At 72.1% G+C, this 54064-nt stretch carries 61 protein-coding genes and 1 tRNA gene (2 of these 62 running past the window's edge); 19 read left to right on the top strand and 43 right to left on the bottom strand.

The window, feature by feature from the left end; genetic code table 11:
• The 37 genes from flhA to WCE39_RS10560 all read right to left on the bottom strand — a co-directional run.
• A protein-coding gene (flhA, locus tag WCE39_RS10380) for a flagellar biosynthesis protein FlhA (protein ID WP_343276615.1) crosses the window boundary here: on the bottom strand, positions 1 to 1090 show its 5' portion. The gene continues 986 nt to the left of window position 1, outside the view; 1090 of the gene's 2076 nt are visible here — the first part of the coding sequence; the start codon lies at positions 1088 to 1090; its stop codon lies beyond the left edge, outside the window.
• The gene (flhB, locus tag WCE39_RS10385; RefSeq protein ID WP_343276616.1) at positions 1087 to 2244 is read right to left on the bottom strand and encodes a flagellar biosynthesis protein FlhB; all 1158 of its coding nucleotides are present in this window, start codon (positions 2242 to 2244) and stop codon (positions 1087 to 1089) included. The genes flhA and flhB overlap by 4 nt, the downstream gene beginning before the upstream one ends.
• A gap of 7 nt (positions 2245 to 2251) precedes the next feature.
• Positions 2252 to 3040, bottom strand: coding sequence for a flagellar biosynthetic protein FliR (gene fliR, locus WCE39_RS10390; protein WP_452299581.1), 789 nt, complete (start codon positions 3038 to 3040; stop codon positions 2252 to 2254).
• Positions 3041 to 3047: 7 nt separating this feature from the next.
• Positions 3048 to 3317, bottom strand: a complete 270-nt coding sequence (locus WCE39_RS10395) for a flagellar biosynthetic protein FliQ (protein WP_343276617.1) — start codon at positions 3315 to 3317, stop codon at positions 3048 to 3050.
• A gap of 10 nt (positions 3318 to 3327) precedes the next feature.
• A complete protein-coding gene (gene fliP, locus WCE39_RS10400; protein ID WP_343276970.1) occupies positions 3328 to 4143 on the bottom strand; it encodes a flagellar type III secretion system pore protein FliP in 816 nt (271 codons plus the stop codon).
• A 17-nt stretch (positions 4144 to 4160) separates the two neighbouring features.
• Positions 4161 to 4574: a flagellar biosynthetic protein FliO gene (gene fliO, locus WCE39_RS10405; RefSeq protein WP_452299592.1), complete on the bottom strand. Its 414-nt coding sequence runs from the start codon at positions 4572 to 4574 to the stop codon at positions 4161 to 4163.
• 86 nt (positions 4575 to 4660) lie between these two features.
• Positions 4661 to 4999: a flagellar motor switch protein FliN gene (fliN, locus tag WCE39_RS10410; protein ID WP_343276619.1), complete on the bottom strand. Its 339-nt coding sequence runs from the start codon at positions 4997 to 4999 to the stop codon at positions 4661 to 4663.
• Positions 4996 to 6003, bottom strand: a complete 1008-nt coding sequence (gene fliM, locus WCE39_RS10415) for a flagellar motor switch protein FliM (protein ID WP_343276620.1) — start codon at positions 6001 to 6003, stop codon at positions 4996 to 4998. The genes fliN and fliM overlap by 4 nt, the downstream gene beginning before the upstream one ends.
• The gene (locus WCE39_RS10420) at positions 6000 to 6428 is read right to left on the bottom strand and encodes a flagellar basal body-associated FliL family protein (RefSeq protein ID WP_343276621.1); all 429 of its coding nucleotides are present in this window, start codon (positions 6426 to 6428) and stop codon (positions 6000 to 6002) included. Before WCE39_RS10420 ends, fliM begins: the two co-directional genes overlap by 4 nt.
• Before the next feature lie 190 nt (positions 6429 to 6618).
• A complete protein-coding gene (locus WCE39_RS10425; protein ID WP_343276622.1) occupies positions 6619 to 7422 on the bottom strand; it encodes a flagellar hook-length control protein FliK in 804 nt (267 codons plus the stop codon).
• Between the two features lie 404 nt (positions 7423 to 7826).
• Positions 7827 to 8282 (bottom strand): flagellar export protein FliJ, encoded by a 456-nt coding sequence (fliJ, locus tag WCE39_RS10430; RefSeq protein WP_343276623.1) that lies wholly within the window; start codon positions 8280 to 8282, stop codon positions 7827 to 7829.
• 5 nt (positions 8283 to 8287) lie between these two features.
• On the bottom strand, positions 8288 to 9694 hold the full coding sequence (gene fliI, locus WCE39_RS10435) for a flagellar protein export ATPase FliI (protein WP_343276624.1): 1407 nt from the start codon (positions 9692 to 9694) through the stop codon (positions 8288 to 8290).
• The gene (locus tag WCE39_RS10440) at positions 9691 to 10323 is read right to left on the bottom strand and encodes a FliH/SctL family protein (protein ID WP_343276625.1); all 633 of its coding nucleotides are present in this window, start codon (positions 10321 to 10323) and stop codon (positions 9691 to 9693) included. Before WCE39_RS10440 ends, fliI begins: the two co-directional genes overlap by 4 nt.
• A 16-nt stretch (positions 10324 to 10339) precedes the next feature.
• A complete protein-coding gene (fliG, locus tag WCE39_RS10445) occupies positions 10340 to 11326 on the bottom strand; it encodes a flagellar motor switch protein FliG (protein WP_343276971.1) in 987 nt (328 codons plus the stop codon).
• A 19-nt stretch (positions 11327 to 11345) separates the two neighbouring features.
• Positions 11346 to 13001 (bottom strand): flagellar basal-body MS-ring/collar protein FliF, encoded by a 1656-nt coding sequence (fliF, locus tag WCE39_RS10450; RefSeq protein WP_343276626.1) that lies wholly within the window; start codon positions 12999 to 13001, stop codon positions 11346 to 11348.
• A 67-nt stretch (positions 13002 to 13068) separates the two neighbouring features.
• On the bottom strand, positions 13069 to 13416 hold the full coding sequence (gene fliE, locus WCE39_RS10455) for a flagellar hook-basal body complex protein FliE (RefSeq protein WP_343276627.1): 348 nt from the start codon (positions 13414 to 13416) through the stop codon (positions 13069 to 13071).
• A gap of 57 nt (positions 13417 to 13473) precedes the next feature.
• Positions 13474 to 14955, bottom strand: a complete 1482-nt coding sequence (locus WCE39_RS10460) for a sigma-54 dependent transcriptional regulator (RefSeq protein ID WP_343276628.1) — start codon at positions 14953 to 14955, stop codon at positions 13474 to 13476.
• Positions 14952 to 15353 carry a response regulator gene (locus WCE39_RS10465; protein ID WP_343276629.1) on the bottom strand — a complete coding sequence of 134 codons (402 nt, stop codon included), beginning with the start codon at positions 15351 to 15353 and terminating at the stop codon, positions 14952 to 14954. Before WCE39_RS10465 ends, WCE39_RS10460 begins: the two co-directional genes overlap by 4 nt.
• Complete coding sequence (gene rpoN / locus WCE39_RS10470; RefSeq protein ID WP_343276630.1) at positions 15353 to 16759, bottom strand: RNA polymerase factor sigma-54; 1407 nt, start codon at positions 16757 to 16759, stop codon at positions 15353 to 15355. Before rpoN ends, WCE39_RS10465 begins: the two co-directional genes overlap by 1 nt.
• A gap of 201 nt (positions 16760 to 16960) precedes the next feature.
• Positions 16961 to 17629 carry a response regulator gene (locus tag WCE39_RS10475; RefSeq protein WP_452299582.1) on the bottom strand — a complete coding sequence of 223 codons (669 nt, stop codon included), beginning with the start codon at positions 17627 to 17629 and terminating at the stop codon, positions 16961 to 16963.
• A 53-nt stretch (positions 17630 to 17682) separates the two neighbouring features.
• On the bottom strand, positions 17683 to 18243 hold the full coding sequence (locus tag WCE39_RS10480) for a PilZ domain-containing protein (RefSeq protein WP_343276632.1): 561 nt from the start codon (positions 18241 to 18243) through the stop codon (positions 17683 to 17685).
• Positions 18240 to 18521 (bottom strand): hypothetical protein, encoded by a 282-nt coding sequence (locus WCE39_RS10485; protein WP_343276633.1) that lies wholly within the window; start codon positions 18519 to 18521, stop codon positions 18240 to 18242. Before WCE39_RS10485 ends, WCE39_RS10480 begins: the two co-directional genes overlap by 4 nt.
• Positions 18518 to 18910 carry a flagellar export chaperone FliS gene (fliS, locus tag WCE39_RS10490; protein WP_343276634.1) on the bottom strand — a complete coding sequence of 131 codons (393 nt, stop codon included), beginning with the start codon at positions 18908 to 18910 and terminating at the stop codon, positions 18518 to 18520. The genes WCE39_RS10485 and fliS overlap by 4 nt, the downstream gene beginning before the upstream one ends.
• 1 nt (position 18911) lies before the next feature.
• Positions 18912 to 20261: a flagellar filament capping protein FliD gene (fliD, locus tag WCE39_RS10495; protein ID WP_343276635.1), complete on the bottom strand. Its 1350-nt coding sequence runs from the start codon at positions 20259 to 20261 to the stop codon at positions 18912 to 18914.
• Between the two features lie 181 nt (positions 20262 to 20442).
• Positions 20443 to 21630, bottom strand: a complete 1188-nt coding sequence (locus WCE39_RS10500; RefSeq protein ID WP_343276636.1) for a flagellin — start codon at positions 21628 to 21630, stop codon at positions 20443 to 20445.
• 154 nt (positions 21631 to 21784) lie between these two features.
• Entirely contained in the window at positions 21785 to 22987 is a 1203-nt protein-coding gene (flgL, locus tag WCE39_RS10505; RefSeq protein WP_343276637.1) for a flagellar hook-associated protein FlgL, read from the bottom strand.
• Positions 22988 to 22995: 8 nt separating this feature from the next.
• On the bottom strand, positions 22996 to 24879 hold the full coding sequence (flgK, locus tag WCE39_RS10510) for a flagellar hook-associated protein FlgK (protein ID WP_343276638.1): 1884 nt from the start codon (positions 24877 to 24879) through the stop codon (positions 22996 to 22998).
• Positions 24880 to 24882: 3 nt separating this feature from the next.
• A complete protein-coding gene (gene flgJ, locus WCE39_RS10515) occupies positions 24883 to 25944 on the bottom strand; it encodes a flagellar assembly peptidoglycan hydrolase FlgJ (protein WP_452299583.1) in 1062 nt (353 codons plus the stop codon).
• A gap of 20 nt (positions 25945 to 25964) precedes the next feature.
• The gene (locus tag WCE39_RS10520; protein ID WP_343276639.1) at positions 25965 to 27086 is read right to left on the bottom strand and encodes a flagellar basal body P-ring protein FlgI; all 1122 of its coding nucleotides are present in this window, start codon (positions 27084 to 27086) and stop codon (positions 25965 to 25967) included.
• 10 nt (positions 27087 to 27096) lie between these two features.
• The gene (locus WCE39_RS10525) at positions 27097 to 27834 is read right to left on the bottom strand and encodes a flagellar basal body L-ring protein FlgH (protein ID WP_343276640.1); all 738 of its coding nucleotides are present in this window, start codon (positions 27832 to 27834) and stop codon (positions 27097 to 27099) included.
• 8 nt (positions 27835 to 27842) lie between these two features.
• Positions 27843 to 28628 (bottom strand): flagellar basal-body rod protein FlgG, encoded by a 786-nt coding sequence (flgG, locus tag WCE39_RS10530; protein ID WP_343276641.1) that lies wholly within the window; start codon positions 28626 to 28628, stop codon positions 27843 to 27845.
• A 30-nt stretch (positions 28629 to 28658) separates the two neighbouring features.
• Positions 28659 to 29405 carry a flagellar basal body rod protein FlgF gene (locus WCE39_RS10535; RefSeq protein WP_343276642.1) on the bottom strand — a complete coding sequence of 249 codons (747 nt, stop codon included), beginning with the start codon at positions 29403 to 29405 and terminating at the stop codon, positions 28659 to 28661.
• Positions 29406 to 29438: 33 nt separating this feature from the next.
• On the bottom strand, positions 29439 to 30659 hold the full coding sequence (flgE, locus tag WCE39_RS10540) for a flagellar hook protein FlgE (protein WP_343276643.1): 1221 nt from the start codon (positions 30657 to 30659) through the stop codon (positions 29439 to 29441).
• 50 nt (positions 30660 to 30709) lie between these two features.
• Positions 30710 to 31381, bottom strand: coding sequence for a flagellar hook assembly protein FlgD (locus tag WCE39_RS10545; protein ID WP_343276644.1), 672 nt, complete (start codon positions 31379 to 31381; stop codon positions 30710 to 30712).
• 25 nt (positions 31382 to 31406) lie between these two features.
• Positions 31407 to 31814, bottom strand: a complete 408-nt coding sequence (gene flgC / locus WCE39_RS10550; protein WP_343276645.1) for a flagellar basal body rod protein FlgC — start codon at positions 31812 to 31814, stop codon at positions 31407 to 31409.
• A gap of 22 nt (positions 31815 to 31836) precedes the next feature.
• Positions 31837 to 32199: a flagellar basal body rod protein FlgB gene (gene flgB, locus WCE39_RS10555; protein ID WP_343276646.1), complete on the bottom strand. Its 363-nt coding sequence runs from the start codon at positions 32197 to 32199 to the stop codon at positions 31837 to 31839.
• A 58-nt stretch (positions 32200 to 32257) separates the two neighbouring features.
• Complete coding sequence (locus tag WCE39_RS10560; protein WP_343276647.1) at positions 32258 to 33193, bottom strand: chemotaxis protein CheV; 936 nt, start codon at positions 33191 to 33193, stop codon at positions 32258 to 32260.
• 118 nt (positions 33194 to 33311) lie between these two features.
• Here WCE39_RS10560 and flgA point away from each other — a divergent pair, with 118 nt between their 5' ends.
• The 4 genes from flgA (at position 33312) to WCE39_RS10580 (ending at position 36012) form a co-directional block, all read left to right on the top strand.
• On the top strand, positions 33312 to 34028 hold the full coding sequence (gene flgA, locus WCE39_RS10565) for a flagellar basal body P-ring formation chaperone FlgA (RefSeq protein ID WP_343276648.1): 717 nt from the start codon (positions 33312 to 33314) through the stop codon (positions 34026 to 34028).
• Positions 34029 to 34110: 82 nt separating this feature from the next.
• A complete protein-coding gene (gene flgM / locus WCE39_RS10570) occupies positions 34111 to 34416 on the top strand; it encodes a flagellar biosynthesis anti-sigma factor FlgM (protein WP_343276649.1) in 306 nt (101 codons plus the stop codon).
• Between the two features lies 1 nt (position 34417).
• Positions 34418 to 34765, top strand: a complete 348-nt coding sequence (locus WCE39_RS10575; RefSeq protein WP_343276650.1) for a flagellar protein FlgN — start codon at positions 34418 to 34420, stop codon at positions 34763 to 34765.
• On the top strand, positions 34762 to 36012 hold the full coding sequence (locus tag WCE39_RS10580) for an ATP-binding protein (RefSeq protein ID WP_343276651.1): 1251 nt from the start codon (positions 34762 to 34764) through the stop codon (positions 36010 to 36012). Before WCE39_RS10575 ends, WCE39_RS10580 begins: the two co-directional genes overlap by 4 nt.
• Here WCE39_RS10580 and WCE39_RS10585 read toward each other — a convergent pair.
• A complete protein-coding gene (locus WCE39_RS10585) occupies positions 36006 to 37757 on the bottom strand; it encodes an EAL domain-containing protein (RefSeq protein ID WP_343276652.1) in 1752 nt (583 codons plus the stop codon). The genes WCE39_RS10580 and WCE39_RS10585 overlap by 7 nt on opposite strands.
• A gap of 117 nt (positions 37758 to 37874) precedes the next feature.
• Between WCE39_RS10585 and dusA the strand changes: the two genes are divergently transcribed.
• The 5 genes from dusA to WCE39_RS10610 all read left to right on the top strand — a co-directional run bounded on the left by dusA (position 37875) and on the right by WCE39_RS10610 (position 42583).
• Positions 37875 to 38876 (top strand): tRNA dihydrouridine(20/20a) synthase DusA, encoded by a 1002-nt coding sequence (gene dusA, locus WCE39_RS10590; RefSeq protein WP_343276653.1) that lies wholly within the window; start codon positions 37875 to 37877, stop codon positions 38874 to 38876.
• Positions 38877 to 38919: 43 nt separating this feature from the next.
• A complete protein-coding gene (locus WCE39_RS10595; RefSeq protein ID WP_343276654.1) occupies positions 38920 to 39831 on the top strand; it encodes a dimethylarginine dimethylaminohydrolase family protein in 912 nt (303 codons plus the stop codon).
• A gap of 152 nt (positions 39832 to 39983) precedes the next feature.
• A complete protein-coding gene (locus WCE39_RS10600; protein ID WP_343276655.1) occupies positions 39984 to 40364 on the top strand; it encodes a hypothetical protein in 381 nt (126 codons plus the stop codon).
• 67 nt (positions 40365 to 40431) lie between these two features.
• On the top strand, positions 40432 to 41118 hold the full coding sequence (locus tag WCE39_RS10605) for a response regulator transcription factor (RefSeq protein ID WP_343276656.1): 687 nt from the start codon (positions 40432 to 40434) through the stop codon (positions 41116 to 41118).
• A 43-nt stretch (positions 41119 to 41161) separates the two neighbouring features.
• Positions 41162 to 42583 carry an ATP-binding protein gene (locus WCE39_RS10610; RefSeq protein ID WP_343276657.1) on the top strand — a complete coding sequence of 474 codons (1422 nt, stop codon included), beginning with the start codon at positions 41162 to 41164 and terminating at the stop codon, positions 42581 to 42583.
• 3 nt (positions 42584 to 42586) lie between these two features.
• On the opposite strand, the gene WCE39_RS10615 is transcribed toward WCE39_RS10610, so the two are convergent.
• Together WCE39_RS10615 and WCE39_RS14300 are read right to left on the bottom strand one after the other, a co-directional pair.
• Positions 42587 to 43333 (bottom strand): M90 family metallopeptidase, encoded by a 747-nt coding sequence (locus WCE39_RS10615; RefSeq protein ID WP_449284019.1) that lies wholly within the window; start codon positions 43331 to 43333, stop codon positions 42587 to 42589.
• Between the two features lie 10 nt (positions 43334 to 43343).
• Entirely contained in the window at positions 43344 to 43604 is a 261-nt protein-coding gene (locus tag WCE39_RS14300; RefSeq protein WP_449284017.1) for a hypothetical protein, read from the bottom strand.
• 107 nt (positions 43605 to 43711) lie between these two features.
• Here WCE39_RS14300 and WCE39_RS10620 point away from each other — a divergent pair, with 107 nt between their 5' ends.
• From WCE39_RS10620 to WCE39_RS10665, 10 genes are all read left to right on the top strand, one after another.
• Positions 43712 to 44752: a biotin--[acetyl-CoA-carboxylase] ligase gene (locus WCE39_RS10620; RefSeq protein ID WP_343276658.1), complete on the top strand. Its 1041-nt coding sequence runs from the start codon at positions 43712 to 43714 to the stop codon at positions 44750 to 44752.
• On the top strand, positions 44749 to 45489 hold the full coding sequence (locus tag WCE39_RS10625; RefSeq protein ID WP_343276659.1) for a type III pantothenate kinase: 741 nt from the start codon (positions 44749 to 44751) through the stop codon (positions 45487 to 45489). The genes WCE39_RS10620 and WCE39_RS10625 overlap by 4 nt, the downstream gene beginning before the upstream one ends.
• A 9-nt stretch (positions 45490 to 45498) precedes the next feature.
• A complete protein-coding gene (locus WCE39_RS10630) occupies positions 45499 to 46338 on the top strand; it encodes an SPOR domain-containing protein (RefSeq protein ID WP_343276660.1) in 840 nt (279 codons plus the stop codon).
• A 68-nt stretch (positions 46339 to 46406) separates the two neighbouring features.
• Positions 46407 to 46482 (top strand) — tRNA-Thr (locus tag WCE39_RS10635).
• Between the two features lie 132 nt (positions 46483 to 46614).
• On the top strand, positions 46615 to 47538 hold the full coding sequence (gene rocF, locus WCE39_RS10640; protein WP_343276661.1) for an arginase: 924 nt from the start codon (positions 46615 to 46617) through the stop codon (positions 47536 to 47538).
• Between the two features lie 136 nt (positions 47539 to 47674).
• The gene (locus WCE39_RS10645) at positions 47675 to 47830 is read left to right on the top strand and encodes an entericidin A/B family lipoprotein (protein WP_343276662.1); all 156 of its coding nucleotides are present in this window, start codon (positions 47675 to 47677) and stop codon (positions 47828 to 47830) included.
• 136 nt (positions 47831 to 47966) lie between these two features.
• Positions 47967 to 48167 (top strand): CsbD family protein, encoded by a 201-nt coding sequence (locus WCE39_RS10650; RefSeq protein WP_343254896.1) that lies wholly within the window; start codon positions 47967 to 47969, stop codon positions 48165 to 48167.
• Positions 48168 to 48323: 156 nt separating this feature from the next.
• Positions 48324 to 49661 carry a tryptophan--tRNA ligase gene (locus WCE39_RS10655; protein WP_343276663.1) on the top strand — a complete coding sequence of 446 codons (1338 nt, stop codon included), beginning with the start codon at positions 48324 to 48326 and terminating at the stop codon, positions 49659 to 49661.
• Positions 49658 to 49966: a hypothetical protein gene (locus WCE39_RS10660; RefSeq protein WP_343276664.1), complete on the top strand. Its 309-nt coding sequence runs from the start codon at positions 49658 to 49660 to the stop codon at positions 49964 to 49966. The genes WCE39_RS10655 and WCE39_RS10660 overlap by 4 nt, the downstream gene beginning before the upstream one ends.
• 80 nt (positions 49967 to 50046) lie before the next feature.
• Positions 50047 to 50997: an MBL fold metallo-hydrolase gene (locus tag WCE39_RS10665; protein WP_343276665.1), complete on the top strand. Its 951-nt coding sequence runs from the start codon at positions 50047 to 50049 to the stop codon at positions 50995 to 50997.
• A 39-nt stretch (positions 50998 to 51036) separates the two neighbouring features.
• On the opposite strand, the gene WCE39_RS10670 is transcribed toward WCE39_RS10665, so the two are convergent.
• From WCE39_RS10670 to WCE39_RS10680, 3 genes are all read right to left on the bottom strand, one after another.
• Positions 51037 to 51420: a VOC family protein gene (locus WCE39_RS10670; protein WP_343276666.1), complete on the bottom strand. Its 384-nt coding sequence runs from the start codon at positions 51418 to 51420 to the stop codon at positions 51037 to 51039.
• 72 nt (positions 51421 to 51492) lie between these two features.
• Complete coding sequence (locus tag WCE39_RS10675) at positions 51493 to 52956, bottom strand: dihydrolipoamide acetyltransferase family protein (RefSeq protein WP_343276667.1); 1464 nt, start codon at positions 52954 to 52956, stop codon at positions 51493 to 51495.
• A gap of 163 nt (positions 52957 to 53119) precedes the next feature.
• Positions 53120 to 54064, bottom strand: the 3' portion of a protein-coding gene (locus WCE39_RS10680; RefSeq protein WP_343276668.1) for an alpha-ketoacid dehydrogenase subunit beta. Its footprint extends 63 nt past the window's final position; only the last 945 of its 1008 coding nucleotides appear in the window; the start codon falls outside the window, past its right edge; the stop codon is at positions 53120 to 53122.

The following is a 54064-nucleotide window of genomic DNA, read 5'->3' on the forward strand; positions in this document are numbered from 1 at the left end:
CGAGGGGGTCGACCGGACGGATCTCGTCCCAGCTGAGTTCGGCCATGGGCGATGCCGCCGCCTCGGCCCCGGGACGGCCCGCGTCCGCCGCGGCATCATCGGCCGCCGTGCCACCGCGCAGCTTCCACGCCGCCCAGCCGAGGATCGCCGCCAGCGCCAGGAAGGGCAGGTTGGGCATGCCGGGGATGATGCCGATCAGGCCCATGAGCAGGGCGGCCACGGTCAGCGCGCGCTGGTGGCCGAAGACCTGCTTCGATACCGTTTCGCCCATTTCCTGCTCGCCGGTGGAGCGGGTGACGAGCATCGCGGTGGCCACCGCGATCAGCAGCGCCGGCAGCTGCGCCACCAGGCCGTCGCCGATCGCGAGCGTCGTGTAGGTCTGCGCCGCGTCGGCGAAGGCCATGCCGTGGGACAGCATGCCGATCAGGACGCCGCCGACCAGGTTGATCACCAGGATCAGGATCCCGGCGATGGCGTCGCCGCGGACGAACTTGCTGGCGCCATCCATCGAACCGTAGAAGTCGGCTTCCTCGCGCACTTCCTGGCGCCGGGCCTTCGCATCCTCGCGGGTCAGGAGGCCGGCGTTGAGGTCGGCGTCGATCGCCATCTGCTTGCCGGGCAGGGCGTCGAGGATGAAGCGCGCCGACACCTCGGAAATCCGGCCCGCGCCCTTGGTGACGACGATGAAGTTGACGATGGTCAGGATCGCGAACACCACGATGCCGACGGCGTAGCTGCCGCCGATCACGAACCGGCCGAAGGATTCGATGACGTGGCCCGCGGCCGCCTCGCCCTGATGGCCGTGCAGCAGCACCACGCGGGTGGACGCGACGTTCAACGCCAGGCGCAGCAGCGTGACCATCAGCAGCACGCTGGGGAAGATCGAGAACTCGAGCGGCCGGCGGACGTAGACCACCGCCAGCATCACCACCAGCGACAGCGCGATGTTGATGGTGAACAGCGCATCCAGGACGATCGGCGCCAGCGGCACGATCACCATCGCCAGCATGGCGAACACGATCACCGGCGCCGCGGCGCCGCTGCGCAGGCTGGTCAGGATCCCGGCGCCGCGACCGGGGCGTGCGCTCATCGCGCCGGGCTTCCGTCGCCCTCGACCGGGTCGGGTGCGCCATCGGCGCCGACATCGACTTCGGCCAGGGACGGCATGGGCGCGCGCCCGGGCACCCAGGCCCGGAGCTGGTACACGTAGGACAGCACTTGCGCGACGGCGGCGTAGAGTTTCACCGGGATTTCCTGGTCGACCTGCGCCTGTCTATACAAGGCGCGTGCCAGCGGCGGTGCCTCGACGATCGCCACCCGGTGCTTCTCGGCCAGTGCGCGGATCGCCAGCGCCATCTCGTCGACGCCCTTCGCGACCACGGTGGGCGCGTGCATGCCGGGCTGGTATTTCATCGCCACGGCGTAGTGGGTCGGGTTCATGACCACGACGTCCGCGCCCGGCACCGCATCCATCATCCGGCGCTGCGACATCTGCCGTGCCACCTGGCGCACGCGCGCCTTCACTTCCGGATTGCCCTCGGCTTCCTTGGCCTCGTCTCGCACCTCCTGCTTGGTCATCTTCAGCTTGCTGCGGTGCTGGTAGTGCTGCCAGGGCACGTCCATGGCCGCCAGCAGGCCCAGCGCGCCGACCATCGCAAGCAGCGCGGTCAGGGCAAGGTCCACGCCGCCGGCGACCGACGCTTCCAGCGACGCCTGTGGCATCGTGAGCAGGGTGGAGAACGCGCGCCACACGACCCAGCCGCCGATGCCGCCGATCAGCGCCACGCGCAGCAGCGAGCGCAGCAGTTCGGCCAGGCTCTCGCTGCCGTACAGGCGTGCCAGGCCCTTCATCGGGTCCAGCCGCTTGAAGTCGGGTTGCAGGGCCTTGCTGGCGAAGCGGATCCCGCCCATCGCCATCGGCGCCAGCGCACAGGCCGCCAGGGCCGCCAGGACCAGGGGCAGCAGCGGCAGCATCAGCCCCGCCAGCAGCGCGCCGGCATGTGGCAGCAGGCGGTCCGGGGCACCGAGCAGCGCGGGGTCGATGGTGAGTGCGTCGCGCAGCCAGTTCCGCGACGCGGCGCCCACGCTGCCGCTGGTCGCCTTCAGCGCCAGCACCGCGCAGCCGAGCACGGCGACGTTGGCGAGCTCGCGCGAGCGCGGTACCTGGCCACGCTCGCGGGCTTCGCGCAGCCGTTTTTCGCTGGGTTGCTCGGTGCGGTCCTCCTTCTGGCTCTCCTCGCCCATGGCCGCGTCAGCCGGTGAGCGCGCGCGCGGTGGCGAACGCGTCTTCGAACAGCTGCCGCACCGGCGACTCGAGCTCGCGCATGAGCAGCATCAGCAGCGCGAGGCCCACCAGCAGCGAGACCGGCAGGCCGATCGCCATCGGGTTGAGCTGCGCCGCCGCGCGCGCGAGCACGCCGAACGCGATGTTGACCGCCAGCAGCGCCATCATCACCGGCAGCGCGAGCAGCGCGCCGGCGCGGAGGCAGGCGCCGAAGAAGGCCGGGACCGCCGCCAGCAGGGCCTGGATGTCGGGCAGCGCCGCACCGATCGGCAGGCCGTCGTAGCTGTCGGCAAGCAGGCCGACCAGTGCGAGATGGCCGTCGATGGTGAAGAACAGCAGCGCGAACGCAAGGTAGAACCATTGCGACAGCACCGGCGACGACGCGCCGCTGAGCGGATCGGCCATCGTCGCGAACGACAGGCCCATGCCCTGGCTGACCAGCTCGCCGGCCAGCTGCCCGGCCTCGAAGGCCATCCGCAGCATCAGGCCGATGGCGACGCCCACGGTGAACTCGCGCAGCACGCCGAGCGCGGTGGCCGCGTCCACGCCCATCGGCGGCGGCGCGGGCAGCACGGTCGACAGCGCCGCCGACAGCGCCAGGGTCATGATCAGCCGCGCCCGCGCCGGGATGCCCCGGCCGCCGATCACCGGCAGCACCTGCAGCGCCGCGCCGATGCGCAGCGCGTACCAGAGCACCGTGGCCAGCATGCCGAACAGGTCGACGCCGGCCATGGTCGCGAGCGAGACGGTCTCCACCCGCGGCTCAGCCGATCAGGTGCGGGATGCGGTGGAACAGGTCGGTGGTGAATCCCACCATGCGCCCGAGCAGGAAGTGCCCGGTGGTGGCAAGCACCACGACCAGGCTGGCCGCCTTGAACACGAACGCGATCGTCGGCTCGTTGATCTGGGTCGCGGCCTGGAGCACGCCGACGGCCACGCCGACCACCAGCACCGCGACCAGCGGCGGGCCGCCCAGGGTCAATGCCATCTGCAGGCCGCGGGAAATTTCGCCGAGTGCGACTTCAGGCGTCATCGTGGCGGCCTCAGACCGGATTGAAGCTGGCGGCCAGCGAGCCGACGATGAGCACCCAGCCGTCGACCAGCACGAACAGCAGGATCTTGAACGGCGCCGAGACCAGCATCGGCGACAGCATCATCATGCCCATCGACATCAGCACGCTCGCCACCACCAGGTCGATGATCACGAACGGGATGTAGACCAGGAACGCGATCTCGAACGCGGTCTTCAGTTCGCTGGTGAGGAACGAGGCGGCCAGCACGCCGAACGGGACGTCCTGCGGCGTGGCGTACGGACCGGTCTGCGAGAGGCCGGCGAAGGTCATCAGGTCGGTCTCGCGCACCTGCGCCAGCATGAAGCCCCGGAACGGCTCCGAGGCCGCGGCCCAGGCGGAGCGGAAGTCCAGCGAATCGTCGAGGTAGGGCGCGATGCCATTGGCCCAGGCCTGGTCAAAGACCGGCATCATCACCATCGCGGTGAGGAACAGCGCCAGCGCCAGCAGCACCTGGTTGCCCGGCGTCTGGCCGGTGCCGAGCGCCTGCCGGAGCAGGCCCAGCACGATGATGATGCGGGTGAAGGCGGTCAGCCCGAGCAGTGCCGCGGGCAGCAGCGTGATGCCGGTCATCAGCGCCAGTACCTGCAGCGGCATGCTCACCGGCTGGCCGCCGATCGTGCCGACGTCGACCGCGGGCAGGGGATGCCCCGGATCGGCGGCGGCCGTGGCCGCCGGCGTCGGCGTCGCGGCCTGGGCGAACGCCGCGGACGGCAACAGCGCCGGGGCCAGGGCCAGGCACGCGCAAAGGATCCAGCCGGCCGCGCGGCCGCCGGTGACGGCGCGCATGACGTTGTGCAGCAGGCTCATGGCGTCTTCTTTCCGAAATGCTGTGCGAGGACCTGCGCGAAGGCCGGCGCCGGCTTGGCGGCGAGGGTGGGCAGGGGCTGGTCGAGGGTGTGCAGGGTGCGCGTGCCGCCGGCGCCGACGCCGAGCAGCAGCTGCGTCGCCCCTATTTCCACCACGACCAGGCGGTCGCGCGGGCCGAGCGACAGGGAGCCGACGATGCGCAGCGCCGGATTCGCGCCGCGCCCACCGAGGCCGGGCATGCGCCTGGCCAGCCACGAGAGCAGCAGGATCAGGCCCACGACCAGCACCAGCGCGAACACCGCGCCGCCAAGGTTGCCGGGAGAGGCCGGCGAATGCTGCGGCTGCACCGGCGCGCTGGCGGTGGTGATGGTGGCGGGCACGGGGACGGGGGCGGCGACCGCCCCGGCCATGCCGGCGTCGGCCCGGTCCGCCTGCGCCGCCGCCGCGGCGACGGACGCCGGCGACAGCTGCGCGGCCACGGGCAGCAGGAGCGCGTTCATCGCAGCCTCTTGATCCGCTCGGCGGGGCTGACGACGTCGGTCAGGCGCACGCCGAAGCGGTCGTTGACCACCACCACCTCGCCCTGCGCGATCAGCGTGCCGTTGACGTAGACATCGAGCGGTTCGCCCGCGCCGCGCTCCAGCTCCACCACCGAACCCTGGTTGAGCTGCAGCAGGTTGCGGATCGGGATGCGGGTGCGCCCGACCTCCAGCGAGAGCGATACGGCGACGTCCAGGATCACGTCGAGGTTGAGGTCGGCGCTGGCGCCGGCCGCGGCCTCGGCGGTGAGCGGATCGAAGGCGGCGAGGGGCGCGGCGGCATCGGGGTTGGTCATGGCGTCTTCGTCAGGGAGTCGAGGGTGGGGAGGGTCCGCGCGGCGTGCACCTGCGTGACCTTGATGGCGTTGCGGCCGTTGTGGATGCCGAATTCGCCGCTGAACAACGGCATCTGCTCGACCTGGAGCTGCACGTTGTGTGCCAGCTCGATCGGGATCACGTCGCCCACGCGCAGCCGCGACAGTTCGCGCAGGCTGATCTGCCGGTTGGCGATCGCCGAGCTGAGCTCGACCTCGGCATCCTGCAGCTGCGTGCGCATGGCACGCGACCAGCCTTCGTCCTTCTCGATGCGGTCGCTCTGCACGCCGGCGTCGAGCTGCTCGCGGATCGGTTCCAGCATCGCGTACGGGATGGCCACGTGCAGCTCGCCCCCGCCGCCCTCCAGCTCGATGTTGAAGCGGCTGACCACGATGTATTCGCGCGGGCTGATGATGTTGGCGAAGTGCGGATTGACCTCGGAATTCAGGTACTCGAATTCCACCGGCATCACCGGCGCCCAGGCGTCGACCAGGTCGGCGAAGGTCTGCTTCAGCAGCAGCTGGATCACCCGCATTTCGGTGGGCGTGAACTCGCGGCCCTCGATCCGGGTGTGGTAGCGGCCGTTGCCGCCGAAGAAGTTGTCGACCACGGTGAACACGAGCCGCGGCTCGAAGGTGACGATGGCCGTGCCACGCAGCGGCTTCATCTTCACCAGGTTGAGGTTGGTCGGTACCTGCAGCGAATGCATGTATTCGCCGAAGCGGACCAGGTCGATGCCGCGCACCGACAGGTCGGCCGAGCGGCGCATCAGGTTGAACAGGCCGATGCGCAGCGTGCGCGCGAAGCGCTCGTTGATCATCTCCAGCGTCGGCAGCTTGCCGCGGACGATGCGGTCCTGGCTGGCGAAGTCGTAGCTGCGCGCCTCGCCCGGCGCCGGCGGCGGCTCGGTCTCGACCACGCCGCTGTCGACGCCGTGCAGCAGCGCGTCGATCTCGTCCTGGGACAGGAGGTCGGCGCCCATCACTGGGTGACCAGGCTGGTGAAGATCACCGCTTCGACCTCGTCCGGCGCGCCTTCGGACCGGAGCAGGTCGCGGACCTCTTCGCGGGCGGCGTGCTGGAGGCGCTCCTTGCCCGTGCGCCGCGCCAGCCGGCTCGCCTGCTGCTGGCCGAAAAGCAGCAACAGGCGGTTGCGGATCGAGGGCAGGTGCGCGCCCAGCGCGTCCAGCGTGGCCTGGTCCCGGGCCACCAGCTGCACGTCGGCCTGGAGGTACCGGGTGGCGTCGGTGTCGGCGAGGTTGACCACGAACGAGGGCTCAAGCGCGACGTACTGCGCGGGCAGCCGGGCGGCCGGCGAAGCCTCCATGTCGGCGGCGGTGGCCTGGCCGGCCTGCCACCACCACCAGGCGCCGCCGCCGAAGGCGAGCGCGACGCCCAGGGCAAGGGCCACGAGGCGGGGCGTGCGGCGGCGCCCGGGCTTGGCGGGAGCAAGGGGCTGGACTGCGGGGGCGGGGGCTGGCACGAACGTCACTCCGGCGATGGATGCCGGACCGATGCAAGGGGCGTGCCGTGGCTGCGACGGCGTTTTGACATCCGGCCGCGCGTGGCGGCGCCGGTGGATTGACGCGCGCGCGCGGCGGTCAGGCGTAGGCGTCGAGGAGCCCGTGGGACCGTCGCGGCAGGGCGGCGGTGGCTGCCGGCGCCGCCGGCGCGGTCCCGGCTTCGTCATGCCCGGGGGCGGCGGCGCGGGTGCGTGGCTGCTGCCCCGGATCCCGCTGGCCGACATCGGCCTGTCCGAGATGGAAGCCGTGCTGGCCGAGCAGCTCGCGCAGGCGCGGCAGGCTCGCCTCGATGGCCTGGCGCACGTCGGCGTGGGCGCTGTGGAATTCGGTGTGCACCTGGTCGCCTTCCATCCGTACGCGGACATCGATGGGGCCGACGTGCTCGGGATTGAGGCGGATCTCGGCGTGGCCGAGCTGCTGTCCGGCGACCCACGCGATTCGGCTGCCGAATCCGTCGTCGAAGCCGGTTTGCGGGTCGGCGGGCATGGGCAGGGGCGGCAGGGGAACGACCTGCACGCGCTGGGCCACCGGCTGCGTCGTCGTTCCGGACGTGGCGATGCCCAGTGGGTCCGCGATGGTGCCGGCGAGATCCTGGACGATCTCGGGCGCGGTCACCGTGGACGTCGCTGGCGATCCAGGCGCCACGGCTGTCATGGCAAGCGCGGCCGCCGTGCCCGCGGGCGGCGCGCGCGATGACTGCGGCGCGCCATGGGCGACTGCCTGGCTGCTTGCGGGCAGGGCTTCGGCCGTGTCCGTCGTGGGCAGGCCTGCGGCGAATGCGGGGGCGGGCGCGGCCGCTGCGCCCGGCTCCGCGCTGCCCGTGGCGGATGCCGACGCCAGCGTCGCGATCGCGGCCGTGGGACCGGCGCCCGGCGCAACCATGGGAGCTCCGGACCCGGACGGACGGGCGGGCGTCGCGGCCGGCTCGCCAGCCGGGCCTGCGGCGGGCGCTGGCCCGGCGCGCCATGGCCCGTGCATCAGCAGGAGCAGGTCGGCGGGTGCAGGCGTCATTGTGGACGTCGCCATATCCGGCGCGTCCGGCGTGTCCGGCGGCGCGGTTGCGGATGGCGGCGACCGCGCGGGTGCCTCGAGGAATTCCGCGAACGGCCGCTCGCCGGGTCCGGCGTCGATCGCGTCGCCGGCGATCCGCCGCGTCCCCGCGCGAGCATCCGCCGCGGCCGCAGCGTGGCCGTCGATCCCGTGGCCAGGGCCTGCGTCGCGGCCGCTGCCGGCCCGCTGCGCAGGCGCCGGGGCCAGTCCGGGCGTGGCCGCGGTCGCCGCTGGCGTCACGGGTTCGATCCGTCGCCCGCCGCGAGCGCCGTGGCACGTGCGCGACGGCCGCCCAGGTCGTCCATCTCGCGCTGGTCGCGCTGTTCGGCGACCCTGGACTCCTGGGCGCGGTAGCTGTCGCCGAGCTGTTCGAGCACCTTGGTCTCGCGACTGGCGAGCATCAGCCGTGCGCGTTCGACGTCGCTCAGCTGGCGGCTCTGGTCGACGATCCCCGCCTGCTGCACCACCGCCGCGTTGAGGCGCTCGCGGAATGCCAGCCGGTTGACCAACAGCGCGGGTGAGATGGAGCTGGACGCGGGCGCGGCGGCATATTCCTCGGCATAGCGGCGCAGCGCTTCAAGCCGCTCTTCCTGTTCGCCAAGCGCGCGGTCGCGGTCGGCGACGTCTCTCGCGACCGAGTCCTGGCGCTGCTGCATGATCCGCAACAGCGGATCCAGACGTTGCGAGCGCATCGGGGTCAACTCTCCTGGGGGGGCGGGGCCGCCGCGGGGGCGGAGGCGGGAGCGGGATCGAGCAGCTCGGCCAGCGCGGCCCGGCTTGCGGCTACGTCGGAGGCTTCGCTGACGTCCTGGCCGAGGAACGCCTGGATGGCCGGCCAGCGCGCGACCGCTTCGTCGACCACGGGGTCGCTGCCGCGCTGGTACGCGCCGATCGCGATCAGGTCGCGCTGCGCGGAGTGCGCGGCCATCAGCCGCTTCAGCCGGCGGATGCGTTCGCGCCAGGCCGGGTCGGTGATGTCCTGCATCACCCGGCTCACCGAGACCTCGACGTCGATCGCGGGGTACTGGCCGGCATCGGCGATGCGCCGGGTGAGCACGATGTGGCCATCGAGGATGGCGCGCGCGGCGTCGGCGATCGGCTCCTGCTGGTCATCGCCCTCGGTGAGCACGGTGTAGAAAGCGGTGATCGAGCCGCGGCCGTCGGCGCCGTTGCCGGCGCGCTCGACCAGCTGCGGCAGCTTGGCGAACACCGAAGGCGGGTAGCCCCGCGTGGTCGGCGGCTCGCCCACCGACAGGCCGATCTCGCGCTGCGCGTGGGCGAAGCGGGTCAGCGAATCCATCAGCAGCAGCACGTGCAGGCCCTGGTCGCGGTAGTGCTCGGCGATGGCGGTTGCGCGCAGCGCGCCGTGCAGGCGCGCCAGCGGCGGCCGGTCGGCGGGCGTCGCGACCACGACCGCGCGGCGCAGGCCTTCCTCGCCGAGCGTGCTCTCGACGAAGTCGCGAACTTCGCGGCCGCGCTCGCCGATCAGGCCGACCACGATGACGTCGGCGGCGGTGAAGCGGGTCATCATCCCGAGCAGCGTCGACTTGCCGACGCCGGATCCGGCGAACAGGCCGATGCGCTGGCCGCGCCCGATCGGCAGCAGGGCGTTGATCGCGCGCACGCCGACGTCGAGCGACCGCGTGATCGGCTCGCGCATCAGCGGGTTGATCGCGGCGCCGGCCAGGCCGACCCATTGTTCCGTGCGGATCGGTCCGCGCCCGTCCAGCGGCACGCCGTCGCTGTCGATCACGCGGCCCAGCAGGCCCTCGCCGACCGCGACCTCGCCGCGCCGGCGCGATGGCACCACGCGTGCGTTCGGCAGCAGGCCCTCCAGGTCGGCGGTGGGCATGAGGTAGGTGCGGTCGCCGGCGAAGCCGACGACCTCGGTGTCCACCCAGCGGCCGCCCGCGGTCTCCACCCGGCAGCGCGAGCCCAGCGGCGCGCTGCAGCCGGAGGCTTCCAGGGTCAGGCCGACGGCGCGGCGGAGCACGCCTTCGCGCCCGAGGCCCAGCGATGGCGGCCGCGGATCGGTGGCGGCAAGGCGGGCCGCGAGGCGCAGGTTGCGCGCCTCCTGCCAGTGCGCGGCCGCGACGCCGCTCACGCGCCGGCCCCGCTGGTGGCGAGGGCGGCTTCGAGCATGGATTGCATGCGGGTGGCGATGGTCCCGTCGATGCGCACGCTTTCGCTGTGCAGGCGGAGCTCGCCGCGGCCGAGCCCGCCGTCGACCACCAGCCGGACGCCGTCGAGGCCGGCCAGGTGGGGCGCCAGCACGCCGAAGTCGTCGTTGTGCAGGCGCAGCTCGAGCTCGCGGGTGTCGCTGCCGACGGCCTCCAGGGCTTCGCGCACCAGGTCGGCGAGCAGGGTCGGGTCGATCCGGTAGGCGTGCCCGAGCAGGTTGCCGGCTATGCGCACGGCAAGGTCGGCCAGCGCTTCGGCGACCTCCTCGTCCAGCCGCGCCAGGGGCCGCGTGAAGCCGTCGAGCACGCCTTCGATCTGGGCGACGATGCGCCGCACGTCGGCCTGGCCTGCGGCCAGTCCCTCGGCGTGGCCACGGGCATAGCCGGCATCGTGGGCGGACCGCTCCAGTGCCTGCAGGTCCTCCACGCTGGGCGGGGCCGGCAGCTGCTCTGGCGCCGGTGCGGCCGGTGCCGTCACCAGGCCCGGTGCGTTCCAGCGCACGGCTCCGGCGGCGGCGAAGCGCGGATCGCCGTCCATCAGCAGCGCGCGCATGCGTCGCACCGGGCGGTCACACCAGCACCTCGGCCTTCGCCGCCAGCTGGATCTCGCCGCTCTCGGCCATGCGCCGCACGACCACGAGGATTTCCTTCTGCGCCGATTCGACTTCGGCCAGGCGCACGGGCCCGCGGGCCTCCATGTCCTCGACCAGGATCTCCGCCGCGCGCTGCGACATGTTGCCGGTGATCTTCTCGCGCACCCGCGCCTCGGCGCCGCGCAGGGCCAGCGCCAGTTGCTCGCCCGAGATCTCGCGCAGCACCGCCTGCATGGCGCGGTCGTCGATGTCGGCCAGGTTGTCGAACACGAACATCAGGTCGCGGATGCGCGTGCCCAGCTCGCCGTCCACCTCGCCGATGGCGCCGAGCAGCACTTCGTCCTGGCCGGAATCCATGAAGTTCAGGATGTTGGCCGCGACCTTGACGCCGCCGACCGACGAGGACTTGATGTTCTGGCTGCCGGCGAACTGCCGCGCCATGACGTCGTTGAGTTCGTTGAGCGCATGCGGCGGGATGCCGTCGAGCGTGGCGAGGCGCAGAAGCACGTCGACCCGCACACGGTCGGGCAGGGACTTCAGCACTTCGGCGGCCTGGTCGCCGTCCAGGTGGGCCATCACGATGGCGATGATCTGCGGGTGCTCGTTGCGCACGAGCTCGGCGATGGCGCGCGGCTCCATCCACTTCAGGGTGTCGAGGCCCGAGGTGTTGCGCCCCAGCAGGATGCGGTCGATGAGGCTGCTGGCGCGGTCCTCGCCGAGCGCCTGGGTGAGCACGGCGCGCACGTAGTCGTCGGCGCCGCTGCCCAGGCCACCGGGCTGGGCCAGTGCGTCGATGAAGCCGTCGAACACGTGGGCCACCGCCTCGCGGTTCACGCCGCCGACCGAGGTCATCGCCACGCCGAGCTTCTGGACGTCCTTCGCGCCCATGTGCTTGAGCACTTCTGCCGCCTGCTGCTCGCCCAGCGACAGCAGCACGATCGCCGCGCGCTGCACCCCGCTCAGCATGTCCACCGGGATCGGCTCAGCCATCGGACGCCACCATGTCGCGCACCACCTGGGCGACGCGTTTGGCGTCGGTGCTGACCGCGCTGCGCGCGATTTCCAGCTTGTCGTCGAGGTTCATCGCCGCGGCCGGCGCCTGTGCGGCAGGGGCGGCCTGTGCTTGCGAGGGCGCGGACAGGCTGACCGGGAGCTCGTCGTCCACGCCGGGGGCCGGCAGCACCGTCGCGGTCACGGTCTTGCCCGCGAGCAGCTGGCGCGAGGCCGGGCGCAGCACGGTGAAGATCAGGAGCAGGACCGCGAGGCCGCCGAAGACCAGGCGCGCGAGTTCGCGCGCGCGCGGGTGCTGCCAGAGCGGCGGGGCGTCCTGGGGCGTCTCGAACGCGCCGCGCGCGAACGGCGCGTTCACCACCGACACGACGTCGCCGCGGGAGGCGTCGAAGCCGATCGCCTGCTGCACCAGGGTTTCGATGCGGGTGATCTCGTCGGCGCTGAGCGCGCGCCCCTCGGCCGCGCCGTCCGCGGCGCCCGCACTGGCGGCCGGTGCCGGCGCCACGTTGTCGACCAGCACCGCGGCGGTGACGCGACGGATGCGGCCCGGCGCCTGGCGGGTGTGGGTCAGGGTGCGGTCGAGCTCGTAGTTGCGCACCGAGCTGCGGCTGCCGGGGCCGGCGGGGGCCGCTTCCGGCACCGGCGCAGCGGTGGCGTCGGGCGTGTTGCTGGCGGCCCCGGGCACGCCCTGGGCGATCGCGGCGTCGCCGGCACCCAGGGTGCCGGTTTCCGACAGCTGCTCGCTGCGCACCATGGCCGGCTGCGGGCCGTAGCGTTCACTCGCCTCCTCGGTCTGTGCGAAGTCCATGTCCACGCTGACCTTGGCGCTGACCCGGCCGGGGCCGGTCATCGGCTCCAGCAGCTCTTCGATGCGCTGGACATAGACCGACTCCTGCCTGCGCTGCTGTTCGAACTGCTTGGCGCCGATCGCATCGCCGCTGTCCGGGTCGGCGTTGGAGAGCATGCGGCCGAACTGGTCGACCACGGTGACGCCTTCCGGCGGCAGGCCCGGGATGCTGGACGCGACCAGGTGCACGATCGCATTGACCTGGCCCTGCTCGAGCGTGCTGCCGCTGCGCAGCTGCAGCACCACCGAGGCGCTGGCCGGATCCCTCTGGCGCGTGAACGCGCTCGGCTTGGGCAGCGCGAGGTGGACGCGCGCCTCGCGCACCGGGCGCAGGTTGGAGATCGTGCGCGCCAGCTCGATTTCCTGCGCGTGCTGGTAGCGCGCGCTTTCGATGAACTGGCTGGTGCCGAAGCCCTGGTCGCCCTGGATCGACTCGAAGCCATTGCCTTCGCTGGCCGGCAGGCCGGCGGCCGCCAGCGCCATCCGCGCGGCGCCGACCTGGTCCAGCGGCACCGCCAGCGCGCCGCTGGCCGGGTCGAGCCGGAAGGGGATCCGCGCGCCGCGCAGGAGCTCCGATGCCTCCGCCGTGGACTTGGCGTCGAGGCCGGCCTGGACCGGCACGAAGTCCGGCTTCTGGCTCCAGAAGAACAACCACAGGCCCAGCGCGATCGCGGCGGCGACAAGCGCAAGCAGGCCGAGCTGGCGCACGGCCGGGATGTCCTGGAGGCGACCCAGGTCGCGCAGGCTGGCGGTGGCCTTGGGGAGTGCGATGACGCTCATGGTGGTTGCCGGATGGAGGAGCGGTGGATGGGAAGGGCGGGGACGGCGCAGCGGGTGCGGCGCAGGGTCAGATCGGCATGTTCATGACGTCCTGGTAGGCCTGGACCAGGCGGTTGCGGACTTCGACCGTGGCCCGGAACGCGACCTGCGACTGCTGCATCGCCACCATCACCCGGGCGAGGTCGGCGCGCGGGTCGCCAAGCTCGAACGCGTGCTGCAGGGCGCCGGCGTTGGCCTGGGTCGCGCTGACCCTGTCGATGGTGCTGGACAGGGTTTCCGCGAATCCGGGAGCCTGCGCCTTGGCCACGCCGCCGACGTCGATCGCGTTCGACGGCGCGACGTCGCCGCGCGGGGCGACCGTGCGCTGCTCGTGTGCGCGGATCTGCGAAAGGATCGAGGAGATGGCATCAGTCATCGCGTGGGCCGCCGGTCGGTCTGCCTGCAGTCAGGCAAGTCCCGTGCCACGCGGGCGTCAGAAAGCCGCCGCCCGCCTGCCGTCGTCAGGCGCCTTGCCGGCGGGGTGGTCGCGGTCGATCCCGTACTTGCGAAGCTTCTCCACCAGCGTGGTGCGGCGCAGGCCGAGCAGCGGGGCCGCGTGGGCGACGATGCCGCCGGACTGTTCCAGCGCGGCGCGCAGCAGCTCGAGTTCGATGCCGGCCATGTGCCCGCGCAGGTCGATGCCCTGCGGCGGCAGCGTGGTGGTCGGCGACAGCTGTGCCGGGTCCACCGCCGCGGGCGTCGTGGCCGTGGCGTCGGGCGAGGCGGCGGGCGGGTCGCAGGGGACGTCGCCTGCGGCCGCGGCGGCGGCCCGGTAGCGCGCCGGCAGGTCCGCGGCGCGCACGGTGCCTCCCGGGTGCAGCACCGCCAGGCGCTCCAGCAGGTTGCTGAGCTCCCGCACGTTGCCCGGCCAGGCGTGGTGGCGCAGCACCGCCACGGCGTCGCCGGCCAGCGACACCTGGCCGCGGCCGGCCTTGGCCAGCTGCCGGGTGATCGCGTCGACCAGGTCGGCAAGGTCCTCGCCGCGCTCGCGCAGCGCCGGCATCTCGATCGGGAACACGTTCAGGCGGTAGAACAGGTCCTCGCGGAACTCGCCGTTGGCGATCCGGTCCTCGAGGTCGCGATGGGTGGCGGCGATGACGCGGACGTCGCACTTGATCGTGGTGGTGCCGCCGACGCGCTCGAAGCAGCGTTCCTGCAGCACCCGCAGCAGCTTGACCTGCATCGGCAGGCTCATGTCGCCGATCTCGTCCAGCAGCAGGGTGCCGCCCTCGGCCATCTCGAAGCGGCCCTTGCGCTGGGTGAGCGCGCCGGTGAACGCACCCTTCTCGTGGCCGAACAGCTCGCTTTCCAGCAGGTCGGCCGGGATCGCGCCGCAGTTGATCGCCACGAAGGGCTTGTCGCGGCGCGACGACCGCGCGTGCAGCGCGCGCGCGGCGACCTCCTTGCCGGTCCCGGACTCGCCCAGCACCAGCACCGTGGTGTCGTGCGGCGCGACCTGGTCGATCATGCGGTTGAGCTGCAGCACGCCGGCGCTCCGCCCGGTGGGGCCGAAGGTCGGCACCTCGCGGCGGGCATCGTCGTCGAGGCGCTTGAGGCTGGCGCGGCGCAGTGCTTCCTGCAGCTGGGTGCGGCGGATCGGGAACGCCAGCGGCCACACCGACTGCGGGTGCAGGCTGGCACGCCAGGCGGCGTCGGCGTCGTGTCCGGGCAGCTCCAGCACCGGCGGATGCAGGGCCTGGGTGGCGAGCCATGCGGCAAACCTCTGCCAGCCCTCGCCGTTACCGACCGCGCCGACCACGATCGCGACCCAGTCGCTGCCGCGCGCGCGGTCCAGGTCGATGTCGCCGGCGTCGTCGACCAGGCGCGGGGTGAAGTCCATGAACTCGAGCAGGGTCGCGACGCGCTCGGCGCGTGCGCCGTCCCGGTCGATGACGAGGATGCGGGACTCGCTCATGCCGATGCCTCCGCGCCGGCATCGCCGTCGCCGCGCGCACGCGCCTCGAGCAGGGGCAGGATCTCGTGGATGTAGGCGAGCTTGCTGACGAAGGCATCGGCACCGGCGCGCAGCGCATGCTCGCGGTGCTCGCCGTCGTCGAAATGGCTGGCGATGACGATGTAGGGCGGGTTGTCCTGGGCCTTGATCAGGCGCGTGGCCTGCAGGCCACCCATTTCCGGCATGGCCAGGTCCATCAGGACCACGTCCGGGCGCAGCACCTCGCACTGGGCGATGGCCTCGACGCCGTTGCCGGCGGTCCCGGCGACGGTCAGCCAGGGCAGCCTGCGCAGGTGGCGCATCGCTGCGGAAATGAAGCCGGCGTGGTCGTCGACCAGCAATACGGAAACCTGGCGCATCACATGCACTCCTGTCGTGCCTGGCGCGGGGCGAGTCGCTGGCGCGCGCGGGCGGGGCCGATCGCGAGCTGGTCGCGGTATTTCGCCACGGTGCGCCGGGCGATGCGCACGCCCTGGCGGGCAAGCAGGCCGGCGATCACGTCGTCGGCCAGTGGGGCGTTGGCGGGTTCGGAATCGATCAGGCGCTTGACCATGGCCTTGACCGCGGTGCCCGCGATCCCCGCGCCTTCGAGTCGCACGGCGAACAGCCGCTTGAGCTCGAAGGTGCCGCGGGGGGTCTGGATGTACTTGCCGCTGACGATGCGCGACACCGTGGATTCGTGCATGCCGATGGCGTCGGCGACCTCGCGGAGCGTCAGCGGGACGATCGCTTCCGGCCCCTGGTCGAGGAACGCGCGCTGGCGTTCGACCAGCACCTGCGCGGTGCGCTGCAGGGTGTCGTTCCGCATCGCGACGCCGCGCACCAGCCAGCGGGCCTCGTCGAGCAGGCCGCGCAGCGCGACGTGGCCGCTGCCGGCAAGCGCGCGCTCGCAGTGCGCCGCGATGCGGACCTGCGGCATGCCGCGGCGGTTGAGGGCCACGCGCCACGCCCCGCCGCCCTGCCAGGCGACGACGTCGGGGACGATGTGCTCGTGCGTTGATGCGGCCGGCGCCTGTACAGGGTGCGGGCGCAGGCCGAGGACCAGCGACAGCGCGGCCTCGATGGCGGCGGGATCGGCGCCGGTCGCCGCGGCCAGGGCGCCGTGGTCGTGCGCGGCGAGCAGGTCCATGTGCATGGCGAGGATCCGGGCGGCGAGCGCGCGGGTCGCGTCTTCGGGCAGCGCGCGCAGCTGCGCGCCAAGGCATTCGGCGGCATCGGTGGCGGCCATGCCCGGCCAGTCGCCGTGCAGCAGGCGCAGGCGCAGGGTGTCGACATCGTCGCCGCGGCGCGGGAAGGCCGCGCGCGCGGCGGCAAGCAGCTGGTCCAGCGGCTGCTCCAGGTAGCCGCGGTCGTCGCAGTGGTCGAGCCACCAGGCGGCAACCTCGAGGTCGCGCGGCGCCCAGTGCAGGGCCAGCAGGCGAAGCAGGCGCAGGCGCGGGTCGCTGGATTCGCCGTCGGCGATGCGCTGGGTGGCGTCGTCGCCGCCGCCGCCCCCGGGTGCGCCGCTGCCCCCGGACAGGAATGCCGGCTCCGGGAGCTCGTCCCAGGCCGACGCTTCGACAGCCGCCGCGTCCGGCGCGTCCCCGGCGCCGGAAGCGGCGCCGTCGTCGGTGTCGTCATGCTCAAGCAGCGGGTTGTGCTCGAGTGCCTGCAGCAGCTCCTGTTCCAGCTGCGGGGCGGTCAGCTGCAGCAGGCGGATCGACTGCAGCAGCTGCGGCGTCAGCTTGACGCCCTGGACCAGCCCGGCACGCATATTGCCTTTCATGACCACCGACTCCGCGAGCGCCGACGTCGCGTCGGCCAGGAGTCCCATCGTGAGCGGCGCGTGACGGAACCCGAATCAGGGCGGACCCGGGTCCGGCTAGGGGCTTTCCCTCCCGCGTGTAGGGGGCGCCCCGACATTGCGTCATGGTTTCGACGCGCCGCGGGAAGAGGTGACGCGAAGCGACGCGCTGCGTCAGTCGGATCAGGGGCGGTCGTGCAGGCGCAGCGCGATCCGCAGCAGCTCGCTCGCGTTGCGGCAGCCGAGTGCTTCCATGATCCGCGCGCGGTGGGTTTCGACCGTCTTGACGCTGATCCCGAGGTCGCCGGCGATCTGCTTGGTGGTGCGGCCGGCGCCAAGGGCATCCAGGATCTCGCGCTGCCGGCGCGGCAGCGCATCGACGTTGCCTTCGCCGCGCGCGCCGTTGCGATACCCCTGCAGCTGGGGCGCCGAGACCTGCGGGCTGAGGTAGGTCCGCCCGGCCGCGGCGGCGCGCAGGGCGATCTCGAGTTCGGCCGGCGCGGCCTCCTTGACCACGAAGCCCATGGCGCCGCGCGCCAGCGCCTCGCGCACGTGCAGCGCATCGTCGTGCATCGACATGATCACCACCGCGCATTCCGGGGAGCTGCGGCGCAGCTCGACCAGCGCGTCGAACCCGTTGCGGCCCGGCATCGACAGGTCCAGCAGCACGACGTCGGGCAGCACCTCGCGCGCACGGATCACCACCTCGTCGGCGCTGTTCGCCTCGGCGACCACTTCGATATCCGCGAACGAATCCAGCAGCCGGCGCAGGCCCGCACGCACCAGCGTGTGGTCATCGCAGATCAGTACTCGCAACAACGCCATTGCCCCCTCTACGTGCTGCAACACCATAGCGGCGCGATCGCAGGGAGGCACGCAGGCGGCGGAAAATTGTGATCCTTGTCTCAGAAATCCTGTCGTGGCCTGCGGCTCTCGGCCACCGCGCGCCTGTGGATGCGGAACAGGTGGCGCTCCAGCGCGGCCTCCAGCGCCCCGGGCAGCGCGTCGAAGCGCAGCCAGCACCGCACCCCGCCCCCGACCGCTTCGCGTGCGATTTCGGTGGCGGGCAGGAGCAGGGTCGATGGCAGCCAGTCGGCCGGCCGCACCCGGAACAGGCCGCTGCCGCCGGCGGCTGGAGCTGCGTCCAGCACCAGGCAGGCGCCACGCGCCGACCACCGCAGCGGTCGCACGGGGTCGTCGTCCAGGCGGCACAGGCCCGCGACCAGGGTGGTGAGGAGGTCGAGCTTGGCCTCGATGCGCGGCAGGGCGTGGTCGCCGGTTTCCGGCTCCTCCGGCCGCGGACCGTCCTCCACCACCGCAAGCGCGCGCAGCAGCGCTTCGCCGCTGGCCGCGAACACCTGGTCGGCGCCCGCCATCCGGGGCACGAAGGCGGCGGGTCGCAGCTCCTCGCAGGCGAGGCTGTCCTCGAACAGCAGCCGGTCGGCGGCGGCCGCGGGCGTGGTCATGCCAGGGCCCGCTGCCAGGCGCGCGCGCCGCGCTGGTCGTGGCCGAGCTTGCCCAGGGCGCGGGCGACCTCGTCACGCGCGGCGAGAAGTTCGGCGGCAAGCGCGCGCTGCGCCGCCAGCAGGTCGATCCAGGGCGCGCGCGGCTCGGTGGTGACGTCGACGCCCGACAGTGCCGCGACCACGCGGCCGTCGTGCGCCTGCAGGAGTCCGGACGCGAGCTCCCAGTCCTCGGCCGTGATCGCGGCGCGGACCTCGTCGGCGGGAAGCAGCGGGATCACGCCGGCTCCGGCGGGGCGATCGCGAGCCATGCCGATTCGATGTCGCCCAGCAGGTCATCGACCTCGTGCAGCGGCGCCGCGTCGTTCTCGAGGTTGGCGGCGAGGAGGCGCCGCTGTGCGTAGTCGTACAGGGCCTGCAGGCCGTCGGCGATCTCGCCGCCGGCTTCCAGGTTCAGGGCGCCGTTGAGGCCGCCAATGATCGCGCTGGCATCGCTGATGGCCTGGGATTTACGCGGCAGGTCGCCGCGCTGCACGCAGGCGGCGGCCAGGCGGGCACGTTCGCGCGCGCCGGCGAGCATCAGCGCGATCAGGCGGTGGGGGCTGGCTTCCAGCGCTGCGCTGGAGACGCCGGTTTGCCGGTACTGGTTGGCGAGGCTGCGGGCGTTCATGTCATTCCCGGTTGGTGTCGAAGGCGGCGATCTGCTGGGTGAGGTAGTCGCTGCTGGTCTGCAGGCTGCTCAACAGCAGGTCGAGCGCGGTGAACTGGGTGCGGTAGCGCGACTCGGCCTGGGTCATGCGGAAGTCGAGCGCGCTGCGTTGGGTCTGCAGCGACTTCGTGCGTTGGGCAAGGCTGTCGCTGCGGCCCTCGAGCAGTCCGTCGGGCTCGACCAGGCGATCGACGACGCCATCGATCTTTGCCGCCAGGCCATCGCCCTCGGCCGCGAACAGGCGTGCCGGGATCGCCGGGTCCGCGGCCAGGCCGGCGTCGAAAGCGGCCTCATCGAGCTTCAACGTGCCGTCCTTGTTGATGGTGATGCCCATCGCCTTGAGGTCGTTGACGTTGGCGCTGACGGTGTCGCGCAGGTCGCGCGCGGTGTTGCGCACCATCGAGTCGCCGTTGAGCGGCGCGCCGACCCTGGTCGCGGTGTTGTAGGACGTCGTCTGCGCGATCGCGCCGAGCGCGGCGTTGTAGGCGCCGACGAAAGTCTTCGCGGCGTTGCGCTGCAGGCTGGCGTCGCCCTCGATGCGCAGCTCGCGCACGGTGCCGGGTTCGGCTTTGGTCAGGGTCACGCTGACACCGCTGATGACCTCGGCGAGGGTGTTGGCGGAGCTGGTGCGTTCGATGCCGTCGACTTTCACGCGGGCGTCGGCGGCGGGCAGCAGCTGGGCGAGGCCGGATTCGCCGCCGGGATCGTAGGCGAGCGCGGACAGGCCGCCCTCGCCGCCGCTGGCGGTGATGGTGAGTGCACCGGCGGTGCCGGTGTCGACGGCGTTGAGGACCAGGTGCGGGCCGTCGTCGCCGGTGACGATGCTGGCGGTGACGGTCCTGCCGCCCGCCTTGGCGTTGATGGCGTCGCGGATGCCGGCCAGGGTGTTGTCCGGCGCGGCGATGTCGATGGTGAGCGTGGTCTCGCCGGCGCTGATGGTGAGCGTGCCGGTGCCGACGGCGGCATCGGCGGCGAACGCGCCGGAAGTCAGCTTCTGCGCGCTGGCCAGCTGCAGCACCTCGACCTGGTAGCGGCCGGCGGCGGCGCCGGCGCTGGTGGTCGCGGAGAAGTTGGCCTCGGCGGGCAGGATCGCCTTGCGTGCCTGGATGTTGTCGTTGGAGGTAAGCGCGGTGACGGCGGTGCCGAGCGCGGCGAACGCGCTGCGCAGCATGCCGATGGCGGAGACTTGCGCATTGACCTGGCGCTCGCCGCGATCGATGCGGGCATCGGGCTGGGCGCGGTCGGCGGCGACCAGCTGCGCGACCATGGTCGGGACGTCGAGTTTGCCGGCGGTGCCGATGGTGGTGCTCATCGCGGCGCCTGCCGGAGGGTATTCGTCGAAGCAGCGGCATGGACCGGGCGTTCAGTGCGCTGGCGATACATGGTGGGCTCCTCGGCGGACAGGATTCGGGGTGCTGCGGTGGAGCGGATGGAACGCGTGGCGGAACGACAAAAGCACGGGGCGCGGCCGCAGCCGCGCCCCGTGCGGTCCATCAGCGGAGCAGGCTCAGCACGCCCTGCGACGACTGGTTGGCCTGTGCCAGCATCGCGGTGCCGGCCTGCTGCAGGATCTGGTTGCGGCTGAGCTGCGCCGATTCCTTGGCGAAGTCGGCGTCCTGGATCCGGCTGCGGGCGGCCGACAGGTTCTCGCTGGTGGTCGACAGGTTGGCGACGACCGAGGTGAAGCGGTTCTGGATCGCACCCATGTCGGCGCGCGCGGTGTTGATGGAGTTCAGCGCTGCGTCCATGGCCAGCATCATGTTGTCGGCGCCTTCGGCCGTGGTGATGTCGATGTTGGCGAAACCGGTCTGAGCGGTGCCAGGCGTGGTGGTCGGGGTCGCCGCCGTGCTGCCGAATGCCATGCCGGTGGCGGCCGCGGTAGCGGCGGCGTTGGCACTGTCACCGCCGACGATGATCGCCGCGTTGCCGGTCGAGGTCAGCGTGAGGGCGCCGGTGGAGGCGTCGGCAGCGGCCGTGACACCGGTGGTGGCCGTCAGGGCGTTGATGGCGGTTGCCAGGGCCGAACCCTGTGCGGCGGGGGTGGCGCCGGCCGTGACAGCACCCACGTCGCTGCCGTTGATCGTGAGGTCACCTGCAGCCAGCCCAGCCGCGGCCGGTGCGACACCGGCCACCGACGCGCTGTTCGTGGTGACCACGGAAGTCCAGCTGCCGAGGGCCGACGTACGGGCATCGACGATGCCGCCGATGTTGATCGTCTCGCCCTGGTTGGCGCCGACCTGGAAGGTCTGGTTCTGGAACGAGCCGTCGAGCAGCTTGACGTCGTTGAAGTTCGTCTGGCCAGCCACGCGATTGATTTCGGACTTCAGCTGTTCGGCTTCGGCGTTCAGCGCCTGGCGGTCGGAAAGCGAGTTGGTCGCGTTGCGCGACTGCACCGCCAGCTCACGGATGCGCTGCAGGTTGTTGCCGATCTCGCCCATCGCGCCTTCGGCGGTCTGCGTCAGCGAGATGCCGTCGTTGGCGTTGCGGGCGGCCTGGTCCATGCCGCGGATCTGGGTGGTGAAGCGCTGCGAGATGGCGAGGCCGGCGGCGTCGTCCTTCGCGCTGTTGATGCGCATGCCCGACGACAGGCGCTGCAGGCTGGTGGCGAGGTCGGCGCCGGACGAGGTCAGGTTGCGCTGGGCGTTCAGCGACATCACGTTGGTGTTGATGACAGACGACATGGGAATCTCCTGGAAGGTTGGGTCCGGCGGCGACGAGAGGGCTGGGCCGGTGTTCGCAGGGTGCTGGCCGGGATTGGCCCTCGCCGCTGCTGCCAGTGATAACGGCACCGCGCTGACAGGCTTTAGGGCCCTGGGGCGCGGTAGCCGCGAATCGCTACATGCGATCGAACAGCGAGAGGGTCTGCACGCGCAGCATCGTCTTCTGTGCGGCTTCAAGCGCGGTGAGCTGCAGCGCAAGGCGGCTGGCGGCTTCGGCGACATCGACGTCGCGCAGCTCGGACAGCGACTGCGTGAGCGTCATGTCGCCTGCGCTGCGCGCGTCTTCCGCCGAGTCCAGGGCGGCAAGCCGCGAACCCGTGGCGCCGCGCAGGGCGAGCATGTGGTTCTGGGCGGTGGCAAGGTCGCCCAGCGCCGCGCCGATGAGGTTGTCGCGCCGCGCGCGCTCGCCGTCGCTGGCCACCGGGACGTCGAGCGCGTCGGCCAGGCCCTGCAGGGTGGCGAAGATGTCGCGCGTGGGCGCGGGTTCAACGGTAAAGGTGTCGCCCGCCGCCGGTGCGCCGGTGAGGGTGAGCTGGATGCCGCCGGCGGCGATCGTGTCGCCATCGACGTAGCTGCCGGCCGCGACTTCGGCGCCGTCCGCATCGAGCACGCGCCATGCGTCGGCGCCGGTGAACTCCACGCGCAACGGTTGCCCGGCCCAGGCGCCGTGGTTGGCCACTGCGCTTGATTTCAGCACGCCGCTGCCGGCGTTGGTGGCCAGAGCGCTGCCGCGCACGACCCCGTCGCCCGTCCGCACGCGCATGAAAACGTCGCTGCCGGCGTCACCGTCGGCAACCCACTGGTCGGGCGCGACCTCGACCACGTTGCGGCCGTCGTCGCCGGCATATGCCACCACGCCGCCGCTGTCGCCGAACGGCGCGGCGCCGTCGCGGGTGCCCGCGAACAGGCGGCGGCCGGTGCCGTCGTCGCGATTGGCGATCGCGAGCATTTCGCTGCGCACCGCGCGCAGGTCCGCCGCGATCGATGCACGGTCCTCGGCGGACAGCGTGCCGGCGTTGGCCTGGATGGCGAGCTCACGCGCGCGGTTGAGCTGGCCGCCGACGTCGCCGAGCGCCGATTCCTGCGAGCGCAGGCGGTGCTGCACCAGGTTGGCGTTGCGCTCCTGCTGGCCCAGCGAGGCCAGCGCGTGATCGAGGCGCTGCGCGCGCGCCATGCCCGCCGGATCGTCGGCGGCGCGCTGCAGCTTGTTGTGGCTGACCAGTTCCTGCTGGGTGCGGGCCACGCGCTGCTGCTGCTGCAACATGCCCTGCAGGCCCTGCGCATACAGCCCGGCGGTGGAAATTCTGAGAGCGCTCATGGGGATCCTCAGCGGCGCACGGCCGACAGCAGTGTCTGGAACATGGCATCAGCGGTGCTGATGACCTGCGCGGCGGCCTGGTAGGCCTGCTGGAAGCGCATCAGGTCCGCGGCTTCCTCGTCCAGGTTCACGCCGCTCACCGACTCGCGCTCGGCGCTGACCTGGGCGTGGATGGCGGTCTGGGCCTCGAGTCCGAGGCCGGCGTGGCGGGCGTCGGTGCCGACCCGGGCGGTGAGCTGCGACAGCCCGGAGGTGAGCGACTGGCTGCCGCCATCCAGGATGGCCTGCTGGTCGAGCGCGCCCAGCGCGAGGGCGTTGCCGTTGTCGCTGGAGCGCGGCGGCGTGCGGGCGAGGCTGAAGGCGTCGCCGGCTGCGGGCGTGCCGTCCAGCGACAGCGACCAGCCGCCGCCTGGGGCCGTGATCGGACTGCCAGCGGTGTAGGGATAGGGGCCGGCGCCGTCGATCGTGTACTGGCCGGCGTCGATGAACTCGATAGACGCGCCGTTGAACGCGGCAAACGCGCCTGCATCGGTGACCCGGGTCGAGGCCGCGCGAGCGCTGCCCAGGTTGCCGGCATCGCTGCCGGCCTGCAGCGGCGCGGCGGCGGCGATCTGCGACGGGTCGGTGAGTGCGACGCGCAGGCCGGCGGCAGCGTCGGCGCCCGGCCGCAGCGTGAACCGGTCGCCGGCCGCGGGCGCGCCGCCGACTTCGAAGCGCAGGCCGCCCGCGCGGAACGGGTCGGCCGCGGTGCCGCTGCCGCCCAGTGCGACCGCTTCGCCGGTATCGGCGCGCCTGGCGGTCCACGTCCCATCGAAGGCAAGCACCAGGTCATGACCCGTCAGCGCCGACGCATCGTCCACGCGGGCGGCTAGGGATGCGCCGCCAGAGTTGCCGGCGTGCACGTCCACGCGCGGCGGCGGCAGGGTGAAGAAGTCGGCACCGGGCGCACCGGCGTAATCCACCCCGGCGCGATGCGCGGCATTGAAGGAGGTCGCGAACACCGTGGCCAGGCGTCCGAGTTCGGCGCGCGCGGGGTCGAGCACGCGGTCGCGGAACTCGAGCACGCCACCCAGCTCACCCGACACGCTGGCCGATGCCAGCCGCACCTTGCCGCCGGGGCCGTCGATGGCGAGCTGCTGGCGGTCCGGGCGGGCGGGGTCGGCCACCGTGGCGAGCTTCATTGACCGCGCGCCCATCACGAGCGGCTGGCCACCCGCGGTGAACACGTTGAGCGAGCCGTCGTCCTGCGCGACCGCTTCGGCGCCGACCAGCCCGGCAAGGCGTTCGACGCGCAGCGCGCGGGCGTCGAGCAGGTCGGGCGAGACGTTGCGGCCGCCGTCGATGATCGCGCGGTTGAGGCCGGCGATTTCGCCGGCCAGCTGGTTGGCGTCGGACACCGTCGCCTGCAGGCGCTGCCCGGCCTCGTGCTCCAGCGCGGACAGCTGCCCGTCGAGCGTGCGCCAGCGGCCGGCCAGCTGTTCACCCGCCGCCAGCAGCTGGCTGCGGGCCACCGTGGATCCCGGCTCGGCGGCGATCGCATCGGCGGCGGTGAAGAACGCCGACCAGGGCGCGGACAGTCCCGTCGCCGGATCGGAGACCAGCGCGTCGACGCGCCCGGCCAGCGAAGACAGCTGGCCCAGGCGTCCCAGTTCGCCGCTGCTGTCGACCTGGCGCGCGAACACCAGGCCGTCGGCCAGCCGCTGCAGGCTGGCCACGTCGACGCCCTGGCCGATCCATCCGCTGCCTTCCGGCTGGCCGGGGCGTGCGGCCAGCTCGACGCGCTGGCGGCTGTAGCCGGGCGTCGAGGCATTGGCGACGTTGTGGCTGACGGTGCCCAGAGCGCGCTGGAACGCGAGCAGTGCGGACGTGCCGGAGCCGAGCATCCCTGTCATGGGCTATCCCCTGTTGCCGGCGGCAGCCGGCGCGCTGGCGTAGCGGGCCGGAGTGGCGTCGCGCGCCGGTATCGTGGCCAGCGCGCGGTTGAGCGTGTCGCCGTTGGCGATGGCGGTGATCTTGGCGGCATAGGACGGATCGGTGGCATAGCCCGCCTTCTGCAGCGCGCTGGCGAATCGATGGACATCGCCGCCGGTGCCGCGGGCGGCGGCGTAGCGGTCCTTGCCGATCAGGCGGGTGTAGTCGGCGAAGCTCTCCGCAACCGAACCGTAGGCACGGAACTCGGCGCGCTCCTCGACCCGCCGGCCGGCGACGAACTCGTGCGTCCGCGCGTGCATGCGCTCGCCTTGCCAGCCGCCGGTCGCCTTGATGCCGAACAGGTTGAGCGACGAGGCGCCTTCGCGGCCGGCCAGGCGGCGACCCCAGCCGGTCTCGAGCGCCGCCTGTGCGACCAGTGCTTTCGCCGGAACGCCGAGCTCGGCCGCGGCCTTCTGCGCCTGCGGCCAGATCGACTGCACGAAGGCCTCGGGCGAACTGGCGTCCATCGCGGCTCGGGCGCCGTCGGGCATGGCGTCGCCGGCGTCCGGGGCCTGCAGCGCGGGCGCGGGCTGCGCATGCACGTGCAGGTCCATGCCGGGCAGGGAAACGCCTGCGCGTGCGGGCGCGAGCTGCAGCGCCGACGGCATTCCGCCGCCCGCCGCCAGCGGCAGCGGCGGAGTGGCCGGGCCCGTGCCGGGCATCGGCAGCGCGCGCGGCAATGCGGCGGCGCCCGGTGACGTCGCCTCGCCCGCGCCCGTGCCGCGTTCCAGCTGGCGCATGATCATCGGTGCCAGGCCAAGCCCGCGGCCCTTGCCGAGCTCGCGCGCAAGCTGCTGGTCGTACATGTCGCGGTAGCGGGTGTCGCCGCCGGCCAGGCCATCCCCCGGCGACGCGCTGCGCATGCTCTTGATCAACATCTGCGCGAACTGCGTCTCCAGCTCGCGCGCGGCCTTCTCCAGGTCCGCGCGCGGCGTGGCCTGCGAAGGTGCGAGCTCGATCGGGCTGGTGGCGGACAGGCGCATCATGTTGTCTCCGAGGCCGGGCCTCAGATCACCTCGAGTTCGGCGCGCAGCGCTCCGGCGCGCTTGAGCGCCTCCAGGATGGCGACGATGTCGCCCGGTGCGGCGCCCACGGCGTTGACCGCGCGCACGATCGACTCCAGCGACGAGCCGCCTTCGAACAGGAACATGCGGCCACCGTCCTGGCTCACCTCCACCGACGACTGCGGCGCGACCACGGTGCCGCCGCGGCCGAAGGCGCCGGGCTGGCTCACCTGCACGCTTTCGGTCACCGAGACCGTCAGCGAGCCGTGCGAGACCGCGGCCGGCATCACCGAGACCTCGCCGCCCATCACCACGGTGCCGGTGCGTGCGTTCACGATGACCTTGGCCGCCGCGGCGCCGGGGGTCACGTCCAGCGTTTCCAGCCGCGACAGGAAGGCGATGCGGTCACCGGCCGGTGGCGTGACCTCGATGGTGACCCCGTCGAGCGCGCGCGCGCGGCCGTGGCCGAAGGCGCCGTCGATGGCGGCGACGATGCGCGCGGCGGTGGTGAAGTCGGCATCGTGCAGGTTCAGCGTGACCACGCCGCTCGGCGCGGCACCGGCCACGGCGCGTTCGACGATGGCGCCGTTGGGGATGCTGCCGGCGTTGGGTGCATTGGTGGAAATGCGCGAGCCGTCGCGGCCCGACGCGCCGAATCCGCTGACCACCAGGGTGCCCTGCGCGATCGCATAGACCTGGCCGTCGGCGCCTTTCAGCGGCGCCATCAGCAGGCTGCCGCCGCGCAGGGAGCCGGCGTTGCCGATCGAGGACACGGTCACGTCGATGGTCTGGCCCGGCTTGGCGAAGGGAGGCAGCTCGGCCTGGATCGCGACCGCGGCGACGTTCTTCAGCTGCGGGTTCACGCCCGGCGGCAGGGTGACGCCGAGCTGGTCGAGCATGGTCTTCAGGCTCTGCACGGTGAACGGCGTCTGGCTTGTACGGTCGCCGCTGCCGTCCAGGCCGACGATCAGCCCATAACCGACCAGCGGGTTGCCGCGGACGCCCGCCACCTGGGCAAGGTCCTTGATGCGCTCGCCCCGGGCCGGCAGGGCGGTGGCCGACAGCAGCGCGGCCAGCAGGCCGGCGGCGAGGAGGGGAAGGCGGGTCGCGATGCGGGTGCTCATGTCGCGGCCCTCAGTACGGGAATGCAGCGGAATTGAAGAACCGGCCAAGCCAGCCCATGGCGTTGGAGCGCGCCAGGGTGCCGCGGCCGCCATAGAGGATCTCGGCCTCGCCGACGCGATCGGAGGTGATGCGGTTGTCGGGACCGATATCGGCGGACCGCACCAGGCCTTGAATCTGCACCAGCTCGTCGCCCTGGTTGAGGCGCATGTGCTTCTCGCCGGCCACCCGCAGGTTGCCGTTGCCGAGGTCCTCGATGACGCTGACCGTGATGTTGCCGGCCAGCTGGTTGCTCTGGGCGCTGTCGCCGGCGCCGGCGAAGTCGCGCGAGCCTTCGATCTCGGCCTGCAGCAGCGGCCGGCCGTTGTAGGTGACGCCCTGGCCGAAGATGGTCGGTGCCGCCATGCCCACGCCGCTGTCCTTGGTGACCGCGGTGCGGGCATTGGTCTTGGCGCGGGTGTTCTCGACCAGCACGATGGTCAGCAGGTCGCCGACGCCGCGCGCCTTGTTGTCCTGGAACAGGCGCAGGCCACGGTTGCCGCTACCGCCGCCGGCGGCGGCGAAGATCGAACCGCCACCGCCGTCATGGGCGGCTGCCGGCACCGGCGCCGGCATCGCGGCCTGTCCGGGCGCGGCGACCGCGTAGCCGCGGACGGGGCCCGGCGGGGCGTTGAACGGGCGCGCATCGCCCAGCACGGTGGCGCAGCCGGACAGGGCGAGCAGGGCGACGCCGGCAAGAAGCGGTTTCATCGGCGTGCTCACAGCTTGTTGTTGAGGTAGGCGAGCATCGAATCGATGGTCGAGATCGCCTTGGCATTTGTTTCGTAGGCGCGCTGGGTCTCGATCATCGACACCAGCTCCTGGACCACGTTGACGTTGGAGCCTTCCAGCGAACCCTGGACCAGGAGGCCCGTGCCGTTCTCGCCGGGCGCTCCGCTCTGCGCCGGACCGCTGGCGCCGGTTTCGATGTAGAGGTTCTCGCCCTTGGCCTGGAGGCCGGCCGGGTTCACGAAGTCGGCCAGGGTCAGCGCTCCGACCTGCACCGATTCAGCCTGTCCGGCGAGCTGGACGCTCACCGTGCCGTCGGCGCCGATCGTCACCGCCTGCGCGCCCTCGGGCAGCTGCAGCCCCGGCTGGATCGGGAAGCCTGAGTTGTTCACCAGCTCGCCCTGGGCGTTGATCTGGAAGCTGCCGTCGCGCGTGTAGGCGGTGCTGCCATCGGGCAGCAGCACCTCGAAGAAGCCGCGGCCGTTGACGGCGACATCGAGCGCGCCGCCGGTCTGGCCCAGGCTTCCCTGGGCGAATTCCTTGGAGGTCGCGGCCACGCGCACGCCGGTGCCGGTCGAGAGGCCGGTGGGCAGGGTGGTCTGCTCCGACGTCGCGCCGCCGGGCTGGCGGGTGGTCTGGTACAGCAGGTCCTCGAAGCTCGCCCGGTCGCGCTTGAAGCCGGTGGTGTTGGTGTTGGCGAGGTTGTTGGAAATGACCGCCATCCGCGTCTGCTGCGCGTCGAGGCCGGTCTTGGCGATCCATAGAGCCTGGGTCATGGCGGTGGTCCGTCAGTTCGGTGGGTGCGCTCAGCGCGAGGACAGCAGGGTGTTGGCGGCGCGGGCGGTCTCGTCACCGCTCTGCAAGACCCGTACCTGCATCTCGAACTGGCGCGCCAGCTCGATCATCGACACCAGCATCGCGGTGGCGTCGACGTTGCTGCCCTCGCGCACGCCTGCGGTGAGCACGGTGCCGTTGGCCGGCGGCGGAGGCTCCCGGCCGGGCGGAGCGCGCATCAGTCCGTCATCGCCGCGGACCAGGTCGCGGGTGCCGGCGACAACGACCTGCAGGCGTCCGATCGCCGCCATGGTCGCCATCGGCTGGCCCTGCGGCACCACCGAGATCGTGCCGTCGCCGCCGATCTCGATCGCGTCGCTGGGCGGCAGCGCCATCGGCGCGCCGCCCGCGTCGAGGACCTGCAGCCCGCCGGCGGTCGTCAGCAGCCCGTTCTGGTTGAGTTTCAGGTCGCCGGCACGGGTATAGGCGACGCCGCCGTTGCGGTCCTGCACGGCCAGCCAGCGGTCGCCCTGGAGGGCGACGTCGAGCGGGTTGCCGGTGGTGGTCAGCGCACCCGCGGCGTCGCTGACCCCCAGCGTGCGCTGCACCGTGGCCACCCGCGAAGCGAAGCCCGGCCCTTCGACCGGCGACGCCACGGTCCCGCTGAGGGTGGCCTGGAAGCCGGTGGTGTCGGCATTGGCGAGGTTGTGCGCGACCGTGGCCTGGCCCCGCAGGGTGGCGCTGGCGCCGGTCATCGCGACGTAGAGTGACTTGTCCATGCGGGCCTCGTTGTGGCGTCAGGCGCCAGCTGGTCAGCGGATGTTGATGACCGTCTGGGTCAGCTGGTCCTGGGCCTGGATCATCTGCGCGTTGGCCTGGAAGTTGCGCTGGGCCGTGATCATGTTCACCAGCTGCTCGGTCAGGTTGACGTTCGATGCCTCCAGCGCGCCGCCCTGGACCAGGCCGAACTCGGCGGTGCCGGCGGGCCCGCGCAGTGCCTGGCCCGAGGCGTGGGTTTCCGCCCAGCCGTTGTCACCGGTGGGCTGCAGGCCCTGGGGATTGGCGAAGTCGGTGAGCGCGACCTGGCCCAGCGGCGAGGACTCGCCGTTGCTGTAGCGCGCGCTGATCACGCCCTCGGCGGAGACCTCGATGCTGCTCAGGCGGCCGGTGGCGTGGCCGTCCTGGACCAGGGCGGAGACACCGAAGCGGTCGCCGTACTGGGTGGAGCCGTCGAGCTCGAGGCTGATCGCCATCGGCGCGGCGCCGCCGGGCGGGGCGTGCGCGGGCAGCGCGATCTCGCCGTTGGCCGGCGAAAGCAGGGTCCCCGAGTCGGAATACTGCAGGGCCTGCGGGCCGCCGACGTCGACGCCGTCGATCTGCGTCTGCACCAGCCATTCGTTGGGGTTGGCGGTCTTGATGAAATACATCGACTGCGAATGGGGGGCGCCCAGCGAGTCGTACACCGTGACCGACGTCGTGTGGTTGTAGCTCTCCGGGTCGTTGGCGTCGAACGGGGCCGCGGTTGGTGCGGTGGCGTTGCCGGGCAGGTTGACGCCCAGGTCGACCTGCCCGGTGGCGCGCGGCGGGGAGTCGCCGGTCGCCAGGCGCAGGTCGCCCATGCGCCCGGCGTCGAAGCCGTTGCCGCCGGCATTGGGCAGGAAGACCTGCAGGCGCTGGCCGGCGGGATTCACGACGAAGCCCTCGCGGTCGGCGCCGAAGTTGCCGGCGCGCGAATAGGACAGGCCGGCGCCGCCGGACAGGGTGAAGAAGCCCTGGCCCGACAGCGCCATGTCCAGCGACTTGCCGGTGTAGTCGACGTTGCCCTGGCCGAACTGCTGCGCGACGCGCTGAAGGCGGGTGCCGGCGCCGATGGTGTTGCTGGACAGCCCATAGCCCGAGACCGCGAACACGTCGCCGAACTCGCCGCGCGAGGACTTGAAGCCGGTGCTGTTGGCGTTGGCGATGTTGTTGGAGGTGATGTTGAGGTCGGCGGACGCGGCGTTCATGCCGCTCAGCGGAATGAGGAAACTCATGGTGTGCTCCTTGGGGATGGGTCCGCCGTGCACGCGGACGCGTGGCGGGTCTAGCCGATGCGGTGGATCGCGGAGAGCGGGAATGCGCCCATGCCCGCGAGGTTGAGGAACAGGCCGTTGGGCTCGATGGACACGCTGTCCACGCGCGCGTTGGCGCGCACTGGCAGCAGGTCGGCGGCGGGGGCGGACGGGTCGCCTGCACCGCCAACCGCGCGGAAGGCGTAGGTCCCGGCAGGCGCCGCGTTGCCGGCTTCGTCGCGGCCGTCCCATTCGAAGGCGGTGGCACCCGCGGCGCCGGCCTCGAGGGTCATGCGGCGGACGCGGTTGCCGTTGGCATCGACCACGTCCAGCGTCACCGGGCCGGCGGAGCGCGCTGCGACTTCGCCGCGCAGGCCGGCGCCTTCGGCCAGCGGCACCGACTCCACGGCGACCAGGGCGTCGTGGCCGACCAGCGCGGCCGCGCGCAGGGTCTGGTCGGACTCCATCACGCTGGCCATCGCCGACATCGCGCCCTGCATGCCCTCGATGCCCTGCACGGTGGAGAACTGCGCCAGCTGCCCGAGGAACTGGGCGTTGTCGAGCGGCTTCAGCGGGTCCTGGTTCTTCAGCTGCTCGGTCATCAGGTGCAGGAAGTCGGCCTGGCCCAGCGCGGTGCTGCGCGAAACCTGCTGCTGGCCGAGGCCGAGCGACGCATGGTCGCTTCCGGTGGCGATGGTGTTCATGCTGGATCCTCGGAAAGGGCGCGCGTCAGCGGCCCATGTTCAGGGTGGCCATGGCGAGTTCCTTGGCGGCGTTGAAGACCTCGACGTTGGCCTGGTAGCTGCGCGACGCCGAGATCAGGTCGACCATCTGCGCCACCGGGTCGATGTCGGGTGCATAGACGTAGCCCTCGCCATCGGCCAGCGGATGGCCGGGCTCGTAGCGGCGCAGCGGGGCGGCGGTGCTGTCGTTGACGGCATCGACGCGGACTCCGGCCAGCGCCGGGTTGCCGTCGATGGGCGTCGCCGAGAACACCGGCTGCTTCGCGCGGAACACGGCGTCCGGGTCGCCGGAGACCGAGTTGGCGTTGGCGAGGTTGGAGGCGATGGTGCTCAGGCGCACCGACTGCGCGTTCATCGCCGAACCGGCGACGTCGAAGATCGGAAGGTTGCTCATGCGTTGGCTCCGGCCATGGCGTTCACTGGCCGGTGATCGCGGTCAGCATCGAGCGCACCTTGGACTCGACGAAGGACATCGACGCCCGGTATTCGAGGGTGGCCTGGGCGAACATCGCGTTCTCGCGGTCGCCGTCGACGGTGTTGCCGTCGAGGCTGGGCTGCGACGTGGCGCGGGCGTAGCGGGCGGCGTCGGTGGCGCTGCCGATGGCATCGCCCGCCGCGGCCGACGCGGGATGCAGCGCCGCGGCGAGGGCGCTGTTGAAGTCGAGGTCCTGGGCCTTGTAGCCCGGGGTGTCGGCATTGGCGATGTTGGCGCTGAGCAGCTGCAGGCGCTGCTCGCGCAGGGCCAGCGCGGTGCCGTGGATGCCAAGGAAGTCGGACATGGGCCCTCCGGGGGCGGATACGCCCTGGAAGGCAGGCAAGCGCCGTGCCAGCCGCACCTCAGGCCCCCGGCGGCACCTCGCACAGCGCGCCCACGCGTGCGCTCACGCGCTGCGCGAGCTCGCTTTGCGAGTACTTGGGCACGAAGTCGTCGGCCCCCACGCGCTCGACCATGGCCTGGTTGAAAACCCCGGACAGGGAGGTGTGCAGCAGTACGAACAGTCCACTCAGCGCCGGGTCGCGACGGATTTCCGTCGTCAGCGTGTACCCGTCCATGGCCGGCATCTCGATGTCGGAGATCACCATCGCATAGCGTTCGGCCGGCGCATCCCCGTTGCGGGCCAGGGCCTGCAGGTGGTCCAGGGCCTGGCGGCCGTCCGACAGCAGCACCGCCTCCAGGCCGAGCTGCTCCAGCACCGCGCGGATCTGGTTCCGGGCCACCCGTGAATCGTCGACCACCAGCACCTCGCGCGGACCGCCGGTGTCCGGGAGCGGCTGGAGGGTGCCCAGGTCGCTGCCGCGCGGGGCCGACTCCGCCAACACGCTTTCGACGTCGATCAGCTGGATGAGCTCGCCCTGGTGGCGCGCGACGCCGGTCAGGTGGTTGCAGTCGCCGCCGAGGTCGGGCGGCGGCTGGATGTCCTCCACGGCGATATTGACGATCCGGTCCACGCCCGCCACCAGGAAGCCCTGCACCGTCCTGTTGAACTCGGTGACCACCAGGTAGTTCGGCTCGGCGGTGCCGTCGCCGTGGCCGATGGCGCGGGCGAGGTCGAGGACGGGGACGCTGCGCCCGCGGACATCGGCGGCGCCGGCGAAGGCCGGGGGCAGCTGCGGCAGGGTGAACAGCGGCGGCCGCTCCAGGACCTCCTTCACCTTGAAGACGTTGACGCCAAAAAGCTGACGGCCGCCAAGGCGGAACAGCAGGAGCGCCAGCCGGTTGTGGCCGGCCAGGCGGGTGCGCTGGTCGATGCGGTCAAGCAGGTCCTGGCTCATGGGGCAGGTGTCGGCCGCGGCTGCGGAATCTTGAGTGCCGCGCGCCGTGGCCCGGGCTTCCGCCGCCGGCACGGCACTTGCAGCAGCGCCCTGGGCCAAGCCGTCCCCGAGGAGTGCCATGCCCACCCGTGCCGTCCGCGCCGCCCCCCGTTCCGCTCCCCGCTCCGTCGCCGTCTGCGTCCTGGCGCTGGTCGCGGCGCTGTTGTGGGCCGCTTCGCAGGCGCGTGCGCAGGCGGTGTCGTTCCAGCCGCTGGAGGCGATCGCGGAGGCGGCGGTGGCCGCGGTCGGGGCGGGCGATGCCCAGTCGGCCGTGGCGACGCTGGCGCCGTCGCTGCGGCTCGCGCGGTGCACGCAGCCGCTGCAGGCCGTCGCCACCGGGCCGGCCACCGCGCAGGTGCGCTGCGAAGACAGCCCGGGCTGGCGGGTCTACGTGCCGGTCCGCGTGCGCCGCGAGGCTGATGTGGTCGTGCTGCGCACCCCTGCCGCCACCGGCGTTCCGATCACCGCCGACCAGCTGGTGGTCCAGCGCCGGGATGTCGGCGCCGTGGGCGGTGCGACGTTCGTCGACCCCGCGGTCCTGGTCGGGCGCGTGCCCAGTCGGGCACTGGCCCCCGGCGTCGTCCCGACCGAGGCCGACCTCGCGCTCGGGTCGCCGCTGCGTCGCGGCGATCCTGTGGTGCTGGTCGCGCGCAGCGGCGGGGTCGAGGTGCGGATGCCCGGGCGGGCGCTGGGGCCGGCGCAGGCCGGTGGCCGCATCGGGGTCGAGAACGTGTCGTCGCGACGCGTCCTGCGGGGACGCGTGGTGGCCGAGGGCATCGTCGAGCTCCTGCCGTGATCCGCGCCGTGCCGCGACCGTGTTCAAGTTCCCCGGGCGGGTGCCGTTACAGTGCTCGACCAGGACGCATCAGGAGCCAGCCATGACCCACAAGATCGACGGCAGCGTGCCGATCACGCGCCCACCGGAAGCCACCGGCCGGCCGCTGCCTGCCGTGCGCGCGGGTGCCGAGCGCAGCGCCCCCGTGGCCGCTGCCGAGGGCATTCGCCTGACCGGCGAGGCCGAGGGCCTGCAGGCGCTGGAGCGCGAACTGGGCGCCGCCCCCGCCGGCATCGACCTTGCACGCGTCAACGCGCTGAAGGCGGCGATCGCCGACGGCAGCTACCGGGTCGATGCGCAGGCGGTGGCGTCGCGCATGCTGGACCTCGAGCGCCAGCTGGGGTCCTAGGATGCATCCCGTCGCCGCCAACGAGCATCCCCTCGAAGCGCTGGAACGCGCCCTGGATGCGGAACGCCGGGCCTTGCTGGAGAACGATGTCGGCGCATTGCTCGCGTCCACGGCCGACAAGCTCGCGGCGCTCCGGCGCGCCGAAGCGGCGCAGCCGGGGGTGGTGGCGGCCGAGCGCCTGGAGGCGCTGCGCTTGCAGAACCAGGCCAACGGCGTGCTGTTGTCGCGGCGCCGGCGCGAGGTGGGCTGGGCGCTGCGCCACATGGGTCGCGTCGAGGCCACCGGCGTGTACGATTCGCGTGGACAGCCGGGCGCCCGACCGCAGGCGCGCTGTCTGGGAGTGGGATGAGCCAGCAGGGCGACGACAGGCAGGACCGCAGCGCGCGTGCGGGCGACGGCGACATCCACTGGATGTTCCGGACGTCCGAGAATGCCGTGATGCTGCTCGATGGCGACTACCGCATCCTGCAGGCCAACCCCTCCGCCCGGACGCTGGCCGAGCACGCGCTCCCGGGCGAAGGCCCCGATGGATTGATCGCACTGCTGCCCGCGAACGCGTGGCGGCAGGCGCGCGACGCCGGCCGCTGGGCAGGCGAGATCACGGTGCCCTCGGGCGTCGTGCTCGAGATCGTGGTGCGAAACGGCCACGGGACCGGCGACGGCATCGACCGCAATCTCGTCACCTTCGACGACGTGTCCCAGCGCAACGCGCGCCAGGTGGAGCTGCAGCAGCGCCACGATGAGCTGCAGGCCGCGCACCACCGGCTCGCCGGCGCCCGGGAGCAGCTGCTGCAGTCCGAGAAGATGGCCTCCATCGGCCTGCTCGCCGCCGGCGTCGCGCACGAGATCAACAACCCCATCGGCTACGTGCATTCCAACCTGGGGACGCTGCGGGAGTACATCAGCGCGCTGTTCTCGCTGATCGAATGCCACGACGAGGCGCTGCAGTCCGCCGATCCCGCCGCGGCGCGGGACGCCGTCCGCGCCATGCGCGAACGGCTGGACATCGATTTCATCCTCGGCGACCTGCCCAAGCTGATGTCCGAATCGCGCGAGGGCATCGAGCGCGTGACCAAGATCGTGCAGGACCTGAAGGAGTTCTCATACGTCGGGCGGGGCGATCCGATGCGGCCCTCGGACCTGCACAAGGGCCTCGAGTCCACGCTCAACATCGTCTGGAACGACCTCAAGTACAAGGTGCGCGTGGAGAAGCACTACGGCACCCTGCCGCTGGTGGAATGCCACCTTTCGGAGATCAACCAGGTGCTGATGAGCCTGCTGATCAACGCCGGCCAGGCGATCGACAACCGCGGCACCATCGATATCGCCACCGGTTCCGAGGATGGCGAGGCCTGGATCAGCATCGCCGACAGCGGCTGCGGTATCCCTGCCGATGCGCTGCCGCGCATCTTCGACCCGTTCTACACCAGCAAGCCGATCGGCCGCGGCACCGGCCTCGGGCTGGCCATCGCATACAGCATCGTGTCGAAGCACCACGGCCGGATCGAGGTCACGAGCGAGGCCGGCGTCGGCAGCACGTTCCGCGTGGTGCTGCCGGTGGTCCAGCCCGGCAACGGCGCGCCGCGGAATCAATAGCCGGGATAGGCGCCGTCGGCGTTGCGCTCGTGGGAGCGGAATGCGGCTTCGATGTGGCCGCGCAGTTCGTCGTCGTTCCAAGGCTTGGTGAGGAAGCGGTAGATCGCCCCGCGGTTGATCGCTTCCGTGATCGTTGCCAGGTCGGTGTAGCCCGAAAGCACCATCCGCACGGTGTCCGGGTACAGGTCGCGCACCTTGGCGAGGAACGCCGTGCCGCTCATGTCGGGCATGCGCTGGTCGGACACGATGACCTGCACGGTGTTGCTCGCCAGGAGGTCGAAGGCCTCGCGCACGCTGCTCGCGGTGAGCACCTTGTAGCCGTCGCGGCGGAACAGCCGCACCAGGGAACGCAGCATGTTCTCCTCGTCGTCGAGCAGCAGCAGGGTGCGCTCCGGGCGCGTGGCGGCGAATGCCGACGGCAACAGGAACCGGCGCTGCACCAGCGGGTCCAGCTCGTTGGCGGGAAGCGGCGGGCTGAACAGGTGGCCCAGGAAGAAATCGCAATGGTTGCGGCGGAGGAAGCCCAGCTCGGCTTCCGTCTCCACGCCCTTGGCAGTGAGCTTCATGCCCAGGCGGTGGCTCATGGCGATGATGCCGCGCACGATGGCGGCGCTGCGCGGATCGCTGGCGACGTTGCGGATGAACCCGCGGCCGATCTGCAGCCGGTCGAGCGGGTACTGCGCCAGCGCCGCGAAGCTGAGGCCGCCGACGCCGAAATCCCGCACGGTCAGCGTGGCGCCCAGCGCGCGCAGTCCGGTGAGGTTGTCGTGGACGCGGTGTGCGTCCAGGGCCAGCGCCGTCTCGGGAACCTCGAACTCCAGCGAGGTTGCGCGCAGCTGGTGCCGGTGCAGCCGGTCGCCGATGGCGTCGAGGCAGTCGGGTCGCGCCAGCAGGACGCTGTCGATGTGCACCGACAGGGTCAGGTAGTCGAGGCCGCGGTCGCGCCAGTCCGCCAGCCGGGCCATGGCGGCATCCACCACCCACAGCCCCAGCCGGTTCGACAGGCCGGCACGCTCGACCGTGGCCAGGAAGCGGCTGGGCCGCAGCAGGCCGCTTTCCGGCGAGTCCCAGCGCAGCAGCGCCCCGAAGCCCACCAGGCCGCCGTCCTGCGCGGCGACCTGTGGCTGGTAGAACAGGCGCAGCTCGTTGCGGTCCATCGCCTCCAGGAAGCGCCCCACGAAACGGCCGCGACCCCCGAGCTCCGTCCGGACGGGCTCGATGGTGCCGGAAAACAGGCCGACGGCGTTGTGGCCAGCGCGCTTGATTTCGCGCAGCGCGCGTTCGGCGCTCGCCAGGAGGGACGCGGCATCGGCGGCGTGTTCGGGGAACACGGCGATCCCGATCGAGACCGTCATCGGCAGACTGTAGGGCGGGATCGACAGGGGCGCTTCGAGGGCATCGCGGAACCGTTCGGCAAGGGCTTCGCCATCGGGTTCACCTTCCCGGTAGGCGATGCCGGCGACGAACTCGTCGCCCGACAGGCGCCAGAGCGGACTGCCCCCCGGCATGGCCCTGAGCAGCCGCTGCGCCACGGCCGCCACCACTTCGTCGCCGACCTCCTCGCCCATGTTGAGGTTGACCAGCTGCAGCATGTCGATGTCGACGTGCAGCAGGGCGACGCTGCGGAGGCTGGCGCGCGCGGCGGCGAGCATCGCGCCGAGGCTGGGTCCGCCGGCGCCCAGCCGGTAGAGCGAGGTGACGGGGTCGACCGGGACGCTGGCGGATTCGTGGTAGCCGAAGTTCATCTTCGCAGCGTAGCCCGTGGATGGCGGAGCCTGCCATTCCGGCGGCGGGCGGGCGTGGATCCGGGCGCGGGCCGGCCTGGGCCAGCCATTGCGTCGCGCACGTGAAACAATGTGGCGATGCCCGTTTCGCTGCCAATCGACGCGGAGGCGCTCCGCCTCTCCGTCGCCCCGATGATGGACTGGACCGACAGCCACTGCCGCGTCTTCCACCGCCTGCTGGCGCCGCATGCGAGGCTGTACTCGGAAATGGTGCACGCCAACGCCGTGATCCACGGCGACCGCGCAAAGCTGCTGGCCATGGACCCGGTCGAGCACCCGGTCGCGCTGCAGCTCGGCGGCAGCGAGCCGGCGCTGCTGGCGCAGGCCGCGCGCATCGCCGCCGAGCACGGCTTCGACGAGGTCAACCTCAACTGCGGCTGCCCCTCCGACCGGGTGCAGGCCGGGCGCTTCGGCGCCTGCCTGATGCGCGAGCCGGCGCTGGTGGCCGAGGGCGTGGCCGCGATGATCGCCGCCTGCGAGGTGCCGGTGACCGTGAAGTGCAGGCTGGGCGTCGACGACGACCACGACTACGCGCGCTTCCTCGCCTTTATCGACACCGTCGCCGCCGCCGGCTGCCGCACCTTCGTGGTCCATGCGCGCAACGCGTGGCTCAAGGGCCTGTCTCCGAAGGAGAACCGCGAGGTGCCGCCGCTGCGCTACGACTGGGCGTATGCGCTCAAGCGCGAGCGACCGGGGCTGGCCATCATCGTCAACGGTGGCATCGCCGACGAGGGCGAGGCGACCTCCCACCTCGAGCACGTCGACGGCGCCATGCTCGGCCGCGCCGCCTACCACGATCCGTGGCTGCTGCACCGGCTGGACGTCGCCTGGTATGGCGGCGCGCTGTCGACCCGCGCCGACGTGCTGCGCGCGATGCGGCCCTACGTCGAGGCGAGGCTCGCGCGCGGCGCGCAGCTCAAGCACATCACCCGCCACGTGCTCGGCCTGTTCCACGGCCAGCGCGGCGGGCGCGCCTTCCGCCAGGTGCTGAGCGAAGGTGCGCACCGGCCCGGCGCCGACTGGTCGCTGGTGCAGGAGGCGATCGCGGTCACCGCCGACGATGGCCGCTCCGGCGCCTGAAACGCCGCTCCGCGCTCCGACTCCGATTCCCGAGAGCACGTCCATGCTGACCCGCGACACCGCCCGCTTCCTCGACTTCGCCCGCGGTTGCGCCCCGGACTTCGGCCCGGCCACCGCCCGCGCCGCCTTCCTGGTCGCACCCGACGGCTTCGGCCATGCCGCCGAATCCGCCACCGACAACCGCTACATGGAGCAGGCCGCGGGCTTCGATGCCGCGCGCGCCTCGGCGCAGCACCGCGCGCTGCAACGCGCGCTGTCATCGGTGCTGCCGACCCTGTGTTTCCCGGGCGACCCGGATGCGCCGGATGCGCTGTTTCCCAACAACGTCTTCGCCACCGTGCCCGGTGCGCTGGTGGTGGGCCGCATGCGCCACGCGGTGCGGCGGCGCGAAGCCGGCCGTGGCGACATCCGCCGCTTCTTCCGCGACGTCCTCGGCTATGCGGTGCGGGACCTGTCCACGCAGCCGCATCCCTGCGAACTGACGGGCGCAATGGTCATCGACCGGGCCCGCGGGCTCGGCCTTTGCGGCCTGTCCGAGCGCTGCGACGAGCAGGGCGCGCGCCTGGCGCACGAGGCCCTGGGGCTGCGCGCGACGCTGCTTTTCGACCTCGCGCCCGGCGAATACCACACCAACGTGGTGCTCGCGGTGCTGGCCGGACGCGCGGCGATCATCTGTCCTGCGGGCTTCGCCGACCCCGGCGTGGTCGATGCCATCGCCGCCCTGTACGCGCCCCACGCCATCCCGCTTCCGCCAGCCGGGCAGGCCGCCTTCGCGGGCAATGCCATCAGCCTGTCGGATGACGTGGTATGGATGAGCCAGCGGGCCTGCGATGCCCTGGAGCCGGCCAGCCGCCGCGCGCTCGCGGACGCGGGCTTCGAGGTCCGTGCGGTGCCGCTCGATGCGATCGAGGCGGCCGGTGGTTCGCTGCGCTGCTGCGTGGCGGAGATCTACTAGGCCGCGGGCGCAGGGGATATGAACGGGGCCCTCGGGCCACGGGAAAAGTTAAGTGGCAATTCACCGCCCGGCTCCGAGAATCATCTGAACGCTCCAGCCGACGCCGGCTGTGTGCGTGCGTAACTTTCTGTATTCTCTGGGAAATGGCTTCCATGACCGCTCGCTACCTGTCGCCGACGCTGTGCCTGGCCGCCGCATTCATGCTGGCGGGCGCGGCGCATGCCGATGACGGCCGTCGCCAGGGCCGCGGGCAGGGTGCCGCGCCGCCGCGCGCGGTGGAGCAGTCCGCCCGGCGCGCGCCGACCGAGCGGTCCAGCCGCCGGCAGGACGCGCTGGCCGATTCCGTGCGCCGGGTGCGCGCGCGCACCGGGGGCCAGGTGCTGAGCGCCGAGCCGATCTCCTTCGAAGGTCGCAGCCTCAACCGGGTGAAGGTGGTCGACGACGGCGGGCGCGTCCGGGTCTACATGGACGATCCGTCCGCCCGTCCGCGCCGCCTGCCCCGGCCTGCACCTACACGTGGCGACGACGACTGAATTCGCACCCTAGCCTGCAACTCATCCCGCGACGACGAACCGGCGCCGGGACATACCGGAGAAACCGATGCGCATCCTTCTGGTCGAAGACGAAGCTCCCCTGCGGGAGACCCTGGCCGCGCGCCTCAAGCGCGAAGGCTATGCCGTGGATGCCGCGCAGGATGGCGAGGAAGGCCTGTACATGGGGCGCGAGGTCCCGTTCGACGTCGGCATCATCGACCTCGGCCTGCCGAAGATGTCGGGCATGGAGCTGATCAAGGCGCTGCGCGATGAAGGCAAACAGTTCCCCGTGCTGATCCTGACCGCGCGCTCGAGCTGGCAGGACAAGGTCGACGGCCTGAAGCAGGGTGCCGACGACTACCTGGTCAAGCCCTTCCACGTGGAGGAGCTGCTGGCGCGCATCAACGCGCTGGTGCGCCGGGCCGCGGGCTGGAGCAAGCCGACGCTGGAGTGCGGCGCGGTGGTGCTGGACCTGGCCGCGCAGACGGTCAGCGTCAACGGCAGCAACGTCGACCTGACCAGCTACGAGTACAAGGTGCTCGAGTACCTGATGATGCACGCCGGCGAGCTGGTCTCGAAGGCCGACCTCACCGAGCACATCTACCAGCAGGACTTCGACCGCGACTCGAACGTGCTCGAGGTGTTCATCGGCCGCCTGCGCAAGAAGCTCGATCCCGAGGGCACGCTGAAGCCGATCGAGACCGTGCGCGGCCGCGGCTACCGCTTCGCGATCCCGCGCAGCAACGAAGGCTGAGCCCGGCGGGCGCGCTTCGCGCCCGGCGTGCAGGGGAGGCGGCGTGGCGCAGGGGCGCAAGGATCGGAGACTGGCTTGGCGCCCGCGTTCGCTGCAGGCGCGCCAGCTGCTGGCGGCAAGCCTGGGCCTGCTCGCCTTCCTGGCCGCCGCGGGCTATGCGCTCGACCGCGCCTTCGTCGACGTCGCCGGCCAGCTGCAGCGCGACCGGTTGCGCAACTATGCGACGTCCTATGCCCGCGACATCGAGTTCGACCGCGGCGGCAACCTGATCCCGCCCTACACCCAGGCCGACCCGCGCTTCGAGCGGCCCGATAGCGGCCTGTACGCCGAGGTGGTGCTGCCGCAGGGCAGCTGGGGCTCGGAATCGACGCGGGGCCCGCAGCTGCCGGACGCAGAGCTGCTCGAGGGCGGGGTCGAAAAGTTCGAGGGCCCACTGCCGATGACCGGTGCCGACGGCAGCCCGCGCGAAGTGCTGCGCTACGGCAAGGGCTTCATCTGGGACATGGAGCAGCGCGCCGAAGCCGAGTTCCCCTACACCATCTACATCATGGAAGACGCCGGCACCCTGCCGCAGCAGGTGCGGGTGTTCCGCGCCGCGCTTTGGGGCTACCTCGGCATCGCCGGCCTGGTCCTGCTGCTGCTGCAGGCGCTGGTGCTGCGCTGGAGCCTGCTGCCGCTGCGGCGCGTGGAGGCCGAGCTCAAGCGCGTGCAGCTGGGCCAGGCCAACCGCATGAGCGAACTGCATCCGCGCGAGCTCGAACCGCTCACCGAGAGCATCAACGCGCTGGTGGAAAGCGAACGCCAGAACCTGGAGCACCAGCGCAACACCATGGCCGATCTCGCGCACAGCCTGAAGACGCCGCTGGCGGTCCTGCGCACGCGCCTGGACAGCGACGCCAGCGAAGCGGAGCTGCGCGACGAGGTGGCAACCCAGGTCCGGCGCATGAACGAGCTGGTGGGCTACCAGCTCGGCCGCGCGGCCTCCGCCGGCCACGCACTGTTCGCCGCGCCGGTGGAGGTCGAGCCCTGCGCCGAGGAGATCGTGCGCGGGCTGGAGAAGATCTACGCCGGCAAGGGCACCGTGTGCGAGTTCGAGATCGACCCGGCGGCCCGCTTCCACGGCGAGTCCGGCGACCTGCAGGAGCTGCTCGGCAACCTTCTGGAAAACGCGTTCAAGTGGTCGAAGTCGCGCGTGCTGCTGACCGTCGAGGTGGGCGCCTGTGCGCCGCGGCGGCGCCCGGGGCTGGTGCTCGCGGTGGACGACGATGGCCCGGGTATCCCCGCCGAGCGCATCGCGCACGTGCTGCAGCGCGGCGTGCGCGGCGACGAGCGCGTGCAGGGCCACGGCATCGGGCTGTCGATCGTGCAGGACATCGTCCGTGGCTATCGGGGCGAGCTCGAGGTCACGGCGTCCCGGGAGCTTGGCGGGGCGCGCTTCCTCGTGCGGCTGCCGCCGGGGCTGTAGCGCTCAGCCGGCGGCGAACGGCGAAGCGCCGTACAGCCTGCGCAGGTGCATCGCCACCGCCGGCTGTTCGCGTTCCAGCAGCGCCGGGTCGCTGAAGTGGTACTCGCTGCAGACCGCGAAGAATTCCTCCGGCGCCTCGGCCGCGTAGGGATCGAGCACCGTGTGCAGGCCGCGATCCACGCGCGCGGCGAACGCGTCGTATGCCTGCTGGAAGTCCCGCGCCCATTCGCGCTGCCAGGCGCGCGGCAGCGGCGGGGTGCCGTCGAGCAGGCCGTCGAGCGCGTCGAGCTTGTGCACCATCTCGTGCACCGCCACGCAGCAGCCGTCGCGCGGGTTGTCGAGGTCGGCGAGGATGTCGGCCCACGAGAGCACCAGCGGGCCGTATTCCCAGGATTCGCCCGCGAGTTCGTCCTCGCCTTCGTGCATCACCCCGGCGGCATCGACATGGCTGCGGTCGACCCGGAACGCGTCGGGGTACACCAGCAGCTGCGACCAGCCGTGCAGGCCTTCGGCACCGAACTCCAGCAGCGGCAGGCAGGACAGCGCGGCCAGCGTCGTGCGCGCCACCTCGTCGAGCTGAAGGCCGCCGAGCGGGGTGATGGTCTTGTCATGCAGGAAGCGCGCCGCCAGGGTGCGCAGGCGTTCGCTGCGGGGTGCGTCGAGCGCGGCCACCCAGGGCACGCGTTCGAGCACGTCCTGCCAGGTGCGCGGATCGACGTCGGCGGGTGGGCGCCGGAACAGGCGCCTGATCACGCCATGCCTAGCGGAACATCCCCGGCAGGAAGCTGTGCCAGCGCGGCGGCCGCGCCGCGTCGGGATCGGCGCCGCGGGGAGTGACCGGCTTCTCAGCCTCGGGGCGCCGGGTGGCACGCGCGGGATCGACATCGGGCGTGCCGCTGGCCGGGTAATCGGCGCTGCAGCCCGAACCGTCGCCGCCGGCCCCGGCCATGCGGACTTCACGGGCCTCGGCCTGGCAGGCCAGGGACAGCAGGATCATGGCGGTGATGGCGCGGACGGACATGGCGGTTGCCTGTTCGGTGACCGGTGACGGCTCCGCGATCATACATCGACCGGATGCCGCGACGCGGGTGGGCGGAGCCCGGCGCGTTCAGGTGTGATAATCCCGGGATGCCCCCTCCTGAGCCCGCCACCGCGTCGCGTGACGCCGACGCCGTCGAGACGCTGCTGCTGCTGCGCCTGGCCGCAGGGCCGGTGTCCGGCGATACGCTCGCGCGCGAGTCGGGCCTGACCCGGGCGGCGATATGGAAGCGGATCCAGGCGCTGCGATCGGCGGGGATCGCGATCAGCGCGCGCCGCGGCCACGGCTACGTGCTGGACGTGCCGCCGGACCTGCTCGACGCGGACGCCATCGCGGCCGCGTTGCCCCCGCGCGTGCGCGAGCGGGTGCACGGCCCGGAGGTCGCCTGGACCATCGACTCCACCAACAGCGAGCTCATGCGCCGACGCACGCCAGCGCAGGGCGTGGCGGTGCTGCTCGCCGAACGGCAGCTTGGGGGTCGCGGCCGGCTGGGCCGGGAATGGGCCTCGCCGCTGGCGGCGAACCTGTATCTGTCGCTGGCGCGCGCTTTCGAGGGCGGGCTGGCGCGGCTTGGCGGGCTGGGCCTGGTGGCCGGCGTCGCCAGCGCCGAAGCGTTGCACGCGCTCGGCTACGGCATGGTGCGCCTCAAGTGGCCGAACGACCTGGTGGTCCCCGACCGCGACGGCACCGTGTTGCGCAAGCTCGGTGGCCTGCTGGTCGAGGGCGGCGGCGAGCACGGCGGGCCGGTGCGGGCGGTGCTCGGACTGGGGTTGAACGTGCGCATGCCCGCTTCGGCGGCGGCCGCGATCGACCAGCCGTGGTGCGACCTGGAGGCGCTGGCGCATCCCGGCCGGCCTTCGCGCAGCGCGCTTGCCGCGGCCCTGGTCGCGCACCTGGTGCCGGCACTGGACCAGTTCGACCGCGAAGGCCTGGCACCGTTCCTGCCGCGACACGCGACTCTGGATGCGCTGGCCGGGCGCGAAGTGGACGTGCGCGTGGGCGGCGTCCTGTACGCCGGCACCGCGCTCGGGCTTGCCGCCGACGGCGCGCTGCGGGTGGATGTCGGCGGCACCGAGCGCCACGTCCACGCCGGTGAAGCCGGGCTGCGCACGCGGCTGGCGGCGCCGTGAGCGACTGGCTGTTCGATCTCGGCAACACCCGGCTCAAGCGCGCGCCGCTGGACCCGGCCGGTGCCGGCCCGGTGGCCGCCTTCGCCCACGACGGCGTGACGCTGGATCCGGCGTGGTCGTCGGCGCTGCCCTCGCGGATCGATGTCGCCTGGCTGGCAAGCGTGGGGTCGGCGGCGCTGCGCGCGGCGCTGCTGCAGGTGCTGGTGCCGCGCGCCGCGCGCGTGGTCGAAGTCCGCGTCGAACGCGAGATGGGCGGCGTGCGGATCGCCTACGCGGAGCCTGCGCGGCTTGGCGTCGACCGTGCGCTGGCGCTGGTGGGCGCCCGCGGGCGCGACCCGGGTTGGACACTGGTGGTGGGCGTCGGCACCGCGCTCACCGTCGACCTGCTGGACGCCGACGGCCGGCACCACGGTGGCAGCATCGCGCCCTCGCCGACGCTGATGCGCGAAGCGCTGCATGCGCGCGCGCCGCAGCTGCCGGCGAGTGGCGGCGACGCCATGGTCTTCGCCACGGATACCGCCGATGCGCTTGCCGCCGGCTGCCTGGGCGCGGCGCTGGGGCTGGTCGAGCGCAGCCGCCGCGAAGCCCACGCGCGCGCGGGCGCGGCGGTCGGCGTGCTGCTGCACGGCGGTGGCGCCGGTGACCTGCTGCCGCACGTGGAGGGCGCGCGGTACGCGCCTTCGCTGGTCATCGACGGCCTCGCGCGACTGGCGCGGCAGCCGGCGGGCGCGGGCTAGAATCCGGGCATGTCACTGCGCGCGCTGCTCGTCCTGCTGTTCATGCTCAACTTCGGCGTCGCCACCTGGTGGCTGCTGCGCCCGGGGCCGGCGGCACCGGCGCCGTGGGCCCAGCCCGACGGAGTGCCGCGCCTGCAGCTGCTGGGTGAGCCCCGGGACGCGCAGGCACGGGCCCGGGACGGTGGTGCGCCGGGCGTCGCGGACGCCGACGCCGGCGGCGCTGCCTCCGCGGCGCAGGATGCTCCGGATGGACAGGGCACGGCACCACGCACGGCAGCGGTGGATGCCGCCGGCCCGGACGGCGAACCGGTGGCGGCCGCAACGTTGCCGGTCGACACCGGCGGCACCGAAGCCGCGCAGGCCCCGCCGGCGCTCCGCTGCATGAGCTTCGGACCATTCACCGGCGCCGCCCCCGTCGCGGCCGCGCGGACCGTGCTGCAGCCGCTGGGCGCCGCGCGGATGCAGGTCCGCGACGTGGTCGCGGCGCCGCGCGGCTGGAGCGTGGCAATGGCGCCGCAGGCCGACCGCGCCGCGGCCGACGCGCTGGCGGCGAAGATCAGGCAGGCGGGCTTCGACGACCTGCTGGTCGTGCCTTCGGGCGACAACGCCAACGGCATCGCGCTCGGGCGCTACGCGGGCGAACCGGCGGCCCGCCGCCGCGAGACCGCCCTGCGCGCCGCAGGCTTCCCCGCGCTGGCGCAGCCGCTGGGCGAGGCCAGCGTGAGCCATTGGCTGGACGTGGCCGCGGGCCCCGGCTTCGATGCCGCCGCCGCGCGGCTCGCTGCGCAGGCACCGCAGCTTCGCGACATCGATTGCGCACCGTTCACGACTGCCGCCGCGGCGCGCTAGGGCGCGCTAGGGCGCGCTAGGGCGCGCTAGGGCGCGCTAGAATGCGCGCGCCCCACGGGGCGCATCGTGCCGGCATAGCTCAGCTGGTAGAGCAACCGCCTTGTAAGCGGTAGGTCGTCCGTTCGATTCGGACTGCCGGCACCACGATGCGCAGGCCGGTGCAGGGCGACGCCGAGCCACGGCGCAATGCCCGCGCGCGGGCGTGGCACGCGTTCTGGACCTCCCGCCCTCGCTGCAGGATCATGGCGCGTCCTGCCCTGCCCGCTGGAGGCCTCCATGTCATTGAAATTGCAGCCCGTATCCGTGTTCGGCGTCCCCACCGACGTCGGTGCGGGGCGACGCGGCGCGTCCATGGGGCCCGAGGCGTTGCGCGTCGCCGGGCTGGTCGAAGCGCTGGTCGCGCGCGGCATCGACGCGATCGATCGCGGCGACGCCCAGGGGCCGCGCAATCCCTGGCAGGCGCCTGTGGACGGCTATCGCCACCTCGACGAAGTGGTCGCCTGGAACCGGGCGGTGATGGAGATGTCGGGTGCCGAGCTCGCGGCCGGCCGGATGCCGGTGATGCTGGGTGGCGACCATTGCCTGGCGATGGGCTCGATCACCGCCGTCGCGCGCCACTGCCGTGCCCAGGGCAAGCGCCTGCGCGTGCTGTGGCTCGACGCCCACGCCGACTTCAACACCTCGTCGATCACGCCGTCGGGTAACGTCCACGGCATGCCCGTCGCCTGCCTGTGCGGACTCGGCCCGGACGCGCTCGTGAACCTCGGCGGACAGGGGCCGATGATTTCGCCGACCGACGTGCGCCAGATCGGCATCCGCTCGGTCGACCTGGAGGAAAAGCGCCTGGTCCGCGAGCACGGCCTGGACATCTACGACATGCGCTACATCGACGAAGTAGGCATGAAGCAGGTGATGGAGGACGCGCTGGCGGACATGGGCGACGACACCCACCTCCACGTCAGCTTCGACGTCGACGTGCTCGATCCGACCATCGCGCCCGGCACCGGCACCCGCGTGCCGGGAGGCCTCGACTACCGCGAGGCGCAGCTGATGATGGAAATGATCGCCGACGCCGGCGGGGCCGACTCGCTGGACGTGGTCGAGGTCAACCCGGCGCTGGACGTCCGCAACCGGACCGCGCGCCTGGCGGTGGACCTGGTGGAAAGCCTGTTCGGAAAATCCACGCTCATGCGTGACTGAGCACGGTGGATGAATGGGACGCGACCACGCTGACGCGCGACCCGGCCACCTCAACGCGGAATTCACCCGCACCTGCGTTTCATGGCGGCAACGGGGCATCGCCGCCCCGTGGATCGTCCATCAACGGAGAGTTCCCATGAAGCGCATTGCAATCCTCTTGTTTGTCTCGCTGTTTTCCGCCGGCATGCTTTCCGCCTGCAACACGGTTGCCGGTGCTGGCAAGGACGTGCAGAAGGTGGGCGAGCAGGTCGAAGACGCGGCCGATGACACCGGTGCCACCGATCCCCGCTGACGCCCGCTGAATGGCCAGTCATCGAGGTGACGGCCCGTCAACAAAACCTTGACCCTGCCCACATGTGCAGGCCCGCATGATGGCCCCGGATCCACCGCAAGCGCGGTGACCTTCCCCCATCAACGAGGTGACGCATATGAACAAGGACATCATTTCCGGCAAGTGGACCCAGATCAAGGGTCAGGCGCAGGCGCGGTGGGGCGATCTCACCGACGATGTGTTCGATGTCGCCGAAGGCAATGGCGAGTACCTGGCGGGCAAGCTCCAGGAACAGTATGGCTGGGAGCGTGACCGCGCCGAGCGCGAGGTGCGGGATTTCGAGAAGGGCCTGGGCTGACCGGGCAGGCAAGTCGCCATGTAACATCAGGCGGGCCGGTTTTCCGGCCCGTTTTCTTTGCCCGGAGCCGGGCGGCCGCGGCGGGAAGGCGTGCGACGCGCGAGCCGCGTCGGGCCACTGGACTAGAATGGGATTTTTTCCGACTCCGGTCCCTGAATGAGCCTGCGCGTCCTCACCGGCATCAAGCCCACCGGCATCCCGCACCTGGGCAACTACGTCGGGGCCATCCGCCCCGCGGTGGTCGCCAGCGTGGCTCCCGATGTCGAGAGCTTTTTCTTCCTCGCCGACTACCACGCCCTGATCAGCACCCAGGATCCGCTGCGGGTGCAGCGTTCGACGCTGGAGATCGCGGCCAGCTGGATAGCCTGCGGACTTGATCCGGAGCGCGTGGCGTTCTATCGCCAGTCGGACATCCCCGAGACCACCGAGCTGACCTGGTTGCTCACCTGCGTGGCGGGCAAGGGGCTGCTCAATCGCGCCCATGCCTACAAGGCCGCGGTCGACCGCAACCGCGCCGAAGGCAGCGACGACGATGCCGGCGTCACCGCGGGGCTGTACATGTACCCGGTGCTCATGGCCGCGGACATCCTGCTGTTCAACGCGCACAAGGTGCCGGTGGGCCGCGACCAGGTGCAGCACATCGAAATGGCGCGCGACTTCGCGCAGCGCTTCAACCATCTCTACGGCCCGCACTTCACCCTGCCCGAAGCGGCGGTGGAGGAGCAGGTCGCGACCCTGCCGGGCCTCGACGGCCGGAAGATGTCGAAGAGCTACGACAACGTCATCCCGCTGTTCGCTCCGCGCGAACAGCTGCGCAAGCTGGTGCTCTCGATCGTGACCGACTCGCGTGCGCCGGGCGAGCCGAAGGACACCGCGGGTTCGGCCGTGTTCCAGCTTTACCAGGCCTTCGCCGGGGCCGACGACACCGGGGCGATGCGCCGTGCGTTCGCCGATGGCATCGCCTGGGGCGACGCCAAGGAGCAGCTGGTCGAGCGCATCGATACCGAGCTTGCGCCGATGCGCGAGCGCTACGAAGCCCTGGTAGCCGACCCCGCGGGCATCGAACGCATGCTGCGCCTGGGCGGCGAGCGCCTGCGCGACGAGCGCGCACGGCCGCTGCTGGCGCGGCTGCGTGACGCGGTCGGGCTGCGCGACCTGGGCGCGGGCGGCGGCGGCATCGCGACGCCTTCGCCTGCGGCTGAAGGCGCGGCCAGGCCGGCCCCACCCGTGTTCAAGCAGTACCGCGAAGCCGATGGCCGCTTCCACTTCAAGCTCGTCGACGGCGAACGCCTGCTGCTGCAGGGCGCCGGCTTCGAGTCGCCGCGCGACTGTGGTCGCGTTGTGGCGGCGCTGAAGTCCGGAACCGCGGCCCATCGCATCGACGCCGACGGGCAGGTGCTGCTCGACGGCGCGATCGTGGGCGCGCTGGGCGAGGGCGTGGACGCCGCCGCGCTGGTGCAGGCCCTGGCGCGCATCGGGGAAGGCGACGAATGAACCCGCTGGTCGAAGTGAACCTCACCCTGATCCTGTTCCTGCCCTGGTTCCTGATCCTGGCCACCCTGTTCTGGATCTATCCGCGCCAGCCGCGGGGCGTCATGCGGCGGCTGTACGACGTGGTCGCGCTCCTGGCGGCGCTGGCGGTGTTCGTGGCCAGCCTGTACTGGTCGCACCAGGTCGCGGACCCGGACCACGGCCGCATGTGGCGGCAGATCCTCGCGACCGCGCTCGGCTACGGGGTGTTCCTGGCGGCCATGCTGTTCGCGGTGGTGCTGCGGATGCTGCTGTTCCGCCGGCGCTGAGCGGCTTGGACCAAAGTCGTATCGGCGCGGCCGGCGCGCTCCCCCAGGCTCGGGGCTGACGTTCACAGCGAGGGCAAGGCGTGGGATCTGGCGACGGCATCACCATCATCGACACCGGCTTCGGCGAGCGGCCCGACTTCTGCGCCGCTTACCTGGTTGTGGAGGCCGGGCGCGCGGCGCTGATCGACTGCGGGACCCTGCACAGCGTGCCGCGCATGCTCGCGGCGCTGGACGCCGCCGGGGTGGCGCGCGATGCCGTCGACTATCTCATCGCCACGCATGTCCACCTCGACCATGCCGGTGGCGCCGGCGCGCTGCTGCGCGACCTGCCCTCGGCCACGCTGGTCGTGCATCCCCGTGGCGCGCCGCACCTGGTCGATCCGCAAAAGCTCGTCGCCAGCGCACGCCAGGTGTACGGCGACGCGCTGTTCGAGCGCGCCTACGGCGGCCTGGTGCCGGCGGCCGCCGGGCGCGTGCTCGAAGCCGCGGACGGGCAGGTGCTCGACCTTGCCGGTCGGCCGCTGCGGCTGGCGCACACGCCGGGCCATGCGCTCCACCACCTTTCGGTCTGGGACGAACGCACGCGCGCCTGGTTCACCGGCGACGCCTTCGGTATCTCGTACCGGGAGCTCGATGTCGGCGGCCGGCCCTTCGCGATCCCGACCACCTCGCCGGTGCAGTTCGATCCGGTGCAGATGAAGGACTCCATCCGGCGCCTGCTTTCCGTGGAGCCGGACACCTGTTATGTCACCCACTTCGGCGGTGTGCGCGACGTGCAGCGCGTCGCCCTGCGGCTGATCGAACAGGTCGACGCGATGGTGGCGCTGGCGCAGTTCCTCGGCGATGCGCCCGACGGCCACGAGGCGCTGAAGCAGGCGCTGGCGAAGCTTTACGTCGACCGCGCGCGCATCCATGGCGTGGCGGAGCCCGAACGCGTCGTGCCGGACCTGCTGGAACTGGACATCGAACTCAACGCGCAGGGACTCCGTGCCTGGCTGCAGCGCGAGCGGAAGATGCAACGGCGCGGTTGAGGGCGCTTCGGCCACGCGCGTGCGACGCGGCTCGTCCGCTCATGACCAGCGATTGGGCTCGCCGCGCGCCGCGGGATCGTCCATCGGCACGACGCAGAAGCGCTGGCCGTCGGGCGCCTGCATCACCCACCAGCGATTGACGAAGGCGACGCGGGTGGCGCCCAGCGCCTCCAGTCGCGCGACCTCGGCGTCGATGTCGTCGGTTTCGATGTCCAGGTGCACGCGCGAGGGGTGCTCCACGTGCTGGACTTCGACGTGCAGGTTTCCGGGGGCGTCGCCGAGCGCGGAATAGCGGCCGCTGCCGCCGGCGTCCGGGTCGGTGATGGGCAGGCCCAGGGCCTGGCTCCAGAACGTGGCCGGGGCGGCGAGGTCGTCGCCCCGCGAATCGATGATGAAGCCAGCCAGCCGGCTGCGATGCGCCATGTCGGTGCTCCGGGCGGGAGCGTCCGATCCTCCGCCCGGTGCGAGGCGGCGGCAAGTGCCGCCGCGACGGACTCAGTTCGCCAGCGCCATGTCGTCCAGCAGCGCCTTGAGGAAGCGCGCGGCTTCGCCGCCGGTCGCGGCGCGGTGGTCGAAGGTCAGCGAGATCGGCATCCGGCGGTGCACCTCGATGCCGCCGATCACGGCCACCACGTCCTGGCTCAGCTTGCCGGCGCCGACGATGGCCACGCACGGCGGCACCACCACCGGAGTGGCGTAGCGGCCGGCGAACATGCCGAAGTTCGACAGGCTGATGGTGTAGCCGGAGAGCTCGCTGGCCGGGATGCTGCGGTCCTCGACCTGGGCACGCAGGCGCTGGATGCCGGCGCGCACGCCGGCGGCGTCGAGCACGTCGGCGTTGCGAAGCGCGGGCACGAACAGGCCGTCGTCGGTGTCCACGGCGATGCCGATGTCGACCTGCGGATGCATGGTGCGGGTGAGGCTGTCACCGTCGAACCAGGCGTTGAGCGCGGGCACGGCCTTGGCCGCGGTGCAGATCGCGCGGATCAGGCGCGCGGTGATGTCCTGCTTGCCGGCCCAGGCGTGCAGGTCGGCATCGTCCACCAGGGTGGTCGGCACGACCTGCGCGTGTGCGGCGGCCATGACGCGCGCCATGTTGCGGCGCACGCCCTTGAGCTGCTCGGGCTGGCCGCTGGCGATCACGCCCGGCGGCTGGGTGCGCATGGGCTTGCCGGATGCCGACAGCGCGGTGCGGTCGGAAGCGGCGCGGCCTGCTGTCGACCCCACACCAGTACCTGATCCCGTGGGCGCGGCCATGGCCGCGATCGGCGCCGTGGCATTCGCGGCTGCAGCGGCTGCCACAGGAGCGCGACCGCCGGCGCCCATGGGCGCACTGCCGTCTGCGGCGGCGCGCTTCACGTCGGCCATGGTCACGGTGCCGTCGCTACCGGTGCCACTGACGCGGCTGATATCGACCTTGAGCTTGCGCGCCTGCGCGCGCACGGCGGGCATGGCGCGCACGCCGCCCACGGCCACGGCCTGTTCGCTGCGCACCGCGTCCGACGACTGCATGGCGCCGACCACGGTGCCGCTGTCGCTGCGCTCGCCGCCGGTCTCGCCCTTGGGCGCGGGCTCGCCGGCGTCGCTGATCGCGCCGCCCTCGTCGGAGGCCACGACCTTGTCGTCCGGCGCCGGGTCCTGGCTGCCCACGCCGTGCCCGCCACCGCCGTGGTGGTGGCCGGTGTCCTGGCCCTCCGCGCGCTGCGGCAGGCTGGGATCGATCTCGAACTCGGCCAGCATCGCACCGGTGATGACCACGTCGCCGGCGGCGCCGGCGAGCCTGAGGACCTTGCCCGAAACCGGCGAAGGCACGTCGACCACGGCCTTGGCGGTCTCCATCGACACCAGGTTCTCGTCCAGGCGGATGATGTCGCCCTCCTTGATGAACCACTCGACGATGGTTGCGTCGGGCAGGCCTTCGCCGAGGTCGGGGAGGTAGAAGGTCTTCTTGTCGGCCATGGTGTCCTCGGGGAATCTGGTGCTCCGGCAGGAGCGGTTGCGTTCGGTTCGCCGGCCCGGTGCCGCGGGGACGACGCTGTTGTCGTGTCGCCTGCTGCGTGGCGCAGCGGTCCGGCAGGGCGGGCGGATCGGCGGAGCCGCGAGGCGGCCCCGCCGCGCGTGCTCAGCCGGCGGCCATCGCCCGCTTTGCCGCGGCGACGATCTTCTCGACGCTTGGCAGGTACTTCATTTCAAGGCGGAACAGCGGGATGTGCGTGTCGTAGCCGGTGACGCGCTCGACCGGCGCCAGCAGGTCGTACATGCACTCTTCGGCCAGGCGCGCGGCGATCTCGCCGCCGAAGCCGGCGGTCTTGGGTGCCTCGTGCACGATCACGCAGCGGCCGGTCTTCGCCACCGACTCGGCGATGGTGTCGAAGTCCAGCGGCGTCAGCGTGGCGACGTCGATGACTTCGGCGCTGATGCCGTCCTTCGCCAGCGCGTCGGCGGCCTCCAGCGTCTCCTTCACCTGCGCGCCCCAGGTCACGAGCGTGATGTCGGTGCCGTCGCGCAGCACGAAGCACACGTCCAGCGGCAGCGCCTCGCCGTCGTCGGGCACGACTTCCTTGTACTGGCGGTAGATGCGCTTGGGTTCCATGAAAATGACCGGATCCGGCTCGCGGATCGCGGCCAGCAGCAGGCCGTAGGCGCGCGCCGGCGACGAGGGCAGGACCACGCGCAGGCCGGGGACGTTGGTGAACAGCGCCTCGTTGGCCTCGGAGTGGTGCTCCGGCGCGCGGATGCCGCCGCCCCACGGCACGCGCAGCACCATCGGGCAGGTCAGCCGCCCACGGGTGCGGTAGCGGAAGCGCGCCGCGTGGCAGATGATGTGGTCGAGCATCGGATAGACGAAGCCGTCGAACTGGGCCTCGGCCACCGGCTTCATGCCCTGCGCGGCCATGCCGACGGTCAGGCCGGCGATGGTGGTTTCGTCGAGCGGGGTGTCGATCACGCGCAGGTCGCCGAACTCGGCGTGCAGGCCGGCAGTGGCGCGGAACACGCCGCCGTTGACGCCCACGTCCTCGCCCAGCACCACGACCGACTCGTCGTTGCGCATCTCGTAGGCCAGCGC

Origin of the sequence: Luteimonas yanweni (genome assembly GCF_039548475.1) — a bacterium.
Classification (GTDB): Bacteria; Pseudomonadota; Gammaproteobacteria; order Xanthomonadales; family Xanthomonadaceae; genus Luteimonas.

Excerpts from the sequence above, each read along its gene's own strand:
- flhB (WP_343276616.1), bottom strand. The coding sequence starts at position 2,244 with ATGGGCGAGGAGAGCCAGAAGGAGGACCGCACCGAGCAACCCAGCGAA.
- WCE39_RS10395 (WP_343276617.1), bottom strand. The coding sequence starts at position 3,317 with ATGACGCCTGAAGTCGCACTCGGCGAAATTTCCCGCGGCCTGCAGATG.
- fliP (WP_343276970.1), bottom strand. The coding sequence starts at position 4,143 with ATGCGCGCCGTCACCGGCGGCCGCGCGGCCGGCTGGATCCTTTGCGCG.
- fliO (WP_452299592.1), bottom strand. The coding sequence starts at position 4,574 with ATGGCCGGGGCGGTCGCCGCCCCCGTCCCCGTGCCCGCCACCATCACC.
- fliN (WP_343276619.1), bottom strand. The coding sequence starts at position 4,999 with ATGACCAACCCCGATGCCGCCGCGCCCCTCGCCGCCTTCGATCCGCTC.
- WCE39_RS10425 (WP_343276622.1), bottom strand. The coding sequence starts at position 7,422 with ATGGTTGCGCCGGGCGCCGGTCCCACGGCCGCGATCGCGACGCTGGCG.
- fliJ (WP_343276623.1), bottom strand. The coding sequence starts at position 8,282 with ATGCGCTCGCAACGTCTGGATCCGCTGTTGCGGATCATGCAGCAGCGC.
- WCE39_RS10440 (WP_343276625.1), bottom strand. The coding sequence starts at position 10,323 with ATGCGCGCGCTGCTGATGGACGGCGATCCGCGCTTCGCCGCCGCCGGA.
- fliF (WP_343276626.1), bottom strand. The coding sequence starts at position 13,001 with ATGAGCGTCATCGCACTCCCCAAGGCCACCGCCAGCCTGCGCGACCTG.
- fliE (WP_343276627.1), bottom strand. The coding sequence starts at position 13,416 with ATGACTGATGCCATCTCCTCGATCCTTTCGCAGATCCGCGCACACGAG.
- WCE39_RS10460 (WP_343276628.1), bottom strand. The coding sequence starts at position 14,955 with ATGAGCGAGTCCCGCATCCTCGTCATCGACCGGGACGGCGCACGCGCC.
- WCE39_RS10465 (WP_343276629.1), bottom strand. The coding sequence starts at position 15,353 with ATGCGCCAGGTTTCCGTATTGCTGGTCGACGACCACGCCGGCTTCATT.
- rpoN (WP_343276630.1), bottom strand. The coding sequence starts at position 16,759 with ATGAAAGGCAATATGCGTGCCGGGCTGGTCCAGGGCGTCAAGCTGACG.
- WCE39_RS10475 (WP_452299582.1), bottom strand. The coding sequence starts at position 17,629 with ATGGTGTTGCAGCACGTAGAGGGGGCAATGGCGTTGTTGCGAGTACTG.
- WCE39_RS10480 (WP_343276632.1), bottom strand. The coding sequence starts at position 18,243 with ATGACCACGCCCGCGGCCGCCGCCGACCGGCTGCTGTTCGAGGACAGC.
- fliS (WP_343276634.1), bottom strand. The coding sequence starts at position 18,910 with ATGAACGCCCGCAGCCTCGCCAACCAGTACCGGCAAACCGGCGTCTCC.
- fliD (WP_343276635.1), bottom strand. The coding sequence starts at position 20,261 with ATGAGCACCACCATCGGCACCGCCGGCAAACTCGACGTCCCGACCATG.
- WCE39_RS10500 (WP_343276636.1), bottom strand. The coding sequence starts at position 21,630 with ATGTCGTCTGTCATCAACACCAACGTGATGTCGCTGAACGCCCAGCGC.
- flgL (WP_343276637.1), bottom strand. The coding sequence starts at position 22,987 with ATGAGCGCTCTCAGAATTTCCACCGCCGGGCTGTATGCGCAGGGCCTG.
- flgK (WP_343276638.1), bottom strand. The coding sequence starts at position 24,879 with ATGACAGGGATGCTCGGCTCCGGCACGTCCGCACTGCTCGCGTTCCAG.
- flgJ (WP_452299583.1), bottom strand. The coding sequence starts at position 25,944 with ATGATGCGCCTGTCCGCCACCAGCCCGATCGAGCTCGCACCTTCGCAG.
- WCE39_RS10520 (WP_343276639.1), bottom strand. The coding sequence starts at position 27,086 with ATGAGCACCCGCATCGCGACCCGCCTTCCCCTCCTCGCCGCCGGCCTG.
- WCE39_RS10525 (WP_343276640.1), bottom strand. The coding sequence starts at position 27,834 with ATGAAACCGCTTCTTGCCGGCGTCGCCCTGCTCGCCCTGTCCGGCTGC.
- flgG (WP_343276641.1), bottom strand. The coding sequence starts at position 28,628 with ATGACCCAGGCTCTATGGATCGCCAAGACCGGCCTCGACGCGCAGCAG.
- WCE39_RS10535 (WP_343276642.1), bottom strand. The coding sequence starts at position 29,405 with ATGGACAAGTCACTCTACGTCGCGATGACCGGCGCCAGCGCCACCCTG.
- flgE (WP_343276643.1), bottom strand. The coding sequence starts at position 30,659 with ATGAGTTTCCTCATTCCGCTGAGCGGCATGAACGCCGCGTCCGCCGAC.
- WCE39_RS10545 (WP_343276644.1), bottom strand. The coding sequence starts at position 31,381 with ATGAACACCATCGCCACCGGAAGCGACCATGCGTCGCTCGGCCTCGGC.
- flgC (WP_343276645.1), bottom strand. The coding sequence starts at position 31,814 with ATGAGCAACCTTCCGATCTTCGACGTCGCCGGTTCGGCGATGAACGCG.
- flgB (WP_343276646.1), bottom strand. The coding sequence starts at position 32,199 with ATGTCCGACTTCCTTGGCATCCACGGCACCGCGCTGGCCCTGCGCGAG.
- WCE39_RS10560 (WP_343276647.1), bottom strand. The coding sequence starts at position 33,193 with ATGAGCCAGGACCTGCTTGACCGCATCGACCAGCGCACCCGCCTGGCC.
- flgA (WP_343276648.1), top strand. The coding sequence starts at position 33,312 with ATGCCCACCCGTGCCGTCCGCGCCGCCCCCCGTTCCGCTCCCCGCTCC.
- flgM (WP_343276649.1), top strand. The coding sequence starts at position 34,111 with ATGACCCACAAGATCGACGGCAGCGTGCCGATCACGCGCCCACCGGAA.
- WCE39_RS10575 (WP_343276650.1), top strand. The coding sequence starts at position 34,418 with ATGCATCCCGTCGCCGCCAACGAGCATCCCCTCGAAGCGCTGGAACGC.
- WCE39_RS10580 (WP_343276651.1), top strand. The coding sequence starts at position 34,762 with ATGAGCCAGCAGGGCGACGACAGGCAGGACCGCAGCGCGCGTGCGGGC.
- WCE39_RS10585 (WP_343276652.1), bottom strand. The coding sequence starts at position 37,757 with ATGAACTTCGGCTACCACGAATCCGCCAGCGTCCCGGTCGACCCCGTC.
- dusA (WP_343276653.1), top strand. The coding sequence starts at position 37,875 with ATGCCCGTTTCGCTGCCAATCGACGCGGAGGCGCTCCGCCTCTCCGTC.
- WCE39_RS10595 (WP_343276654.1), top strand. The coding sequence starts at position 38,920 with ATGCTGACCCGCGACACCGCCCGCTTCCTCGACTTCGCCCGCGGTTGC.
- WCE39_RS10600 (WP_343276655.1), top strand. The coding sequence starts at position 39,984 with ATGACCGCTCGCTACCTGTCGCCGACGCTGTGCCTGGCCGCCGCATTC.
- WCE39_RS10605 (WP_343276656.1), top strand. The coding sequence starts at position 40,432 with ATGCGCATCCTTCTGGTCGAAGACGAAGCTCCCCTGCGGGAGACCCTG.
- WCE39_RS14300 (WP_449284017.1), bottom strand. The coding sequence starts at position 43,604 with ATGTCCGTCCGCGCCATCACCGCCATGATCCTGCTGTCCCTGGCCTGC.
- WCE39_RS10620 (WP_343276658.1), top strand. The coding sequence starts at position 43,712 with ATGCCCCCTCCTGAGCCCGCCACCGCGTCGCGTGACGCCGACGCCGTC.
- WCE39_RS10630 (WP_343276660.1), top strand. The coding sequence starts at position 45,499 with ATGTCACTGCGCGCGCTGCTCGTCCTGCTGTTCATGCTCAACTTCGGC.
- rocF (WP_343276661.1), top strand. The coding sequence starts at position 46,615 with ATGTCATTGAAATTGCAGCCCGTATCCGTGTTCGGCGTCCCCACCGAC.
- WCE39_RS10645 (WP_343276662.1), top strand. The coding sequence starts at position 47,675 with ATGAAGCGCATTGCAATCCTCTTGTTTGTCTCGCTGTTTTCCGCCGGC.
- WCE39_RS10650 (WP_343254896.1), top strand. The coding sequence starts at position 47,967 with ATGAACAAGGACATCATTTCCGGCAAGTGGACCCAGATCAAGGGTCAG.
- WCE39_RS10655 (WP_343276663.1), top strand. The coding sequence starts at position 48,324 with ATGAGCCTGCGCGTCCTCACCGGCATCAAGCCCACCGGCATCCCGCAC.
- WCE39_RS10660 (WP_343276664.1), top strand. The coding sequence starts at position 49,658 with ATGAACCCGCTGGTCGAAGTGAACCTCACCCTGATCCTGTTCCTGCCC.
- WCE39_RS10670 (WP_343276666.1), bottom strand. The coding sequence starts at position 51,420 with ATGGCGCATCGCAGCCGGCTGGCTGGCTTCATCATCGATTCGCGGGGC.
- WCE39_RS10675 (WP_343276667.1), bottom strand. The coding sequence starts at position 52,956 with ATGGCCGACAAGAAGACCTTCTACCTCCCCGACCTCGGCGAAGGCCTG.